Origin of the sequence: Acidovorax sp. CCYZU-2555 (genome assembly GCF_018413525.1) — a bacterium.
Taxonomy (GTDB): domain Bacteria; phylum Pseudomonadota; class Gammaproteobacteria; order Burkholderiales; family Burkholderiaceae_C; genus Comamonas.
In genome coordinates, this window is sequence record NZ_JAHCDD010000030.1 from 1 (window position 1) to 57,671 (window position 57,671).

A 57,671-nucleotide genomic window follows, 5' to 3' on the forward strand; every position below is an offset into this window, starting at 1 on the left:
CGCCACGCCCCTGGGCCGGCTGCATGCCAGGCGCTGGCCGGCGCAGGACGCGACCGACGCGCGCATTCCCATCGTGCTGCTGCACGATTCGCTGGGCTGCACGCAGCTGTGGCGCGATTTTCCCGCCGCGCTGGCGCGCGCCACGCGCCATCCCGTGATCAGCTACGACAGGCTGGGCTTTGGCGAGTCTGACGCCCACCCCGGCGTGCTGGACGTGGACTTCGTCGCCAGCGAAGCCCAGGTCAGCTTTGCCGCCGTGCTCCAGGCGTTCGCCATAGACCGATTCATGGTGTTCGGCCACAGCGTGGGCGGCGGCATGGCGGTGTCGATTGCCGCCGCGTATGGCGCGCGTTGCCAGGCGGTGATCACCGAGTCGGCGCAGTCGTTTGTCGAGGCGCTGACGCTGGAGGGCATTCGCGCGGCGCGCGATTCGTTTGCCGTGCCCGGGCAGATGCAGCGGCTGGACAAGTACCACCCCGGCAAGGCGCAATGGGTGCTCGATGCCTGGGTCGATACCTGGCTTTCGCCCGCGTTTCGCGACTGGAATCTGGACGCGGCGCTGGCGCGGGTGCGCAGTCCCATGCTGGTGTTCCAGGGCGCCGACGACGAGTTCGGCTCGGCGCGCCAGCCCCAGCGCATGCTCGATTTGGCGGGCGCGCCGGTGGAGCTGGTTTTGCTGCCGGGCTGCGGCCATGTGCCGCACCGCGAGTGCACGGCCCAGGTGCTCGAGCGCGTGCAGGCGTTTGTTGCTGTCCACTGCGCGGTGGTTTGATTTGCATCAAACGGCCGGTATTTACAGGGCAATAATCGCCAGCGTTAATGGCGCGCGCATTGACAGTATTCGGCCGCGGGAACTACATTGTTCCGACGATGTCCGAATTCATGCCGAACAATACCAGCCCCCAGCAGCACGATTATGTGTTCTCCGGCCAGATAGGCCATTTGCTGCGGCGCGCCTACCAGCGGCACACGGCGCATTTTCAGCAGCATATTCCCGATTCTCAGCTGACGACGGCGCAGTTTGTCGTGCTGTGCGCGGTGCGCGACCAGCAAGGCTTGTCGCTGGCCGATATTGTCAAGGCGACAGTAATAGACCAGGCGACGATTCGCGGTGTGGTCGAAAGGCTGCGCCAGCGCGCATTGATCGCCGTTGAAAACGACCCGGGCGACAGGCGCAAGGTGGTGATCCATCTCACACCCGCGGGCCGGGATCTGGTGCATGACATGGCGCCTTTTGCGCAGCAAATCAGTGCCAGCACCTATGGGCCCTTGAATGCCGCCGAGCGCGTGGCGGTCGATTTTCTCTTGCGCAAGATGCTTTTGGCCTAGGCGTCAAAAGCAAAAGCCTGCGCAAGACAAAGTCTCGCGCAGGCTTTTTCATGCGGCTAGAGCGCGGGTATCAATCCAGCGCGCGGTTGCGCGACTCGACGTCGACCGACCAGATGGCGATCGCCCCGCCGACCAGCATCGCCGACAGCACGAACAGCGACAGCGTGAAGTGGGTGGTCATGATGGGGGCGATGATCGCGGGTGCGAACAGGCCGCCGAAACGCGCGACCGCACCTGCCATGCCCATGCCGCTGGCACGCAGGCTGGTGGGGTAGACCTCGGGAGTGAACGCATACAACGCGCCCCAGGTGCCCAGCAGCGAGAAGCTCATCAGCAGCGTGGAGCCTACGACCACGGGCGTCGAGGTGCCCAGGCTGTACAGCAGGCAGCCGATGGCGCTCAGCAGCAGGAAGCCGATCAGCGTGGGCTTGCGGCCCCAGCGCTCGACGCCATAGGCCGACAGCGCAAAGCCGGGCAGCTGCACCAGGGCCAGCACCACCAGGAATTCCTGGCCGCGCATGAAGCCGAAGCCCGAGCTCGCGAGCTGTATGGGCAGGTAGACGAACACGCCGTAGTAGGCAATCGAGATCAAGGCCCAGGCCGCGAGCAGACCGATGCTGCGGCGGCGCAGCTCGTTGGAGAAGAGTGCGAACACTGACTTGCGTTCCTGCTTCTCAGGCTGCAGCGCGGGAATCTTGACCTGGCTGCCGTTGACGTCGGCCACGCGTTGCAAGACTTCGCGCGCCTGGTCCGACTTGCCGTTGCGGTTCAGGAACATCGGCGATTCGGGAATGTAAAAGCGCAGCACCACACCGATCAGCGCCGGAATGCCGGTCACGAAGAAGATCAGGCGCCAGGCGTCGTCACCCCAGGCGACCGCAACCAGCGACAGGATGGCCAGGAAGATCGTGCCGATTGCCCAGAAGGACTCGAGCAGCACCAGCCAGCGGCCGCGCTTGTTGCTCGGCAGGAATTCGGCCATCATCGTGTAGTCGACGGGCAGCGTGCCGCCGACGCCTATGCCGGTGAGGAAACGCAGGAACAGCAGCCAGCTCAGATCGGGTGCGAACGCCGAGGCGACGCCGGCGCAGGCATCGATGACCACGGCCATCATCAGCACCGGGCGGCGGCCTATGCGGTCGGCGAGCCGGCCGAACACGAAGGCACCGATCAGCATGCCGATGAAGAACAAGGTGCCCGTGCTCAAGGCCTGGGGCATGGTGATGCCGAAGGTCTTGGCGATGGACGGGGCGCTGAAACCAATGGACAGCACCTGCATCGCGTCAGCGAGCCATACCAGACCGAAAATCACGAAAAGACGATATTGGAATTTTCCGACCCCGGCGGTCTGTATTCCTTTTTCGACGGAAATCAATGTAGCTGACATGTAAAGGTCCCTTGGTAAATCTTGGCGATGTTTTTAAGCCGTGGGTCTGGAGGCCAGGCCTCTCGATATTTCAGCGGCTTGTGTTGGAAGATTCATCCCCGGGCTGTATTCGCAGCCTCCAGGGAAATAGCGCTGGTCCGGATTGAATGCAATGGGCTGGTTTGCCGGAACTCCTCATCGATGCCTGAAAAAGGATTCCAGGCCGGGGCCGGTTTCCGCGGTGTGTGATTTCATTTTTTTCAATGCGCCGCGGCGGCCGCGCGCAGTTTGCTGATCGCCGTCGTGTCGTGGGGCCAGGCTTTTTCCTCCGGTGCAAAACGTGCGCGTAAATAGCGCGTCAAATCCAGAATCTGGGCGTCGTCGAGGCTGTCCTTGAATCCCGGCATATGGCCTAGCGCTTCATTCGCCGGCGCCTGTATGCCGTGCAGGATCACTTGCACCAGGTTGTCGGGCGTGGCCGCGTGCAGGTTGGTGTTGAGCGCCAGCAGCGGCTTGACGCCAAACAGCGTGGGGCCGCTGCCCGCTTCGTGGCAGACCGCGCAGGCGTTCTGGTAAATGCGTTCGCCGTTGACATGTTGGCCGTAGACCGGGGCGGCGGGCGTCGCGACCGCCAACGGGGCCGCAGCGGTTTGCGTTGCGGGCTGGGCCGTGGGCTGTGCGCCGGTCGCGGGCAGTTCCAGCAGATAGGTGGTGATGGCGCGCAAGTCGCTGTCGGGCAGCTCGGCCAGGCCGTGGATCACCGGCGCCATGGGGCCGGCGGCGACGCCGTGCTGCGGCGAGAAGCCGGTGCGCAGGTATTGGTAGAGCGTGTCGCGCGTCCAGGGGCGCTTGCCTTCGGCCAGCTGGTTGAGCGCGGGCGCCTTCCAGCCTTCGGCTTCGCCGCCGCCCAGGTAATGGATGCCGGACTTCTCGGCGCCCAGCGCATTGCGCGGCGAATGGCAGGCCGCGCAATGGCCTGCGCCTTCGACCAGATAGGCGCCGCGGTTCCATTCGGGCGTGCGCGCCGGGTCGGGCTTGAACGGCGTGGCGTCGTGGAACAGCGCGTTCCAGCCGGCCATGGCCGGGCGCAGGTTGTAGGGGAAGGCCAGCTGGGTCTGCGGTGCCTGGGCCTTGACGGGCGCCTGGGCCATCAGATAGCCGTAGAGCGCCTGCATGTCGCCGTCGCTGAGCTTGGCGAACGCGGTGTAGGGAAAGGCGGGATAGAGCTGGCGGCCGTCCTGGTGAATGCCTTGGCGCATCGCGCGCTCGAACGCGGCGAACGACCAGCGGCCTATGCCGGTCTCGTTGTCGGGCGTGATGTTGGTCGAGTAGATCGTGCCGAACGGCGTCTCCAGACCGAAGCCGCCGGCATTGGCCGCGCCGCCGGGCGCGGTATGGCAGACCACGCAGTCGCCCGCGGCGGCGATCAGCCGGCCGCGCTCCAGCGCCTGCGCGGAATACAGCGCCACGTCGGGGCCCGCAGTCAAGGGCAAGGCGGGCTTGAGCGGCCAGGCCATGGCGGCCATGCCGGCAACGCCCACGGCGCCCGCGGCCAGCCAGCCCCAGGGGCGTTTGCCCGGCGCGGCGCCGGCCGCGGGCGCGCCCAGGCTGCGGCGCAGATGCTCGGCATCGAACGGCACTTCGCGCAGGCGCACGCCGGTCGCATGGGCAATCGCATTGGCGATGGCCGCGGCCGCGGGCAGGGTCTCGACGCCGTCGAGGTCCAGCCGGCCCCGGGCGATCAGGCTGCCTTCGGGCAGGGCGGCCAGATCGGTGGACTGTGCGCGCGGCACCAGGCCCGTGGGCTGCGGGCTGTTCCAGTCGTCGAATGCCGCAGCCGTGCCCAGCAGCCGGCGCGCATTGGCCAGCAGTTGCGGGTCTTGCTCCTGCCATTGGATTTCGGGGCGCAAGCTCGCGCCTTGCGCCGCATGCAGCTGCTGGCTGTCGTGGCCCGCGACCACGCGCGTGACTTCGATCGCGCCGGTCTGCGGGTGCACGGCGACTTCGGCGACCCAGGCGCTCCAGACCATGCGCTCGGCGCCCGACGCATCCAGCGTCTGCAGCTGGGCGGTCGCAAAGCCGCGGCCATGGAGCCGGCCGTCGGTGCCGGTGGCTTGCGTGTCTTGTTCCGCTTGCGGCCATTGCGCGCGCTCGGCGACCTGGCGCGCGAGGTCCTGGGCCCGGCCCTGCAGATGTTCCATGCGATAGGCCAGCGGGTCCTGGCCCTGGGCCAGCGCCTGTTCGTGCCACAGGCTTTCCTGGGCGAACACCTGGGCGGCATTGAGGTCCTGCACGCCCGCATGTTGGGTGTCGGCAAACGTCTTGCGCGCCTGGACTTCACCCGCGTCGCGCACGCTGGCCTGGGCCGAGGCCCGCGCCAGTTCGGGCTGGCTCAGCAGCCGCGCAAGACTGGGGCGCACGGCCCAGGGGGCATCGGACAGCAGCGTGGCGGCAGATGCTGCCGTGGCGGGCAGTTGCAGTTCGGTCGATGGCGACGCTGCGGGCGCGGGCACGCGCAGCACCAGCGGCGCCTGGGCGCTGCCGGTCTGGCAGGCCACGCTGACGGGTCTGGCCACGGCCTGGGACAGCAAGGCGGCATCGGCCGCGGCGTCGAGCAGGTCGAGCAGATGCTGCGGCTCGGCCGCGCCCTCGGCGATCGCGGGGCTGATCAGTTGCAGCGCGGTTTCTGGCAGTTGCAGCAGCGCGGCGAGTTCGCGGCGCAGCGTGCGCAGGGTCTGGGCGCCGCAGCGCGGCAGCCAGACGCTGGCCTGGTCGTCCAGGCACCAGGCGACGACTTGATTGGCGTCGTGCAGGGGCGCGCGCGCCATCTGCCAGACATATTGGGAAGAAGGTTCGCTGGACGCGGCTTGCGCGGCCAATGGCATGGCCGTGCCTGGCGTCTGCCAGACAGGCGCGAGGCTGCTTGCGGCCTGCAGCGCGTAGACGGGCGTGGCCGCGACCACGCCGAGAAAATGTTGGCGCTGCACGGCCGCGACCACACCGGTCATGGCGCGCACCGCGGCGAGGTCGGCGCCCAGCAGTTCGCTGCCCTGGTAGCGCAGGCCGTTCCAGCGCGCCTGCGGCGGGCGCAGCGCCAGGCCGTGCAGCAGTTCGGCGGGCAGCGCCGGGGCGGCGGCGTTCGAATGCAGGGACAGGCTCATTGCTTGCCCTCGGCAGCGATGGCCGCAGCCCTGCGCAAACGCGCGGCGCGCAGCGCGGCCTGCATGATTTCGACATGCGTGCCGCAGCGGCACAGGTTGTGGTGCAGCTCGTTGCGCAGCTGCGCCTCGGTGGGATCGGGGTTGCGGCGCAGCAGGGCTTCGACGGTCATGATCATGCCGTTGAGGCAGTAGCCGCATTGGGCCGCCTGGCAGTCGATGAAAGCCTGTTGCGTGGGGCCGGGCCGGGCGCGCGTGCCCAGGCCTTCGAGCGTCGTGACTTCGCGGCCTTGCGCGGCGCGCACCGGAATCACGCAGGAGCGCGCGGCCACGCCGTCGATCAGCACCGTGCAGGCACCACATTCCCCCAGTCCGCAGCCGTACTTGGGGCTGTTGAGCTCCAGGTCATTGCGCAGCACATACAGCAGCGGCGTGTCGGGCGTTGCCGGCGTCACGCAGTCGCGGCCGTTGACGCGCAGTTGCAAGGGGCTGGAGGAAGAGGTGGTGGCCATGCTGTGCTGTGGTTCGTGGGTGGGTCGCCGGGGCGTTCAGGCCGCGATCTTCACCTTGGGATCCACCAGGGGGGTGTTGAACACGTCGTAACCGAAGCACCAAGCAGGGTCTTCATTCGTGCGCAGCCAGGTGTTGTCGTGCGAAATGCGCTGCACCTTGCTGGCGCGTTCCGTGCGATTGGCTTCGTAGAGCGCGAACGCGAGTTCGTGGTTGTGCGCGCCGACTTCCTTGAGGCAGCGCGCGAGCATGGCGCCGTCTTCGATGGCCATGGCCGCGCCCTGGGCCATGTGCGGCTTCATCGGGTGGCAGGCATCGCCCAGCAGCACCAGGCGGCCGCGGCTCCACAGCGGCAGCGGGTCGCGCTCGAGCAGCGACCACTTGGTGACTTCGACGGTGGCGTCGATCAGCGCCTGCACCGTGGGGTGCCAGCCGTCGAACGTGGCGCGCATCTCTTCCTTGCTGCTGGGCAGCCAGCGGTCGTTGAGGTCCCACTGCTCGACGGGAACGCCGGTCACGTAGTACAGCTCGTCGGCCTTGCCGGTGACGAAGTAGGTCATCATGTGGCGGTCTTCGCTCCACCATTTGACGCAGGCGTCGAAGGGCAGCATGCCGGCCTTGACTTCGGGCGTGGGGAACACCGCGCGGTGCGCCAGATAGCCCGCGTACTTGGGCGGCTCCACGCCCAGCAGCTCTTCACGGATGCGCGAGTTCACGCCGTCGGCGCCGATCACGATGTCGGCTTCCTCGCTGGTGCCGTCGGCGAAGTGCATCACCACCACGTCGCCGCGGTCCTCGACCTGGGTCAGGCTCTTGTTGTATGCCATGACGCTGTCGGGCAGGGTGTCGATCAGCAGCGCATGGAAGTCGCCGCGGTGCACGGTCAGGTACGAAGCGCCGTAGTTCTTGACCGCGTAGTCGCCCAGGGGAATCTGGGCCATCACGTCGCCGGTCTGCCAGTGGCGGCTGTACCAGTAGTCGGGGTGCGAACCCTGGGCGTTGAGCGCGTCCTCGATGCCGATGCGGCGCAGGATCTTCATCACATTGGGTCCGACGTGGATGCCTGCTCCCAGCCGCGAGAAGCTCGGCGACTGTTCATAGACGCGGACATTGAAGCCTTCCTGGAGCAGCAACTTTGCGGCGGCGGCGCCACCGAGGCCGGCACCGACCACAGCGATACGGGGGGATTGAGACACTTGAAAACTCCTTGCTGGAATGAGGGAAAAGTCATGCGGCCTGGGCCGGTCATTGACCTGGTTGAGCAGATTCCGTGCCAGCCTCGAAAAAGACTTTATTGCGCGTGTACGCTCTATTTTTGAGCCGCTGCGAATGCACCAAGGAGAGGATTTCTACCTAGTTCCCGGGATTTTTTGGTGCATGTCCGCACCAAATCAACGATTTTTCCGGTTGGAACAGGGTTTTGATCTGGGCACGGGTTTTGCACTATTGAGCGTATACGCTTTATTCAGTAGTATCTTTCCACCTATTTCCTGAAAGCCAAGACCATGACCAAGACCTACCGTATCGGCCAGATCGTTCCCAGCTCCAACACCACCATGGAGACCGAAGTGCCGGCCATGCTGCAGGCCCATTCGCTGCTGCGTCCCGAAGACCGCTTCACTTTCCACTCGAGCCGCATGCGCATGAAGAAAGTGGTCAAGGAAGAGCTGGCGGCGATGGATGCCGAAAGCGACCGCTGCGCACTGGAACTCAGCGATGCGCGCGTCGACGTGCTGGGCTACGCCTGCCTGGTGGCGATCATGGCCATGGGCCATGGCTACCACCGCGTGTCGCAAAAGCGCCTGACCGAATGCACGGCGACCAACGGCGCGACCGCGCCCGTGATCACCAGCGCCGGCGCGCTGGTCGAAGCGCTCAAGGTCATGAAGGCCAAGAAGATCGCGCTGGTCGCGCCCTACATGCTGCCGCTGACACAGCTGGTGCGCGACTACATCGCCGCCGAAGGCTTTGAAGTCGTCGACTGGCGCGCGCTGGAAATTCCCGACAACCTCGATGTCGGTCGCCACGATCCCGCGCGCCTGCCCGGCATCGTCGCCGGCATGGACTACGGCGACGCCGACGTGATCGTGCTGTCGGCCTGCGTGCAGATGCCTTCGCTGGCGGCCGTCGCCCAGGTCGAAGCCGAGACCGGCAAGCCCGTGCTCACGGCCTCGATCGCCACCACCTACGCCATCCTCAAGGAACTGGGCCTGGACCCCGTGGTGCCGGGCGCGGGCGCGCTGCTGTCGGGCGCCTATCCTTACGACAAGGCCTGACCCCGCGGCCGCCCTGCACGGGCGGCTTTTTCGCCACAGCCCACCAGCGTTCAACATCCATGTCCACCACCACTTCCAGCACTTATCTCTACGGCGGCCAGGTCCAGGCCAACGGCATTCGCCAGCACTATCTGCGCTACGGCGGCAGCGCGGGCGCACGCGCCGAGCGCGACGCCGTGATCCTGATTCCCGGCATCACCAGCCCGGCCGTGACCTGGGGCTTTGTCGCCGAACACCTGGGCCGCCAGTTCGATACCTATGTGCTCGACGTGCGCGGCCGCGGCCTGTCGTCGTCGGGCCCGGGCCTGGACTACGGCCTGGACGCCCAGGCCGCCGACGTCAACGCCTTCGCCCAGGCCCTGGGCCTCACGCGCTTTGCGCTGATGGGGCATTCGATGGGCGGGCGCATCGCGGTGCGCGCCGCGCGCAGCCAGCCCCAAGGCCTCACGCGCCTGGTGATCGTCGATCCGCCGGTGTCGGGCCCGGGCCGACGCGCCTATCCCGCGGCCTTGCCCTGGTATGTGGATTCGATTCGCCAGGCGACGCTGGGAATGAACGCCGAACAGATGCGCGCGTTCTGCCCCACCTGGACCGATGAGCAGCGCCAGCTGCGCGCCCAGTGGCTGCACACCTGCCACGAGCCGGCCATCGTGCAAAGCTTCGAGGACTTCGGCCGCGACGATATCCATGCCGATCTGCCCCACCTGGCCCAGCCCTTGCTGCTGGTCACGGCCGAGCGCGGCGATGTGGTGCGCGACGCCGATGTCGCCGAATGGCAGGGCCTGGCGCCGCAGACCGCGCATGTGCGCGTGCCGGGCGCGGGCCACATGATTCCCTGGGACAACGAAGCCGGCTTCTACGCCGCGCTGGGCGATTTCCTCGGCGCCCAGGTCGACTGAAGCCGCCGCCATGTCCCTTTTCTTCACTCTGCACATGCCAAGGAGCACGCCATGTCCGTCAGCGATATCGATCTGATCCACGCCTGGAAGCAGGTGCTTGCGCTGTCCCAACTCGAGCCCGGCCAGATCGTCACGGTGCTCACCGGCGCCGACACCCACCCGCAGACGCTGCGCTGCGCGATCGCGGCTTCGAGCGAAATGGGCGCGCGCGTCAACCGGCTCGATCTGCCGCCCGTGAACGCCGAGAAATCGCTGAGCCGCGACGCGCTCGCCTATCTGGGCACGACGCCGCTCACGGGCAACCCGGCGGCGATCGCCGCGCTCAAGGCCAGCGATCTGGTGCTCGATCTGATGACGCTGCTGTTCTCGCCCGAGCAGCACGACATCCTGCAGTCGGGCACCAAGATCCTGCTGGCGATAGAGCCGCCCGAAGTGCTGTGCCGCCTCGTGCCCACGGCCGCGGACCGCACGCGCGTGCAGGCCGCGGCCCAGCGCATCGCGCAAGCGCGCCAGATGCACATCACCTCGCAAGCCGGCACCGACCTGCGCTGCCAGCTGGGCCATTTCCCGGCGATCAGCGAATACGGTTTCGTCGACGCGCCCGGGCGCTGGGACCATTGGCCCAGCGGCTTCGTGCTGACCTGGCCCAACGAAGGTGAAAGCAACGGCCGCGTGGTGCTGGACCGCGGCGACATCCTGCTGCCGCTCAAGGACTATGTGACCGAGCCCATCGAGCTGGTGATAGAGAAGGGCTTCGTGACGCGCATCAGCGGCGGACTGCAGGCCGAGATCCTCAAGGAATACATGGCCTCGTACGAGGACCCCGAAGCCTATGCGGTCTCGCATGTGGGTTGGGGCCTGCAGCCGCGCGCCCAGTGGTCGATGCTCGCGCATTACAACAAGGAAACGCATATCGGCATGGACGCGCGCGCGTTCGAAGGCAACTTCCTCTGGTCCATGGGGCCGAACAACGAAGCCGGCGGCAGCCGCACCACGGCCTGCCACATCGACATCCCCATGCGCCACTGCAGCGTCGCGCTCGACGGCCAGCCCATGGTGATAGCGGGCGTGGTACAGGATGAACAAGGACTGGCGCGCGCCGCGCGCCGCAAGGAGATCGCATGACCGAACAACGGATTCCCACCGAAGGCGTGGCCGGAGACATCTCCGCCTATGCGCGCCAGGGCTTTGGCACGCCGCTGGCGCTCAAGGCCCCGTTCGGCCTGCTGATCATCGACTTCGTCAACGGCTTTGCCGACCCGGCGGTGTTCGGCGGCGGCAATATTCCCGAAGCGATCGCGCAGACCCAGGAGCTGCTGGCCCATGCGCGCGCCCAGGGCTGGCCCGTGGCCCACAGCCGCATCGTGTTCTCCGACGACGACGCCGACAGCAATGTCTTTTGCCTCAAGGTGCCGGGCATGCTCACGCTCAAGGAAGACAGCCCGGCCAGCGCCATCGTGGCCGAACTGGCGCCCGCGGCGGGTGAATACGTGGTGCGCAAGAGCACGCCGTCGGCGTTCTTCGGCACCATGCTCGCGCCCTGGCTGGCCCAGCGCGGCGTGCAGACGCTGCTGGTCGCGGGCTGCGTGACCAGCGGCTGCGTGCGCGCCAGCGTGGTCGATGCGATGCAGTCGGGCTTTCGCCCGCTGGTCGTAGCCGACTGCTGCGGCGACCGCGCGATTGGCCCGCATGAAGCCAATCTCTTCGACATGGCGCAAAAATACGCGGCCGTGATGCCGCTGGCCCAGGCCATTGCCGATACCGACGCGCTGTCGCGTTGATCGGCCGGCATGCGGGCCCCGCGCCCGCATGCCCTGATTTTCTTTTGTAGCCCGCCATGACCCTGCCCCAGCCCACCGTATTGCACGACCAGTTGCTCACCCGCCCCGGCACCTTGCTGGTGGTGCGCGCTCCGGTCGCGCCGCCGCGCCCGATTCCCGGCCAGCCCGGAACGGCGTCGGACTATGTGCAGTCCACGCCCGAGATCTTTGTAGCGGTGCTCGCGGCGCAGCAGGGCTGGCGTGCCATGGCCTTCAATGGCCATGTGGACCTGGGCACGGGCATTCGCACGGCGCTGGCGCAGATCGTCGCCGAGGAGCTCGAAGTGCCGCTGGCCCAGCTCGAAATGGTGCTGGGCCATACGGCGGCCGCGCCCAACCAGGGCCCGACGATTGCCAGCGCGAGCATACAGATTTCGGCCGTGCCGCTGCGCCGCGCCGCGGCCCAGGCGCGCGAACAGCTGCTGGCGCTGGCTGCGCTGCGCTGGGGCGTGGCGGCCGAGCAACTGCAGGCGCGCGATGGCGTCATCCGCTTTGCCGATGGATTGGACGCGCGCCGCGTCGATTACGGCGAACTGCTGCAAGGCCAACAGATTCAGCTGACGCTGGCCGCGCCCGAACAGCCCGTCAAGCTCAAGCCCGCATCCGAGTACCGGCTGGTGGGCAAGGGCGCGGCGCGCGTCGACATTCCCGCCAAGGCCACGGGCGAGCTGAGCTTTGTGCACGATGTGCGCGTGCCGGGCATGCGCCATGGCCGCGTGCTGCGCCCGCCCCACCCGGGGCGCGACGGCGGCGACTTCATAGGCCATTGCCTGATCGATGTGGACCGCGCATCCGTGGCCCATTTGCCGGGCCGTGTCGAGGTGGTGGTCGAAGGCGACTTTGTCGGCGTGGTCGCCGACCGCGAGGAGCAGGCGATCGCCGCGCTGCGCGCGCTGCGCGTGCACTGGAAACCCGTGCCGCCCGCGCCCGATCTGGGCGACCTCGAAGCCGCGATTCGCGCCAATCCCGCGCAGCGCCGCGCGCTGGTCGATCAGGGCGATGTCGCGGGCAGCAGCGCGCGCGCCGCCACGCATCTGCAGCACAGCTATGTCTGGCCCTACCAGATGCATGCGTCCATTGGCCCGTCGTGCGCCGTCGCCGATTTCCAGGGCGGCCAACTCACCGTCTGGGCCGGCACGCAGAACCCGCACATGCTGCGCACCGACCTCGACCGCCTGCTGCAGCTGGGCGAAGGCCGGATCGATATCGTGCGGCTCGAAGCCGCGGGCTGCTACGGCCGCAACTGCGCCGACGATGTCTGCGCCGACGCGGCCTTGCTGGCGCGCGCCGTGGGCGCGCCGGTGCGCGTGCAGCTCACGCGCGAACAGGAACACCAGTGGGAGCCCAAGGGCACGGGCCAGCTGATGGACGTGGGCGCGGCCATCGATGCCGACGGCGAACTGCTGGCCTATGACTTCGCCGTGCGCTATCCCTCGAACGACGCGCCCTTGCTCGCGCTGCTGCTCACGGGCCGCGTGGCGGGCTCGCCGCGCACGCTGGAAATGGGCGACCGCACGGCCGTGCCGCCCTACCGTTACCGCGACCAGCGCATCGCCAGCCACGACATGGCGCCGCTGGTGCGCTCGTCCTGGCTGCGCGGCGTTTCGGCCCTGCCCAATTCGTTCGCCCACGACTGCATGATCGATGAGCTCGCGCAGGCGGCCGGCGCCGACCCGGTCGACTTTCGCCTGCGCCATCTGGACGACACGCGCGCCAGCGAACTGCTGCAGGCCACGGCCCGCCATGCCGACTGGCAGCGCGGCGCCCGGGGCAGCCGCGGCCGGCTCGCGGCCGACGGCTGGCTGCATGGCCGCGGCGTGGCCTATGCGCGCTATGTGCACAGCCGCTTTCCGGGCTTTGGCGCGGCCTGGGCCGCCTGGGTGATCGACCTGCGCGTGGACCCGGTCAGCGGGCGCATCGAGGTCACGCGCCTGGTCGTGGGCCAGGACACGGGAATGATGGTCAACCCCGACGGCGTGCGCCACCAGATCCACGGCAATGTGATCCAGACGCTGAGCCGCAGCCTGATGGAGAAGGTGGGCTTCGACGCGGCCGGCGTCAGCAGCCGCGAATGGGGCGCCTACCCCATCATCGGTTTCAAGGCCTTGCCCGACATCGAAGTGCTGCTGATGCCGCGCCAGGACGAGCCGCCCATGGGCGCGGGCGAGTCGGCTTCGGTGCCCGGCCCGGCGGCGATCGCCAACGCGCTGTTCGATGCCACGGGCCGGCGCTTCTACGCCGCGCCGTTCACGCCCGATGCGGTGCGCGCGGTGCTGGGCCGCTGATTTCTTGCGCCCGCTTTAGCCGCTAAAAACGGCGGCGAATGTCCGCGCAATTCATGCCCATGAAGATGGGCATGGTGCGCGTGGATTTCGTTATATCGGATGCCGCTGGCTATACTGCCTGCGCCTTTTGCGTGCCGCATTGCGCAGGGGGCAGCCGCCCCGCAGGCCCTGGCGAACGCCCCCGGATAGAGCGGCTCAAGGCAAGCTTCGCTGCATGACAGGGAGGATGGATATGAATCCACCGAACAGGTCCGAGTACGCCGCCGACGGCGCGGCGCAGGTGCAGGAGACGCAGCGCGCCATCCTGCTGTGGGTGCCTTTCGCGCACAAGGACCAGGCCAAGGCCTTGGGCGCGAAATGGGACCGCCAGGCCCATGCCTGGTATGTGCCGGCGGGCATGGACGCCGCGCCGTTCGCGCAGTGGACGCAGCGCCAGGCCGAGGAGCCCGCGCACGAAACGCAGCGCCAGCCCGGGCGCGAATACCTCGACGTTCCGTATGGCGAGCGCAAGGCGGCCAAGGCCGCGGGCGCGGTCTGGGATCCCCTGGCCCGCTGCTGGTTTGTCGGCCCGCACTGCGATCGGCACAAGCTCGCGCGCTGGCAGCCGGACCAAGCCGCTGCCGGCGAAGTGCCGACCGCGCGCGAAGCTTTCGCCGCCGCGCTGCGCGCCATGGGCTGCGTGGTCAGCGGCGAGCATCCGCTGATGGACGGCGAGCGCCATGGCATTGGCGTGGAGGGCGCGGTGCACGGCATGCACATCGGCGCGGCTGCGCCCGATGACGCCGACGAAGCGGCGTTCTATGTCGCCCACCTCGAAGGCCGGCCGCACGGCTATATCCGCAACTTCAGGACCGGCATCGATATGCAGTGGAAGGCGAGGGCGGTGGTGCTGTAGCCCAGCGCGTCCCGTCACGTGCGGGACGGCGTTTGCGCCGCGGCAATGCTCCAATATTTTTCAACGAGGCGGCCCAGCCGGGGCGGCCCGCAATCCCACAAGGACGAAAAATGTTTGCTGAACCTTCCGCGAAGACCCGGGACCTGCTGCAGCGCCTGAACGCGTTCTTTGACGAACACATCTATCCCAACGAAGAACGCTATCTGCGCGAAATGGACGCGTTCCGCCGCGCGGGCAATGCCTGGCAGGTGTCGCCGCTGATCGAGGAACTCAAGCCGCTGGCGCGCGAAGCCGGCCTGTGGAACATGTTCCTGCCGCACGAGTACCGCGGCGTTCCCGGCATCTCCAATCTCGACTACGCACCGCTGTGCGAAGTGATGGGCCGCGTGACCTGGTCGGGCGAAGTGTTCAACTGCTCGGCGCCCGATACCGGCAACATGGAAACCATTGAGCGCTACGGCACCGAAGCGCAAAAGGACCAGTGGCTCGAACCGTTGCTGCGCGGCGAGATCCGCTCGGGCTTTCTGATGACCGAGCCCGCCGTGGCCTCGTCGGACGCGACCAATATCCAGTGCACGATTCGCCGCGAAGGCGACGAGTACGTGATCAACGGCCGCAAGTGGTTCTCGTCGGGCGCGGGCAGCCCGCATTGCCAGATCTTCATCGTCATGGGCAAGACCGACACCGAGGCGCCGCGCCATGCGCAGCAGTCGATGGTGCTGGTGCCGCGCGACACGCAAGGCGTCACGGTGCTGCGCCACCTGTCGGTGTTCGGCTACGACGACGCGCCGCACGGCCACATGGAAGTGCTGCTGGAGAACGTGCGCGTTCCCGTGGCCAACATTCTGCTGGGCGAAGGCCGGGGTTTTGAAATTGCCCAGGGTCGCCTTGGCCCCGGACGCATTCACCACTGCATGCGCTCCATAGGCGCTGCCGAGCGTGCGCTGGAGATGATGTGCGACCGGCTCAATGCCCGCGTGGCCTTCGGCCGCAAGCTGTCGGAACAATCGGTCTGGCACGAGCGCATCGCCGAGTCGCGCTGCATGATCGACCAGGCGCGCCTGCTGACGCTCAATGCGGCCTACAAGATGGACACCGTGGGCAACAAGAATGCACGCGCCGAGATCGCGATGATCAAGGTGGTCGCACCCAATATGTCGTGCAAGGTCGTCGACTGGGCGATACAGGCGCATGGCGCGGCCGGCGTGAGCCAGGACTTCTGGCTCGCCGAAGCCTATGCCCACCAGCGCACCGTGCGCATCGTCGACGGCCCGGATGAAGTCCACCGCAATGCCATCGCCAAGCTGGAGCTGGCCAAGCGCACGGCGGCTTTGCCGCGTTGAGTGCAGCAGGCGGCACAGCCGCCTGGCCCGCGCGCTCAGCGCGATGGCGTGGGCGCTGAATCGGCGTTGCGCTGGCGCAGCCACAGGCCCAGGTCGGCGGGGCTCAGCGGGCGCGCAAACAGAAAGCCCTGCGCCACCGGATAGCCTTGCTCGCGCAGCAACTGGTTTTGCGCGGGCGTTTCAATGCCTTCGGCGACCACCGTCAGGTGCAGGCTTTTGCCTATGCCCAGGATGGCCGCGCTCAGCGCCTGCGCGGCCTCATCGTTTTCGAGGTCGGCCACAAAGCTGCGGTCCAGTTTCAGCTCGCTGACGGGAAGACGGCGCAGATAGCTCAGGCTCGAGTAGCCCGTGCCGAAGTCGTCCATCGACAAGCGTATGCCCTTGGCATGTACATCGGCAATCGTCTTCATGGTGCTGGGATTGGTGTCGAGCAACACGCTTTCCGTCAGTTCCAGCGTCAGGTCCTGTGGCTGCAGCGCATTGACTTCCAGCATGTCGGCAATCATGCGCGGCAGGTCCAGATTGTGAAAGCTGCTGGTCGACAGATTCACCGAGACCGCGGGCACGGCCAGCCCCTGCGCACGCCAGGCCGAAAGCTGGCCGCAGGCCTCGCGCAGCGCCCAGTGGCCCAGGTCGGCCACCAGTCCGCATTCCTCGGCCAGGGGAATGAAGCGCGCCGGGGAAATCTCGCCCAGCTCCGGGTGGTTCCAGCGCGCCAGCGCCTCGACGCCCGTGAGCTGGCCCGTGGTCATGTCCACTTGCGGCTGGTAATGCAGGTGCAGCTGTTTGGAGTGGATCGCGTGGCGCAGCGCCGTTTCCAGCGCCAGGCGCTCCTGCGCCAGCTGGTTCATCTCGCTGCTGAAGAAGCTGAAGCACCCGCGGCCGCTGCTTTTTGCCTGGTACATGGCCATGTCGGCGCGGTGCAGCAAGGTCTCCATGTCGCGGCCGTCGTCGGGGAACATGGCGATGCCCACGCTGGCCGATGCCGACAAGGCCAGGCCGGCGATGGTGACGGGCGCGCTCAGATCGACCAGCAGCCGTTCCACCAGGTCGGTGACCTGGTCGGCATGGCATTGCGACAGCACCACGACAAACTCATCGCCCGAAAGTCGGCCGGCGATGTCCGAGCCGCGCAAGGTCTGCTGCAGCTTGGCGGCAATCTGGCGCAGCAGTTCGTCGCCGGCCGGGTGGCCCAATGAGTCGTTGACTTGCTTGAAACGGTCCAGGTCGATGAACAGCACGGCCAACTGGTCGCTGTTGCGCGCCGCGGTGGCGATCGCCTGGTCGGCCTTGGCCTGCAGCAGGCTGCGGTTGGGCAAGCCTGTCAGGCCGTCATAGAAGGCGAGCTGGCGTATGCGCTGGCGCGCATGCTCGCGCTCCAGCGCCAGCGAACACAGATGCACGCAGGCATCGACCATCAGCTGATGAAACAGCTGGGCCGCGTGAATGCGCGGGCTCTTGAAGTAGAAAGCGAAGGTGCCGACGACGCGCCCCAGGCTGTTGTGAATCGGTGTCGACCAGCAGGCGGCAAAGCCCAGCGGCGCGATGCGCTGCGCGTGCACCTGCCAGTCCGGGGCCGTGGCATCGGCGCGCACGGTGTGCTCGCACCAGGTCGACCCGCCGCAATAGTCGCTCGGCAAGCCCGGGCCGACCAGCGGCTGCAGCACGCCCTCGTCGCTGACGGACAGAATCGACGCGGTGATCTCGGGCGAAATGCGCTCCACCTCGCGGCAGATCAACTGCAGCACTTCGCACAGCGGGCTTTCTTTCACCATGGCCTCGAGCACGCGATGCTGCAGCACCTCATGCATCTTGGCGCGGGTGATGTCCGTGAGCGTGGTCACGGTGTAAGTCACTGCCTGGGAGTTGGCGGCGCGGATGGGGTTGCTGATGGCCTTGGCCCAATAGCGTCGCCCGTCCTTGCTGACCACAATCTCCTCGCGTTCAACCGATTCGCCGCGGCGCAAGGCGCTGCGATAGCTGGACGCGAACTCCTCGTTCACATGCGGTGCCAGCAAGGCGATCGGCGCCCGGCCCTGGACTTCATCGAGTGCCCAGCCGAACATGCGGCTGAAGCCGTTGTTGATATAGACGATGCGCGCATCGCTGTCGCTGATGACGACCGCCGTGCCACTGGCATCCGCGACCATGGACAGCCGCTGCAGATGTTCGGTTTGCGCCTGCTCGCGCTGCAGCCGCGCCGTGATGTCGGTCGCGATCTTGAGAATCTGCCGCACCTTGCCCTGGGCGTCCAGCACCGGAGTGTAGGTGGCTTCGAGCCAGCAACTGCTGCCGTCCTGGCGCAGCCGCTCCGCGAGTCCCGTACGTGCCTTGCCATCGCGCAGCTGCGGCCAGAAGTTGCGGTACTCGGCGCTCGCGGCAAAGGCGGCGGTGCAGAAGCTGCTGTGGTGCCGCCCCATGACTTGCTCACGCGTGTATCCCAGCAGTGCCAGGAAGTTGTCGTTGGCCCGGCTCAGCGAACCATCCAGCTCGAACTCGGCAATCGCCATCACACGATCCAATGCACTCAACTGTGCCAGCTGCTGCGCAACGGGGTGGGTGATTTCCTGACATTGCGACATGCGCACTCCCTGGGGTGGGGCCTTGCGCAACCGGCAGGCCCGCTTGACATCCTGGCCATGGGGCGCCGCGGGCGCCACAGGGCTCGGATGTTTCTGTTGGATGAATGTCCAGCCGAGCCGCGCGCGGCCTTCAGACGCTGGATGCTGCCGAAACGGCAGCTGACATGGGCTCAATGCGCCGCAAGACGCGGCGCCGCGCCGGCAATGGCCGGCAGTTGAAACAGCGCTACCGACTCGGTCAGGCGTTGCGTCTGTGCCTGCAGCGAGCTGGCGGCCTCGGCCGCCTGCTCCACTGCAATGGCGTTTTGCTGCGTGATCTGATCGATCTGCATGACGGCGGTGTTTATCTGCTCCAGCCCGGTGGCCTGCTCGGCGCAAGCGGTGGCTATTTCATTGACCAGGGCCGACAGGCGACGCACGGCTTGCAGCGTTTCGTCCATGGTGGCGCCCGCGACCTCGACCTGTTGCGCGCCTTGGGCGACGCTGGCATTGGAGGTGGAAATCAAGGTCTTGATGTCCTTGGCCGCGACGGCGCTGCGCTGGGCCAGCACGCGCACTTCGCCCGCCACCACCGCAAAGCCGCGGCCTTGCTCGCCGGCGCGCGCGGCCTCGACGGCCGCGTTGAGCGCCAGGATATTGGTCTGAAACGCAATGCCGTCGATCAAGGACGTGATGTCATCGATGCGCTTGGAGCTTTCGGCGATCTTGCGCATGGTGGCCACGGCCTCCTGCACGGCCCCGCCCCCGCGTTGCACGGCGTGCGTCGCCTGCTGCGACATGTCGCGGGCCTTGTTGGCGTTCTGCGCGTTGTGGCGAACCGTGGCCGAGAGCTCTTCCATGCTTGATGCGGTCTGCACCACGGACGAGGCCTGCTCGTCGGTGCGCGCTGCCAGGCGCACATTTCCCTCGGAGATTTCCGACGCCTCGCCATTGATCTGCACCACGCCGTCACGCACCGAGCCTACCGTGCGTGCGAGGCTGGCCTGCATGTCCTGAAGATGGGGAATGATCTGCCCTATGCAGTTTTTGCCAAATGAAGTAATCGGTTTTGTGAGATCGCCCGATTCAATGCGTTGAAAATGGGCCTTGATATCGTCCAGCGGCTTCTTGACGCAGGCCACGATATAGCGGTCACCCAGAAAAACAATAATCAGGCAAATGGCCAAAATGAAGGCCGCAATCGACATTGTCATTTGCCGGTCATTGGCGGCAGTTTTTGCGCGCTGCAGTCCCTGTTCCTGTGCATGGGTTTCATAGCGGGAAAGCGATTCGGAAAAGGCGCGGCTGGCGGGCACCACGACGGCGATTTCGTGCGCATCCGCCTGGGTGAAATCGGCCGCGGCGAGCAAGGCGCGCTGTTGCTGTATGCCTTCGTTCATCACGCGATGGAACTCGGCTTGCAAGCTGCTCAGCAGCGCGGCAGGCGCATGCTGCCTGGCATTGAGCAGGAAATTCTCGAAATGCCGGGTCGAGGTTTCGACCGCTGCATCCATGCTTTTTGTCTCCGCCGCGAGGCCCGCCTGGTCGCCCGACTGGGCATAAGTTTTTTGCCGCGCCATGCGCAGGCGCGCGCGCAAAAGCTGGTCGTTCGCGCGGTGCAGCTCGGTGGTCTCCTGCTGCAGAAGCTGGTTTTGCTGCTCCAGCGCCTGCGCATTTTGCAGGCTGCGCGCATTGAGCAGCAGCATTACACCTATCAAGGTGCTGATCAGTAAGAGCACATATATCACCATTTTTCTAACGGTAATGTCTCTGAGCATTTGGCGCATTTTTGGCTGCTTTGACAAGGCTTGCTGAACGGATTTTCTATATCAGCAATTGGGGTGAATCCTGGGTGCAGGGAATATCGTTTCCGACCGTGGGATGTGTGATGCGACGTGAAATCTGACAACGGCGGTCGAGCCCGCTGCGGCATCGAGATCGGTTTTCAGTCGTTTCCAGTTCTGGAAAGTCAAGCAGCCAACATTGGTAAAAACCCTTGATAGCGCTACGCGGCGATTGTTGCACAGACAGAAAAATTCGCTACACACCGCGCCAGAAATCACAAATTTTGACAATTGGGCGCCGGCCTGCGCCTCCCGTCGCGTGTGCCTGCGGATGGTACGCGCGACGCCATTTTTTGCGCTGTCCGCATGGCGCACGGCGTTGCTTGCGGGTCACGCGTGTTTTCCCTGGAGCCAAAGCCTGCGCGAATTCCTATTATTACTTGCCGGCCGACAAGTAAACATTGGAAGGCAGCCGGGGCACTGCAGCATGCAGGTCCGCAAAAACGTAGACACATACGAGGAGACATATCTTGTTGAAATTCAATGCATCGCGCGCGCTGCGCCCATCGCCCCTGACCCTGGCGCTTGCCGCCACCCTGTGCACCGGCTTGCCGGCGCTGGCCCAGCAGGCCCAAAAGGAAGAACTGCGACAGATCACGACCCCCGCGGGCGGCCTGGCCGCCACGCCGTCGAGCAGCGTCAGCATCTATGGCCTGATCGACACCAGCGTGGGCTATGTGTCCAGCCCCAACGGCCGCATCACGCGCGTCGACAGCGGCCATATGAACGGCTCGCGCCTGGGCTTCAAGGGCAGCGAAGACCTGGGCGGCGGACTGCGCGCCAACTTCCTGCTGGAAATGGGCATCAACAGCGATTCGGGCACGCTGGGCCAGAACCAGGGCGCGGGCGCCAAGGGCTTTGGCCGCGGCGCGCTGATCAGCCTGACCGGCAACTTCGGTGAAATCCGCCTGGGCCGCACCGTGACCGCCATCAGCTCCGAAGTGCAGGCCGTGGGCGATGCCTTCGGTCTGGGCGGCGGCGGCAATCTGCAGGGCATTCAGCCCGCGTCGGGCCGCGTCAACAACAGCATCTGGTACCAGACGCCGTCCATGGCCGGCTTCATCGGCAAGGTGTCGTACGCGCCCGGCGAAACTTCTCCGGCCCCGGGCAGCGGCCTGGGTTCGAGCACGGGTTCGAGCAGCGCGGCCGCGCTGTTCTATGCGAACAAGGCGCTCAGCGGCGCGCTGTCGTACACCGTGCACAAGCACATCGTCGACGGCAGCAGCGTCAAGTGGTTCAACTCCAGCCTGGCCTATGACTTCGGCGCGGCCAAGGTGTTCGGTTCGTTCGCGATGTTCAAGAACCCCAGCGCGGCGATCACGCCGGCCACGCAGGCCGCGGCCGACAACAACCTGGGCTTCGCGGGCTTCCCCACGGTGGGCTACTACGCCGGCCAGGACGACCGCAGCGCCTCGCTGGGCGTGGCCGTGCCGTTCGGCCAGAGCACGGTGCTGGCGCAGGTGATCCATGTCAACGACCGCGGCCCGCTCAACCGCGATGCGACGCAGTTCGGCGTGGCTTATCTCTATGCGCTGTCCAAGCGCACCAGCCTCTACGCCGACTACGGCCGCGTGAAGAACCGCAACGGCTCGGCCTACGCCCTGACCGGCGCCACCAGCCAGGCCGCACCGGGCCGCAATGGCAACAGCGATGCGCTGCATCTGGGCATTCGCCACGCGTTCTGATACGCGCGGGTGAACTTGCTTAAGGCCGGGACTTGGGTTCCGGCTTTTGCCGTGTGAGGTCATGGAATTGTGAACGGCCATGTCCTCATGGTTTGAGTACAGGCCGTTCATCCTTCGACGCGGCCGGCGAGGCAGGCTCAGGACGAACGGGGGTAGATGCTCGCTGTTTCTTCTTCATGCATTGCAAGACCTTGGCGCGCTTGATATGTCGCGACTTACTTAAAAAGAACAACGAATGGCCGTTCGCCCTGAGCTTGTCGAAGCGCGTCTCCATCCTCGGCCAGCGCGCCCCCTCATTCCTTGCCGCCCACGGCTAACCATGAACGGCCTGTCCTGTAGACATCGTCAACTGCCCATGTCTTCATATTTCCCCCACCTCCACCCCGACTGGCTTTCCCTGCACCAGGAAGAAGTGCTGGAGCCCGCCTTGCCCATCATCGACGCCCACCACCATCTGTGGGAGACGCCCGCGTTCACCTATGCGCGCGCGCAGTTGGAAGAGGATGTGGGCAGCGGGCATGCAGTGCGGGCGACGGTGTTTGTCGAGTGCCTGTCGCATTACCGCGCCGCTGGCTCCGAGGTGCTGCGGCCTGTAGGGGAGACCGTATATGTGCAGAAAAGCTGCGCCGGCACGCCCCTGTGCGCAGGCATTGTCGGCTGGGCCGATCTGCAGCTGGGCGATCGGGTGATGCCGGTGCTGGAACAACATATCCAGGCCGGCCAGGGCCGCTTTCGCGGTGTGCGCAGCCGGCCCACCTGGCATGCGGATCCGGCGATCCATACGCCGGGCGCGGGCCATGCCGAGGTCTTGCTGCAGCCGCAGGTGCAGCAGGCGGTGCGCGCGCTGGGGCGGCTGGGGCTTACGCTCGATCTGTGGGTCTACCACTCGCAGCTGGGGGATGTTGCGCGGCTGGCCGCGGCCTGTCCCGGCACGACGCTGGTGCTCAACCATTGCGGCGGGCCGCTGGGCGTGGGGCCGTACGCGGGGCAGCGCCAAGCCGTGCTGAATGACTGGCGGTCGCAAATGCAGGCGCTGGCCGCGCACCGGAATATCGTTGTCAAGCTCGGCGGGCTGGCCATGCCGCGCTGCGGCTTTGGCTGGCATGAAGCGGCGCGGCCCGTGGGCTCCGAAGTGCTGACCCAGGCCTGGGCGCCTTATATAGAACACTGCATCGCGGTGTTTGGCGTGCAGCGTTGCATGTTCGAAAGCAATTTCCCCATGGACAAGACCGGCTGCAGCTATGTCACGCTGTGGAATGCGTTCAAGCGCCTGGCCGGGGGGGCGAGCGCCAGCGAAAAGGCGGCGCTGTTTGAAAGCACGGCGGCCCGCGTCTACCGGCTCTAGGGCAGGGCGCGGGCAGGCCTGACGCTCAGCGGCCGGTGTAGACCGGGTCGCGCTTTTCGAGGAAGGCGCGTTGCGCTTCCTTGGAGTCTTCGGTCTTCGACAGCGCCACGGTATTGCCCTGCTCGTAGCGGTAGGCGTCGCGCGAAGGCATGACCAGCGTCATGCGCGCGGCTTCCTTGGCCAGGCGCATGGCGATGGGGCTCTTGGAAGCGATGTCGCGCGCCATTTCCATGCAGTAAGGCATGAGTTCGTCGGCGGGCAGGCAGGCTTCGACCAGGCCCAGGCGGTACAGCTCCTGCGCCGAGACTTTCATGCCCGTATAGAACATGCGACGCGCGCGCGACTGACCGAAGACTTTCTGCAGAAAGGTCACGCCGCCGGCCAGGCCCACATTGATTTCGGGCATGGACACATAGGCGTCTTCGGACGCGACCCAGATGTCCGAAGCCATCACCAGGCCAAAGCCCGCGCCCAGCGCCGGGCCGTTGATCGCGGCGATGATGGGTTTGGAGCATTCGACCACGGCGTAGTACGACTCGCGCACGCGGCGGTTGTGCGCGCCGTAGGCGCCGGCGACACCGGCCAGGTTGGGGCGTTCACGGATGTCGGCGCCCGCGGAGAAAGCCTTGCCCGCGCCGGTCAGCACGATGCAGGCCACGTCGTCACGGTCCGACAGCAGGTCGAACACGCGCGTGATTTCCTCGCGCAGTTCGATGTTCTGCGCATTCACGGGCGGGCGGTTGAGCGTGACCACGGCCACGCCGGCGTCGACGGTCAGAGTGATGGTGTTGAGTTCCATGAAAGTCTCCTTGTTGTGGGTGCAGCAAATCGGTTCACTGTCAGCATTTACCTGCCGAAAGGTAAGTGCATGCGCCATGCTAACCGCTGATTTGCCGCATCGCAAGTCACCTTGGTGCCAGTCCTGCGCAGAGGAAAGCACCCGCATCCGCCCCTGCAAATACCCGCAAAAAATGCGGCCGGCAAGCATGTTTCTCCCTAGGGTTTCGGACTTTTTTGCCAGCGTTTTGCGCGGGGGATACTGCTATCCTTTGCTTACTTACCTGTCGGCATGTAAGCATAAAATTTCAAGACACGGCGTCCCCGGGAGTTGAGGTTTTCAGCCCTGAGGCAGGCGCCGGAAAAGACAAGAAGGAGCAGCGTTGATGACGATGTTGGGTCTGATGCAACAGCAGGATTTGCTGATCTCGCAGCTCATAGAGCATGCGGCCACGCACCACGGTCAGGTGGAGATCGTCTCGCACGTTTCCGACACCCGTAGCTACCGTTCGAGCTGGGGCGAAGTGCGCAACCGCGCCAAGCGCCTGGCCAACGCCCTCACGGACCTGGGCGTGCAGCCCGGCCAGCGCATCGCGACGCTGGCCTGGAACACGCACCGCCACCTGGAATTGTATTTCGCGGTCGCGGGCATGGGCGCGGTGTCGCACACCGTGAACCCGCGGCTGTTCGCCGAGCAGATCAGCTACATCATCAACCACGCGGCCGATGAGTATGTGTTCTTCGATCTGGGCTTTGCCGATCAGCTGGTGGCGATCGCCGACCAGCTGCCCACGGTCAAGGGCTTTGTCGCGCTGTGCGAGCGCAGCGAAATGCCGGCCATCGCACTGCCCAATCTGCTGTGCTACGAAGACCTGATCGAGCAGGCCTCGCCCGACTTCGAATGGCCGGCGCTCAACGAGAACACGGCTTCGTCGCTGTGCTACACCTCGGGCACCACGGGCAATCCCAAGGGCGTGCTCTACAGCCACCGCTCCACGCTGCTGCATGCCTGGACGGCCTGCACGGTAGACGGCCTGGCGCTGTCGACGCGCGACAGCGTGCTGCTGGCCGTGCCCATGTTCCATGTCAACGCCTGGGGCATCCCCTATGCCGCGGCCATGTGCGGCGCCAAGCTGGTGCTGCCCGGCCCGGGCGTGAGCGGCGAGCGGCTCTATGCGCACATGGTCAAGGAAGGCTGCACATTCTCGCTGGGCGTGCCCACGGTGTGGCTGGGCTTCTTCCAATACCTCGAAAGCCAGCGCGAGGCATTGGACCTCAAACAGCTCAAGCTCCAGCGCGTGGTGGTCGGCGGCTCGGCCGCGCCGCGCGCCATGATAGAAAAATTCGGCACGCTGCTGGACACCTTCGTGATCCAGGCCTGGGGCATGACCGAAACCAGTCCGCTGGCGACCATAGGCAATCTGCTGCCGTCGCAGCAGGACCTGCCGCTGGCCCAGCGCTTCGACATCCAGGCCAAGCAGGGCCGGGCGATCTTCGGCATCGAAGTCGGCATCTTCAGCCCTGAAGGCGAACGCCTGCCGCATGACGGCAAGCGCGTCGGTGAGATCAAGGTGCGCGGCCCCTGGGTGGTGTCGGCGTACTACGGCAGCCAGCCCGGTGCGGCGCTGGGCGAAGGCGGCTGGTTTGCGACCGGCGATGTCGCCCTGATCGACACCGACGGCTTTGTGCAGATCACCGACCGCACCAAGGACGTGATCAAGTCGGGCGGCGAATGGATTTCGTCCATCGACCTGGAGAACGTCGCCGTGGGCCACCCCAAGGTGCAGGAAGCCGCGGTGATAGGCGTGGCGCACAGCAAATGGCAGGAGCGCCCGCTGTTGATCGTCGTGCCCAAGGCCGGCCAGACCCTCAGCGCCGCCGAGATGACCGAGTTCATGAAGGACCGCGTCGCGCGCTGGTGGCTGCCCGACGACGTGGTGTTCGTCGACGCCCTGCCGCATACCGCGACCGGCAAGCTGCTCAAGACGCAGCTGCGCGAGCAGTTCAAGGGACACAGGCTCAGTACCGACCCCGTCTGACCGGGCAATGCAGGTTTTGTAGACAGTCAGCGCATTCCATAACTACCAGGAGACAGACATGAACGCATTTCCTTCGATTTCGGCGACATCCCGGCTTGCGGTGCTGGCCGGCAGCGCGCTTTTGGCAAGCCTGCCCGCGCAGGCGCAGATCAGCGATGACGTGGTGCGCATAGGCGTGATGGCCGACCAGACCGGCACCTATTCGGGCAATGGCGGCCCGGGCTCGTCGCTGGCCGTGCGCATGGCGGTGGAGGACTTCGGCGGCAAGGTGCTGGGCAAGCCCATCGAAGTCACCGTGGCCGACGACCAGAACAAGCCCAATGTGGGCATCAACATGGCGCGCCAGTGGATTGAGAACGAGAAGTTCGACACCATCGTCGGCGGCTCGGCCTCGTCGATCGCGTTCGGCGTGTCGAGCATGATGAAGGAGAAGAAGAAGCCGTACCTCGTGGCCGGTACCGTGTCGTCCGATCTGACCGGCAAGATGTGCTCGCCCATGACCGTGCAGTTCATCGTCGACACCTACCAGCTGGCCAACGCGGGCGTGACGGCGCTGCTCAAGCAGGGCGTCAAGTCGTTCTTCTTCATCACCGTCGACTACGCGTTCGGCGCCGCGATGCAGGCCGATGCGACCAAGTTCATCGAAGCCGGCGGCGGCAAGGTGGTGGGCTCGGTGCGCCATCCGCTGGGCGCGTCCGACTACTCGTCGTATCTGCTGCAGGCCCAGGCCAGCAAGGCCCAGGCCATCGTGGTGCTCAACGCCGGCCTCGATCTGACCAATGCCTTGAAGCAGGCCGCCGAATACAAGCTGGCGCGCAACGGCCAGAAGGTCGGCGTGTTCGGCATGACCATCAACAGCGTCTCGGCCATGGGCCTGGACGTGGCCCAGGGCCTGCAGATCACCGCGCCGTTCTACTGGGACCGCAACGACGAGTCGCGCGCCTGGGCCAAGCGTTTCATGGAAAAAAACAAGGGCGTGGTGCCCACCTATATCCACGCGGGTGCGTACAGCGCCGCCATGCATTACCTCAAGGCGGTGCAGGCCGCGGGCACGGATGAAGGCGTGGCGGTGATGGCCAAGATGAAGGCCACGCCGGTCAATGACTTCTCCATGAAGAACGCCATGATCCGCGAGGACGGCCAGCTGATCCGTCCCACCTATGCGATCCAGGTCAAGACTCCGGCCGAATCCAAGGGCAAGAACGACCTCTACAAGATAGGCGAGGAAATTCCGGGCGAGTCGGTGTTCCGTCCGCTGGCCGATGGCGGCTGCGACTTCGTGAAGAAGTAAGAGGTGGGAGCCCCGCGCGCCGGGGCCGTGTTCTCGGCGCCCCGCGCCCTTTGCTTGCCAGGTTTTTGCCATGACCCGTATTGAAATCGTCACCCCCACGCGCGACCAGCTGGGCGAATGCCCGCTCTGGGACGACCAGGCCCAGGCCCTCTATTGGATAGATTCGCATGCGCAACTGGTGCGCCGGCTGGTGCCCGCCAGTGGCGCCTACCGCGAATGGCATCTGCCCACGGCCATAGGCTCGATCGCGCTGTGCGACAGCGGGCGGCTGCTGGTCGCGCTGGCCCATGGTTTCAGCTATCTCGATCTCGAATCGGGCGAGGTCACGCCGCTGGCCGGCGTCACCCATGTTGCCGAACGCATACGCCTCAACGATGGCCGCACGGACCGCGCCGGGCGCTTTGTCTGCGGCTCGCTGGTGATGGGCCGCAACGAGCCGCTGGCCGCGCTCTACCAGGTCGATGCGCGCGGCAGAGTGCAGCAGCTCGACCAAGGCTTCGCGATTTCCAACGCCATTTGCTTCAGCCCCGACGGGCAGTGGCTTTATTACACCGACAGCCGCACGCGCAAGATCCTGCGCTACGCCTACGACAGCGCGAGCGGCCGCACCGGCCAGCCCACGGTCTGGGTCGATACCGCGCCGCTGAATTCCGCCGCCGATGGCGCGACTGTTGACAGCGAAGGCGGCCTGTGGACCGCGCTGGTCGAGACCGGGCAGATGGCGCGCTTTCTGCCCGACGGCAGTCTTGCCCGCCTGATAGCCATGCCCGTGCGCCATGTGACCTGCCCCTGTTTCGGCGGCCCCGATCTCGACGTGCTCTACGTCACCAGCATCAGCAACAGCGGCAATGCGCTCAAGGACGAGCACCCCGACGCGGGCGCGCTGTTCGCCGTGCATGGCACGGGAGTGCGCGGACTGCGCGAAGTGCGTTTTGCCGACCAGCCCTGAACAAATCAACGAAAGCAAGGAGACAAGAATGAACAACAAGCTCGAAGGCAAAGTGGCCTTGATCACCGGCGGCGCGCGCGGCATTGGCCGGGCGATTGCCGACGCCATGGCCCAGGCCGGCGCCGTGGTCGGCGTGCTCGATCTGCGCGAAGACCTGGCCCAGGCCGCGGCCGAGGAAATCCGCGCCCAGGGCGGCAAGGCGATGGCATTCGGCGGCAACGTCGCCGAGCGCGAGACCTTCGTCAATGCCGTGCAGTCGATGAAAGAGGCCCATGGCCGCTTCGACATCCTGGTCAACAACGCGATCTGGGTGCGCTATGGCGCGATCTCCGCGATCACGCCCGAAATGCTCACGCGCATGGTGGGCACGGGTTTCAACTCCGTGGTGTGGGGCATTCAGGTGGGCTCGGAAGCCATGACCGAAGGCGGCAGCATCATCAACATCGCGTCGGCCGCGGCCTTTCTGGGCGTGCCCGAAGCCATGGTCTACGGCGGCGTCAAGGCCGGCGTGCTGGGCCTCACGCGCTCGTCGGCCGTGGACCTGGGCCCGCGCGGCATACGCGTCAACGCCGTGTGCCCGGGCTCGGTGCCCACCGAAGGAATGAAAGGCAATGTGGACCCCGACAAGATCGCGGTGCGCATCGCGCGCACGCCGCTGCGCCGCCTGGGCGAAGTCGAGGACATCGCCAATGCCGCGATGTTCCTGGCGTCGCCCGACAGCAGCTGGGTCACGGGCACGTCCATCCTGGTCGATGGCGGCGTGACGCACGCCATGCTCTGAGGGCCGCGCCATGCAAGTCCCCCCCGATCCCTACATCCTGCAGGCCACGGGCCTGAGCAAGCAGTTCCGCGGCTTCTATGCCGTCAAGGACGTGAACCTGCGCGTGCGCCGCCACAGCATCCATGCGCTGATAGGCCCCAACGGCGCGGGCAAGACCACCTGCTTCAACCTGCTGAGCACCTTTTTGCGCTCGACCACGGGCACGATCAAATTCAACGGCAAGGACATTTCAGCCAGCGACCCGGCCACCGTGTCGTCCATGGGCCTGGTGCGTTCGTTCCAGATTTCGGCCGTGTTCGGCCAGATGACGGTGCTGGAGAACGTGCGCGTCGCGCTGCAGCGCAAGGTCGGCATGACCTGGGCGTTCTGGCGCCGCTACAGCGTGCTCCAGGTGCTCGATGCGCGCGCGCTGGAACTCATAGAAATGGTGGGCCTCACGCGCTGGCTGCATACGCCGGCCGTGGAGCTGTCGTACGGCCGCAAGCGCGTGCTGGAACTCGCGACGACCATCGCGCTGGAGCCCGAAATGATTCTGCTCGACGAGCCCATGGCCGGCCTGGGCCATGAGGACATAGGCCCGGTGATGGAGATCATCCGCAACGTGGCCAAGGGCCGGACCATTCTGATGGTCGAGCACAACATGAAAGTCATCGCCGAGCTGTGCGACCGCGTCACCGTGCTGCAGTCGGGCCAGATCCTGGCCGAAGGCAGCTATGACGAAGTCTCGCGCGACCCCGCGGTGATCGAAGCCTATGTGGGAGGCGCGAATGACTGAAGCCAATAACGCGCCCTTGTGCCTGTCGGTCAAGGGCCTGGTGGGCCACTACGGCGAGAACCTGGCGCTGCATGGCATGGACCTCGAAGTGCGCCAGGGTGAAGTGGTCTGTCTGCTGGGCCGCAACGGCGCGGGCAAGACCACCACGCTGCGCGCGGTCGTGGGCCTGCTCGAAAAGCGCCGCGGCAGCATAGAGATCAACGGCCGCGAGACCATAGGCATGCTGCCCGAGGCGATCGCCAAGCTGGGCGTCGCCTACTGCCCCGAAGAGCGCGGCATCTTCTCGAGCCTGAGCACGCAGGAAAACCTGCTGCTGCCGCCCGTGCTGCGCCCCGGAGGCCTGAGCGTTGACGAGATCTACACGCTGTTTCCCAACCTCAAGGAGCGCCGCCACAGCCAGGGCACCAAGCTTTCGGGCGGCGAGCAGCAGATGCTGGCGATCGCGCGCATTCTGCGCACCGGCGCGAAGTTCCTGCTGCTCGACGAGTGCACCGAAGGCCTGGCGCCGGTGATCGTCTCCAAGATCGGCCAGACGATTCGCATCCTCAAGGAGCGCGGCTTCACGGTGCTGATGGTCGAGCAGAACTTCCGCTTTGCGTCAAAGATAGCCGACCGTTTCTATGTGATCGACGAAGGCGTGGTGGTCGACCACTTCCGCCGCGAAGACATCGCCAGCGATCTGGCACGCATCGAAGGGCTGCTGGGACTATGAAGCGCATACCAAACACTTTCGCGCGCTGCGGCGCGGCGCTGTACAGGAGAGTCCACCATGGATGAGATTTTCGGCATTCCGATGTCTGCCCTTGTGGGGCAGCTGGTCATCGGGCTGATCAACGGATCGTTCTACGCCTTGATGAGCCTGGGCCTGGCCATCATTTTCGGCCTGCTGCATGTGGTGAACTTCGCGCATGGCGCGCAGTACATGCTGGGCGCGTTCGTCGCCTGGGGCCTGCTCGAGTACTTCGGCATCAGCTACTGGTATGCGCTGGTCATCACGCCGGTGATCGTCGGCGGCTTCGGGCTGGTGATAGAGCGGCTGATGCTGCGCCGGCTGTACCGCGTGGACCATGTCTACGCGCTGCTGCTGACCTTCGGTCTGGCGATGCTGATGGAAGGCGCGTTCCGCTGGAAGTTTGGCGCCACGGGCCAGCCCTATCCGAACCCGATTTCGGGCGGCTTTGATATCGGCATCAGCTATATCCCGGCCTACCGCGTCTGGGTGATCGCCGCCTCGCTGGTGCTGTGCCTGGGCACCTGGCTGGTGATCGAGCGCACCAAGCTCGGCGCCTATCTGCGCGCGGCCAACGAGAACGCGGCGCTGGTGCGCACCTTCGGCATCAACGTGCCGCGCATGCTGATGCTGACCTACGGTCTGGGCGTGGGCCTCGCAGGCCTGAGCGGCGCCATGGCCGCGCCCATCTACCAGGTCAATCCGCTGATGGGCAACAGCCTGATCGTGGTGGTGTTCGCGGTGGTGGTGATCGGCGGCATGGGCTCCATCATCGGCTCCATCATCACCGGCTTCGGCCTGGGAGTGGTCGAAGGCCTGACCAAGCTGGTCTACCCGGACGCCGCGGGCGTCGTCATCTTCATCGTGATGATCATCACGCTGGCAATCCGTCCCAACGGCCTGTTCGGCCAGGAGGCCCGATGAAATACTTCTCTCCAAGCACGCAGCGCCTCCTGCTCGCGGCCTTCGTCGCCTTGCTGCTGGTCGCGCCGTTCGTGCTCTACCCGCAGTTCCTGATCGAGATCATGTGCTTTGCGCTGCTCGCGGCCGCGCTCAATCTGCTGGTCAGCTACTGCGGTCTGCTGTCGTTCGGCCATGCGATGTTCTTCGGCGCCGCGGGCTATGTCACGGCCCAGGCCATCAAGGTCTGGGGGCTGGACCCGGCGCTGGGCATTCTGTGCGGCGTGGCCGTGGCCGTGGTCATAGGCGCGCTCACGGGCTCGCTGGCGATTCGCCGCCAGGGCATCTACTTCTCGATGATCACGCTGGCGTTCTCGCAGCTGATCTACTTCTTCGCGCTGCGCATGCCGTTCACCGGCGGCGAGGACGGCCTGCAGGACGTGCCGCGGCGCGCCATGTTCGGCGTCATCGACCTGGGCAACAACTACGTGATGTACTTCGTGGTGTTCGCGCTCACGGCCTTCGGCTTCTTCGCCATCCACCGCATCGTCAACTCGCCGTTCGGCCAGGTGCTGCGCGCCATCCGCGACAACGAGCCGCGCGCGATTTCGCTGGGTTACCGCGCCAACCGCTACAAGCTGGTGGTGTTCATCCTGTCGGCGTCGCTCGCCGGCCTGGCGGGCGCGATCAAGGCCGTGGCCTTCCAGGTGGTGACGCTCAACGACCTGACCTGGGTGACTTCGGGCGAGGCGCTGCTGATCTGCATCCTGGGCGGAATGCAGACGCTGCTGGGGCCGATCGCCGGCGCGGTGCTGATCGTGTCGATGTCGCACTACCTGGCCTCGTACGCCGAGTGGGTGCTGATGATCCAGGGCCTGGTGTTCGTGATCGTCGTGCTGTCGTTTCGCAAGGGCCTGGTCGGCGAACTCTATGCCTGGCTGGAACGCCGTTCGCTGCGCGCGGCCAGCAAGGAGCTGCCATGAGTGCCACACCCCGTGAGACCGTGATGAGCGCATTGCAGGGCGCGCGCCTGCTCGAAGGCCGGCTGGCGCTGGTCACGGGCGCGGCCAGCGGCATAGGCCAGGCGATTGCGCAAGGCCTTGCCAGCGCCGGCGCGCGCGTGGTCGTGACCGACATCAGCGCCGAACGTTGCGCGGACACGCTGGCGCTCGTTCGCGCGGCGGGCGGTGAGGCCTGGGGCTTTGCGCTCGATGTGACCGATGCCGAGGCCGCGGCGGCGCTGGCCGAGACCGTGGGCGCGCAGATCGGCGCCGTCGATATCGTCGTCAACAACGCGGGCGTGATACTGCGCGAAGGCCTGGACAGCCCGCAGGCCCACGCCAATATCCGGCGCGTGGTCGACGTCAATCTGCTGGGCACGTTCAACGTGATCCATGCCTGGCTGCCGGCCTTGCGCGCCACGCGCGGCTGCATCATCAATATCGCTTCGGGCGCGGCCTTCATCGCCCAGGCCGGGGCGCTGGGCTACTCGGCGTCCAAGGGCGCGGTGAAGATGCTCACGCAATCCATGGCCGCAGACCTGGGGCCCGACGGCATTCGCGTCAATGCGCTCGCGCCCGGCGTGATCGAGACGCCCATGACCGACGTGACCCGCGCCAACCCCGAGCGCCTGGCGCGCTTCATGGTGCGCATTCCCTCGGGCCGCGTGGGCCAGCCGCAGGAACTCGCGGGAGCCGCCGTGTTTCTCGCCTCGCCGCTGGCTTCGTATATCAACGGCGTGACGCTGCCCGTGGACGGCGGCACGCTGGCGGTATGAACTTTCAAGTCAAGCATGCCGTTCGCCCTGAGCCCGTCGAAGGGCGTTTCAGGGCGCAGCGGTAAACATGGACAAGCCCTGAGACTTTCCCAGATCAAAAATAGCAGGAGACAACAATGCAAACCAACAACCCAACACCACCCCGTCGCCTCGACGTAGTCATCGTCGGCGGCGGCTTCGGCGGCATGTACGCCACCTACAAGTTCCGTGAAATGGGGCTGAAGATCCAGAGCTTCGAAGCCGGCGGCGACCTGGGCGGCGTCTGGTACTGGAACCGCTATCCGGGCGCGCGCGTCGATCTGCCCAGCATCGACTACAGCTTTTCGTTCTCGCCCGAAGTCGAGCAGGAATGGACCTGGTCCGAACAGTTCGCGGCCCAGCCCGAGCTGCTGGCCTATATCAACTTCGTGGCCCAGCGCCTGGACCTGCGCAAGCACTTCCAGTTCAACACGCGCGTCACCAGCGCGGTCTGGGACGAGGAGCGCAAGCTCTGGACGGTGAAGACCGACAAGGGCGAGACGCTGGAAGCGACCTATTGCATCATGGCCACGGGCCCGCTGTCCGTGCCCAAGGACCCCGAGATTCCCGGCATTGCGCGCTTCCAGGGCCAGCTGCTGCGCGCCGCGCGCTGGCCGCATGAGCCGATCAGCTTCGCGGGCAAGCGTGTGGGCGTGATTGGCACGGGATCGACCGGCATCCAGATCGTGCAGGAAGTGGGCAAGGAAGCCGGCGAGCTGTTCGTCTACCAGCGCACGCCCAGCTTCACCATGCCCATGCGCAACGAGAATCTCGAGCCCGAGTACGTGGCCGAAGTCAAGCGCCACTACGCGGGCATTCGCGAATCGGCGCGCAACAGCGCCGTGGGCGGCGTGCGGCCGCAGTCCACGCGCGCGTTCTTCAGCGTCACGCCCAAGCAGCGGCGCCAGTTGCTCGAAGACGCCTGGAAGAACGGCGGCCTGGCGATGCTGGGCACCTTCTCCGACCTGATGAGCAACCCAGAAGCCAACGAGCATGTCGCGGAATTCGTGCGCGGCAAGATCAGCGAAGTCGTCACCGACCCGGCCACGGCCGAGGCGCTCAAGCCGCGCGACTATCCGATCTTTGCGCGCCGCCCCTGCCTGGACAGCAGCTACTACGAGACCTACAACCGCTCCAACGTGCACCTGGTCGACTGCCTCACCGATCCCATCGTCGAGATCACCGAGAAGGGCGTGCGCACGCAGGCGGGCGAAATCGAACTCGATGTGCTGATCTTCGCCACAGGCTACGACGGCCTCACGGGCGCGCTGCTGGCGTTCGACGTGGTGGGCCGCGACGGCCGCAAGGTCAACGACAAATGGAAGGACGGCGCGCGTTCGTACCTGGGCCTGATGATGGAAGGCTTTCCCAACCTGTTCATGACCACCGGCCCCAACGGCCCGGCCGCGCTGGCAAACATCATCCGCATCAGCGAACACGATGTCGACTGGATCGCCGCGGCCATGGTGCATATGGAGAAGAACGGCCTTTCCAGCATAGAGCCCACGCAGGAAGCCGAACAGGGCTGGATGGACCTGGTCTACGAGCTGTCGCAGCGCACGCTGCTGACCAAGGCCAAGACCTGGTATGTGGGCGCCAACGTCAAGGACAAGCCGCTGGGCCTGACGCTGTTCACCGGCGGTTTCATGAAATACCGCGAACTCACGGGCGCGGCGGTGCGCGACGGCTACCGCGGCTTTGCGTTCGAACATCTGCGGGAGTCGGCCGAGGCCTGACCCCTGTGGCAGGGAGGCGGCCGTGATATGTGATCGGTTGCCATTTCAGGCGGGGCTGAATATCAGCCCCGCTTTTTTTCTTCAAGGAGACTTCCATGCGAGCGATTGTGACGGGCGCTGCCCGCGGCATAGGCCGTGCGATCTGCCTGCGGCTGGCGCGTGACGCAGCGGCCAGCGGCGGCGCGAAACTGGTGCTGTCGGACCAGCGCGTGGGCGATCTTCAGGCGGTGATCGCCGAAGTGCAGGCCCTGGGCGGCGAGGCGATTGCCGTGGCCGGCGATATCGCCGACCCGGCGCTGCCCGCCGAGATCGTCGCCGCGAGCGCGGCCTTCGGCGGCCTGGACGCGCTGGTCAGCAATGCGGGATTTGCGATTCCCGGGCCGCTGGCCGACTACGCCGTCGACGACTGGGACAAAGTGTTTGCCGTGCATGTGCGCGCGCCCTGGCTGCTGGCCAAGGCCGCCTATCCTGCGCTCAAGGCCAGCCGCGGCGCGGTGGTGGTGACGGCCTCGGTGTCGGGCACCAATGCCCAGGCGCCGCTGGGCGCCTACAGCGCGAGCAAGGCCGCGGCGCTGATGCTGGTGCGCCAACTGGCCAACGAATGGGGGCCTGACGGCATTCGCGTGAACGCGTTTTCACCGGGCCTGACCATCACGCCGGGCACGGCCGCGGCCTATTCGACGCCCGACGCCCATGCCCAGCGCGCCAGCCGCGTTCCGCTGCGCCGCATGGCCGAAGCCGACGACATGGCGGGCGTGGTCGCCTTCCTGTTGAGCCGGGACGCAGCCTATGTGCATGGCGTCGATCTGCTGGTCGACGGCGGGCTGTCGAACACCGTGATGGCGGCGCTCGACATGAACGGCTGGAAGAAATAGCGTGGTGGAATTTAGCGGCTAAAAAATTTCGGGGCGGCGCAGAACGCGCGCCCTGAATTGCCCCTGGGACGGCCGGCCAACCGTTGGCGCGGCCCAGGTGATGCAGGGCAATTTACTTGGCAAACGGCTGCTGGCGCAGCAGCGCATACCAGGCATCATCGGGCTTCATCTGCCCCTGCGGCGCGCGCACGCCAAAGCGCGTGGCTTCGTCGCCTTCGGGCGCGGGGGCTTCCTTCATCCAGTCATAGATCACGGTGCGCGCGGCGATGCGCCACTCGTCGCCGCGCTTTTCAAAGCGATCGGCGTAGCGACCGCACAGAAAGGTCTCGCGCAGCCCGCCCGTCGCCGGGTCGGTGTCGTGCTGGAAGGCCTGGAAATAGCTCTCGACGGCTGCATGCCGGGCTTCGAGCACGATGGAGATATTGCTGACCTGGTGGATCATGCGCAGCCCGCTGCTGCGCGACTGGAGCGCCTTTTCGATGAAGCCGCTGGCGCTGCCGTTGTAGGCGCCATGCCGGTCCGTGCCGTCTTCCCAATAGGCCGAACGCAGCGCGGCTTCGTCGCCGCGGTCTATGCCGCGGCAGTAGGCGTACATGGCTTCGCGAATGGCTTCGCGGTCTAGCAGGGCCTGCAGTTTTTCTTCGAGGTTCTGGGTCATGTCTTGTCTCCGGGATTCAGCGCAGTGTAATCACCGCATCCAGGCAGACCGCGCCTTTTTCGCGCACCACCAGCGGATTGACATCGATGCTTTCGAGCACATCGGCATGCGCCTGGCCAAACTCCGACAGCTTGCAGATCGCCTCGACCAGCGCCTGCTCGTCGTACTGCGGGCCGCCGCGCCATTGGCGCAGCAGGCGCGACGACTGCACGGCATCGATCAGTTCGCGCGCGCGCGCAGCGTTGACCGGGGCCGAGGCGAAGGCCACGTCCTTGAACAGTTCCACGGCCGTGCCGCCCGAGCCGAACATCACCATGGGGCCGAACGTCGGGTCCATGTGAATGCCCATGATGGTTTCGACGCCGCCCTTGAGCATGGGCGTGATCAGCACGCCGTCGATGCGCGCCGTGGGCGCGGCCTTGTCGGCGCGGCGCAGCAGTTCGCCATAGGCGTGGTGCACGGCTTCGGCGTCCTGCAGGTTGAGCATCACGCCGCCGATCTCGGTCTTGTGGGCGATGTCGGGCGAGGAGATCTTGGCGACGATGGGAAAGCCGAACGCCGTCGCCGTGGCCGCGGCGTCGTCGGCGCTGGTGCAGACCTTTTCGGGCAGCATGGGCAGGCCGGCCTCGGCCAGCACCTTCTTGGCCGCGGCTTCGGTGGACACATCGCCCAGCGCGCGCGTGCAACGTTGGGCCGACGAGGGCGCGTACAGCGCCGCATGGCGGCTGGCGAGCCGGCGCGCGCCGGCCAGGGCCAGCACCGCGCGCGAAGGGTCGGCGAACGATGGAATGCCGTGCGCGTCGAGCGCGGCCGCGACTTCCTTTGTCGCCAGCATCACCATCACGATGCCGCGATCGGGGAATTTCTTCTTCAGCGCGATCAGCTCATCGCTGGTCGACTGGAAGCGGCTGGGCGACAGGCCGACATGGGCCAGATACGCGAATACGGTGCCATACGACGAATGCGTCAGCAGCGCGTCCAGCGTGCGCGTGACGCCGCTGGCCACGGCCGTGACCTGGGCCGTGGTGTCCAGCGGATTCGCCGCGACCGCGAAGGGCAGCACTTCGCGCACTGCGGCGCTGCCCTGGGCCGACAGCGGCGGCAGCGCCAGGCCATGGTCGCTCGCATGGTCGGCCATCAGAATGCCTATGCCGCCCGAGCCCGTGAGAATCGCGACTTCGGAGTTGCCGGGCAGCGCGCCCGTGACCGCGCAGACATAGGCGATGTCGAGCATCTCCTCGATCGACTGCGGGCGGTAGGCGCCGCACTCGGCGAACACCGTGTCGTAGACCGTGTCATTGCCGGCCAGCGAGCCGGTATGCGTGGCCGCGGCCGAGGCGCCGACTTCGGTGCGCCCGGCCTTCATGATCAGCACCGGCTTGCCGGCCTTGGCGGCTTTGAGCAGGGCCAGGCGCAGGCGGTTGCCGTCCTTGCACGACTCGACGGCCGCGCAGATGACGCGGGTCTCGGCGTCGTCGGCGAGGTAGTCGATGCATTCGGCCACATCGACATCGGCTTCGTTGCCCGTGGCGATGATCTTGGAGAAACCCAGGCCGCGCAGCGAAGCCATGCCATAGGTGGCCGAGCCGAACGCGCCGCTTTGCGTGGCCAGCGCGATATGGCCCTTGACCGGGCGCAGGCCGTTGAGCGCGGTGGAGAACGTCGCCGAATACTGGTTGGACAGATTGAGCAGGCCCAGCGAGTTCGGGCCCAGCATGCGCACGTCGGCTTCGCGGCAGATGTCGACCAGTTTCTGCTGCAGCGCCTTGCCGGCCTCGTCGATCTCGGCAAAGCCCGCGGTGAGGATCTGCACCGACTTGACGCCCTTGGCCACGGCTTCGCGCAGCGCGGTTTCGACGCCGGCCGCGGGAATGATGATCACGGCCTGGTCGACCGGGCCCGGCACTTCGCTGATGTTCTTATAGGCCTTGAGGCCCTGGACCAGGGCTTCGCCCTTGTTGATCGGGTAGATCGTGCCCTGGTAGCCGCCTTCGCGCATGAAACGCAGCACGCGGCCGCCGATGCGCTCCGGGTCGGAGGAGGCACCGATCAGCGCCACCGATTCGGGGAAGAAGAGGGAGTGGATTGTTTGCATGGGGTCAGCGTTGCGGAAAATGATCAAACCAAGCCGTTCGGGGGAGGGCATCACGGTCAAAATCCCGTTCGCACTGAGCCTGTCGAAGTGCGGTCTTCCACAGGCTAGGCCGAACGGCTCTCGTCAAGATCTCAGGCGGCCAACGCCGCCACATCGTTCGCCATCTGCGCCGACAGCGCATCCAGGTAATGGAAGCGATCGCCGTATTGCACATTGCACATCAAGGTGTGCATGGCCAGGCGCGCGGCCGGCATTTCGGTGGTCATTCCCATGCCGCCGTGCAGCTGGATCGCCGACTCTGCCACAGTCCGGCCCACGCTGGCGAGATACAGCTTGGTCAGCGCCGCGTCGCGCGGATCGGCCGCGGCGTCGGCCGACAGCGCCTCGGTCACGTCCTTGACCAGGCCGCGTGCGCTCTCGTAGGCCACGTACATTTCGACCAGCCGGTGGCGCAGCGCCTGGAAAGTCGACAGCTGCACGCCGAACTGGCTGCGCGTCGTGAGGTATTCGATCGTCTGCTCGACCAGGGCGCCGAGCGCGCCCACGGTCTGCACGCTGGTCATCACCGCGCCGGTATCGCTCGCGGCCTTGACCGCGGCGGGCACGGCATCGCCCTGCAGCAGCACCTGGCCGGCATCAATGCTGATGCCATCGAGCGCGATGTCGGCGGTGCGGCGGCCGTCCAGGCCCTGGAAGTAGCGCGCTGCGGGCAGCGCCTTGGCATCGATCAGCACCAGTTGGGTGGCGGTGTTGAACAGCAGATGGCTGGCGTCGGCGCTCAGGTCGGCGCCCAAGAGCCGCCCTTGCAGGCGCAGCTGGCCCTTGCCGTCGGGCGTGGCCTGCACCTCGCTGCCCAGCACCGGGCACACGGAGGCTTCGCCCGCCGACAGTTGCGCCAGCAGCGCGCGCGCCGTATCTGACGCACCCGCCGCGGCCAGCAGCATGGGCGCGACCACGCAGCGCGCGATCAGCGGCAGTGCCAGCGCATGGCGGCCCGCGGCTTCGGCGATCGCCGAGAACTCGGCCAGCGACGCGCCCACGCCGCCATGGTCCTCGCCGACCAGCACGCCTTGCCAGCCGAGTTCGAGAATCTGGCTCCATTGGGCCGCGCCCGCGGCGGCCATGCGGTCGGTCGAATCGTAGAGATCGCCGGGAAACATCGGGGTCACATTGAAAGTCATCTCAGGCTCCAAACAGGTCGCGGGCAATCACGTTCTTCTGCACTTCGCTGGTGCCGCCGGCGATGGTGCGCGAACGGTAGAACAAATAGGTATGGGTCAGCTGGCGTTCGATGTCGAGGTCGTCGCTGCCATCGGGCGCTGCGACTTCGGGCACCAGCCGCGCCGCGTATTCGGGGCCGGCGATGTCGAAGGCAATGCCGACGATCTGCTGCGACAGCTCCGAGGTGTGGAGCTTGAGCGCCGACGATTTGGACGATGCCAGCGTGCCCTGCATCTCTTCCTGGATGGCGCTGAGCAGCATCTGGCGCGCGCCCCGGGTCGAGGCCTGGGCCAGGAACAGCCGCTCCTGCAGCGCGTGGATGCTGGGCAGGCCGGGGTGGGCCTGCATCTTGCGCGCCAGCAGTTCTGCGACCTGTTCGAGCTGGCGCGCCAGGCGCGGCACGGTGGCCGGCGACAGGCGTTCGCGGTCGAGCAGGAACTTCGCGCATTTCCAGCCTTCGCCTTCGACGCCCACGAGGTTCTTCACCGGCACGCGCACGTCGTTGAGGAAGACCTCGTTGACATGGTGCCACTGGTCAATGGTGTGGATGGCGCGCACTTCGATGCCGGGCGTGTCCAGCGGCACCAGCAGCAGCGAGATGCCGGCCTGCTTGCGGCCTTCGTTCGAGGTGCGCACCAGCGTGTACATCATGTCGGCTTCCTGGGCGTGCGAAGTCCAGATCTTCTGGCCGTTGAGCACATAGTCGTCGCCGTCGCGCACCGCCGTGGTCTTGAGCGAAGCCAGATCGGAGCCCGCGCCGGGCTCGGAGTAGCCCTGGCACCAGTGCTCGCTGCCGTCGAGAATGCGCGGCAGGAAGCGTTCCTTGATCGCGTCGCTGCCGAAATGCATGATCACCGGCCCGATGTGGCCTATGCCATGGTGGTAGGCCGGCGGGCAGTCGGCCTGGGCCGTGACTTCCTCGAACAGGTAGCGCTGCTGCAGGTCCCAGCCCGTGCCGCCGTATTCGACGGGCCAGTTGGGCGCGCCCCAGCCGCGCGCATGCAGCGCCTTCTGCCAGGCGCTGTACTCCGCGCGCGACATCTTCTGGTTGCTGCGCACTTTCTCCTTGAGCGCGGCGAGTTCGGGTTGGCGCGTGAATTCCAGCAGTTCCTCGCGGAATGCGGCATAGGGGTCGGCGGCGGAAAGAGTAGGGTTCTGTGTCATGGAGGCAAGAGGAAGAGAGTTCGGTCAGTGGTAGCTGCGGCCGCCGTCCACCGCGAGGGCGACGCCGGTGATGAACGAGGATTCGCCGCCCGTGAGGTACAGCGCGGCGCGCGCAATCTCCACGGCTTCGGCGACGCGGCCCAGCGCATAGCGCGCGCCCACCTGGGTGCGCAGCACTTCGGGGTCGTAGCCGTTGCGCACCATGGGCGTGTCGACCGCGCCCGGGCAGATGGTGTTGACGCGTATCGGCGCCCATTCCATCGCCAGCGACTTCGACAGCGAGATCACGCCGGCCTTGGACGCCGCATAGGCGCCGCGGCGCATGAACGGCTGCAGGCCCTGGCCCGACGAGAAATTGACGATGGTGCTGTTTTGCACCGCGCGCAGATGCGGGTAGCAGGCGCGCGCCAGCAGAAAGCTGCCCGTGAGATTGACGTCGATCACGCGGCGCCAGTCTTCGAGGCTCACTTCGCTCAGCAGTTCGCCGTTGGCGATGCCGGCGGCGTTCACCAGCCCGTCGATGCCGCCCAGCGCCTGGGCCGCGCTGTCTATGGCCTGGCCCACCGAGGCTTCGTTGGAGACATCGGCCTTGAGCGCGATGCCGTCACCGGGCTGGAAATACGCATGGATTCCGGCGACGTTCTGGTCTATCGCCGCAACTTTTGCGCCTTCGGCGACAAACAGCCGGGCAATGGCCGCGCCTATGCCCGAGCCCGCGCCCGTGACGACGATGCGCCGGCCGGCGAGGCGGCCCAGCGCGGGCATGTCGGGAATGGAAGTGGTGGTGTGTGTCATTCTGGAGTCTCAGTCGAGGCGGATCTTGCGTTCGCGTATCACGGGCGCCCAGTTGGCGAGCGTCTTCTTGAGGTAGTCGGCAAAGCCCTGCTGCGTCATCAGCGCGGGCTCCAGGCCGGTCTTGTAGATCGCGTCGTGCATGTCCTTGGTCTCGAGCACGGCCTGCACGTCGGCGTAGATCTTCTTTTGCAGCTCCAGCGGCGTGGAAGAGGGCAGGAACATGCCGAACCAGCCGCTGGCCGTGAAGTCGGCGAGCGCAGGCACGCCCGATTTGGCGATGGGCACGATGTCGGGCGAGCGCTTGATGGGCGCGGTGCTGCCTATGCCCAGCACCTTGAGCTTGCCGGTCTGCACAAAGCTCATCGTCGCCGAGCTGTCGAACAGCGCCTGCACCTGGCCGCCAACGAGATCGTTGATCGCGGGCCCATTGCCCTTGTAGGGCACATGCACGATGTCTATGCCGGTGCGCCCGGCAAAGCCTTCGGCCGCGATATGCGGGCTCGAACCATTGCCCGACGAGGCGAAGGTCATGCCCGGATGGGCCTTGGCATAGGCGATCAGCTCGGGAATGTTGTTGGCCGGCACCGCGGCATTCACATAAAGATAGCTGTATGAATCGGCGAGCATCGCCAGCGGAGCGAGCGCTGCCGGGTTGTAGGGCAGGTTGGGCACCAGCACCTGGTTGGCCGTGAAGCCAAATGCCGTGATCAGCAGGGTATGGCCGTCGCCCTGCGCCTTGGCCGCGGCGGCCGTGCCTATCACCGTGCCCGCGCCGGGCCGGTTGTCGACGATCACCGGCTGCTTCCAGCGTTCGGACAGGCGCTGGGCCACGATGCGCGCCAGGATGTCGGTCACGCCGCCCGCGGCATAGGGCACGATGATTTGCACCGGCTTGCTGGGAAAGCTCTGCGCCGGCTGCGCCTGCGCCGCGACAGCGCAGAAAGTGGCGACAAGGGCGGCAAGACCGAGGCGTAAATGTCGAATCAACATGCTGCTGCAATCCTTTGTGAAAGTGCGTGGCATGCCTTGCGCATGCCCCGGCAAGGGCTTGGGCCTTCCTGATGAAAATAATTCTACCGTTCGGCAGGTAAGTTAAAGAATGGGGGCTAACCCTAGAGGGGTGTGCAAAGGTCAGGAGAAAACAAGCGTGCGCGCGGTATGCGGTAACGGCGTTGTTTCGGCATCGATCGCGTTGGAATCGGCGCGATCCGCCCGGCAAGGCACGATGGCATGGAACCTGGGAGCGCGGCGCGCAACACACTCAACATCAGGCGGAAGTCCTTGCCGAAAAGTGAAGCCGCTTGCGTTCCACCATTCACTGGAGTCTCTGATATGCCGAACTCACGCTCTCGTATTTTCGAACGCCTTGGGGATGCTCAGCTTGCGGGCGTCCGCCTGGAGGGCCGGACCGCGCTGCCCGTGGACAGGGTGACCATGGACAGCGGCGGGGGAGCGACGCTGGACTCCAGCGATGTCCACGGCAAGGAGGACATTGGCGGCCTGGAGATCATGGTTCAGGGCGCGCCGGTACTGACGGGCATTCCCGCGGTGGCGCAGTTTGTCCATGTGGGCCAGGCCGCGGCGCTGGCAGACATCGTGGTCGCCCATGCCGGGGGGGCCGTGGATGGCGAGCTGACCGTGACCCTGGAAGTGTCAGTGGGCCTGGGACGCGTGGGCGGCATCCTTGGGGGGCTGACCGATGACAACCCCGACGCGCCGGGAATACAGCTGAGCGGCACGGCCGCGCAGATCAGCGCCGCATTGGCCGACGCCACATTCACCGCCGATGCCGTCGGCCAGGGCCATCTGAAGATCACGGCCCATGACGGCCAGACCAGTGCCATAAGCCACTATGCCTTTATGGCGGTGGCCGCGCCGGTCGATACCGCGCCCACTTTTGCCGTGCCCACGGGCAGCGGCAAGCTGCTGGTGCTCGTGGGGGATCAAGAGGATCCATGGGATCAAGCCTACAGCGTCACCCTCCAGGCGGATGGCAAGATCGTGTTGGCGGGGTACAGCGTCAACACGAGCCGCAACAAAGACTTCAGCCTGATCCGACTGAACGCCAATGGCAGCCTCGACGAGGGCTTTGGCGATGGCGGCAAGCAATTGCTGGATGTGGATGGCAGCGCAGATTCTGGTCAAAGCATCGCCGTGCAGCCCGACGGCAAGATTGTGTTGGCCGGATACAGCTGGAACGGATACAAAAACAATTTCTTACTGATCCGTCTGGATGCCGATGGCAGACTGGACAAGGGCTTTGGCGACACCGGCAAGTTGTTGCTGGGTGTAGGTAGCGGCAATGATTATGGCCAAAGCGTCATCCTGCAGCCCGACGGCAAGATCGTGTTGGCCGGGCACAGCTACAACGGCTCCAACTATGACTTCAGCCTGATCCGCCTGAACGCCAATGGTAGCTGGGACCAGGACTTTGGCGGCACAGGCAAGTTATTGCTGGATGTAGGTAGCGGCAATGATTATGGCCAAAGCGTCATCCTGCAGCCCGACGGCAAGATCGTGGTGGCCGGGTATAGCCTCAACGCGAGCAACCAGTATGACTTCAGCCTGATCCGCCTGAACACCAATGGCAGCCTGGACCAGGGCTTTGGCGATGGAGGCAGGTTGTTGCTGGATGTAGGTGGCAATGATTCTGGCCAAAGCGTCATCCTGCAGCCCGACGGCAAGATCGTGTTGGCCGGATACAGCGTCAACGCGAGCAACAACAATGACTTCAGCCTGATCCGGCTGAACGCCAATGGCAGCCTGGACCAGGGCTTTGGCGACAAAGGCGAGCTGTTGCTGGATGTAGATAGCGGCCATGATTTTGGCCAAAGCGTCATCCTGCAGCCCGACGGCAAGATCGTGGTGGCCGGACACAGCTTGATCGGATACGACAAATCCGACTTCTTACTGATCCGCCTGAACGCCAATGGCAGCCTGGACCAGGGCTTTGGCGATGGAGGAAAGCGCTTGCTGGATGTGGATGGCGGCGATGATTATGGCCAAAGCGTCATCCTGCAACCCGACGGCAAGATCGTGGTGGCCGGGCGCAGCTTCAGCGCAAGCAACAAGTATGAATTCAGCCTGATTCGCCTGAACGCCGACGGCAGCCTGGACTCCCTGTTCAACCCTTCGAGCATTCCCGTCGATACGCTGGGCGGCGAGGTCAGCTATGACGAAAATGGCTTGCCCGTGGTGCTTGATGACGCCATCGCGGTGTTTGACGCCGAGCTTGCCTCCCAGGGCCATTACGCCGGCGCCAGCCTGACCTTGGCGCGCAGCGGTGGCGCCCATGCGCAGGATATGTTTGGCGCCAGCGGCGCGCTGGTGTTGACCGATGACGGCGGCGTTGCATTGTCGGGAACAAGCATAGGCAGCCATTTCCAGGCGCAGGGCCAGCTGACCGTGCGCTTCAACGCCCAAGCCACGCAGGCGCGCGTGAACCAGGCCCTGAGTTCGCTCACCTATGCCAACACCAGCGATGCCCCGCCCGAGAGCGTGTCCATCGCGTGGAGCTTCAGCGACGGCAGCGACATGCCGCCCGCCAGCGGCAGCACGGTGGTGAACATCACGGCCATCAACGACGCCCCGGTGCTGGCCGGCCTGCCCGAACTGGCACAGGGCGTGACCGTGGGCCAGGCCGCGGCGCTGGCCGACTTCACGGTGCACGACGACGATGGCGACGACGCACCGCTGACGCTGACGCTGATCGCGGTCAATGGCACGCTCATTGGCCTGGACGACATAGACCCAGACGCGGGCGGCGTACAGCTCAGCGGCACGGCAGCGCAGATCAATGCCGCAATAGCAGGAGCGACATTCACCGCAGCGGCGGCGGGCGAGGCATCGATAGCACTGGAACTCAGCGATGGCGAGGATGGGATGGAGGCGACCTATCAGCTGATGGCGGCTGCAGCGCCCAAGCCACCGTCGCCGCCCTCACCCCCGGCACCCCAGCCCCCGGCACCCCAGCCCCCGGCGCCTCAACCACCGGTACCCCAGCCCCCGGCCCCGCCCGTGCCGCCCCCGGCCACCCCGGGTATCGACGCAGTGCGTTACTCCGGCGCGCGCGACGACTATGTGCTGCAGCGCAGTGACATGGCACTGTGGAGTATCGCCACCAGCTCCGGCAGCAAGGCCACGCCGCTGCCGGGCATGGAACGTGTGGTGTTCGACGATGGCGGGGTAGCGCTGGACCTGGCGGGCGAAGGGCAGGATGCGTCGGCGGCGCAGGCCGCGCGCCTGGTGTTCTCGCTGTGGGGCCAGGCCGGGCTGGACAGTCCGGCCCTGGTCGGCCATGTGATGGCCTATGTCGATGCCCTTGGGCTGGGCGGTGCGTCGCAGCTCGCCGAGAACCTGGGCTTGCTCACGGCATTGGCCGGCGATGCCGACCCGGCGGCCTTGTTGACGCTTTTGCATACCAATATCGTGGGCCATGCGCCCGATGCGGCGCAGTTGCAGGCGCTGCTGGAATTGCCGGCCAGCGGGCATTCGAATGCGCAACTGGTGCAGATCGCGGCGGAGCTGGCCGTCACGGCGCAGGCCATGGACCTGGACGCGCTGGCGCGCATGGGGCTGGAATTCACCGCCTATGACGGCCCCGTGCTGGGCTCGCATGGCGACGAGGTGTTTGTTGCGCAGCCGGGCGACGGGCGCATAGACGCCGGTTCCGGTGTCGATACCGTCGCCTATGGCGGCGATGCGGCCGACTACGAGTGGCAACGCGATGACCGGGGTGGCTGGATAGTGCGCGGCGCGGCCTTTGACGGCGGCAGCGACCAGCTCCAGGGCGTGGAGCGCCTGCGGTTTGCCGACCATGCGGTCGCGCTGGACCTGGACGGCGCGGCCGGCCAGGCGCTGCGCATGCTTGGCGCCGTGCTGGGCGCGGATGCGCTCGACGACCGGGCGCTGGTGGGCGAGCTGATTGCCTATGTGGACGCATATGGCATCCAGGCGCTGGCCGATGGCGTGCAGGCCAACGGCATTCTGGACCACCTGGCCGGCGGCCACAGCATGCAGGCGGTGATCCGCTTGCTGTACCGCAACCTGACCGAGCACCTTCCCGACGAGGCGCAACTGCAGAATGTATTGCAGCTGGTCGAGCAACACAGTTGGGACCGCGCCGACCTGCTGGCGCATGCGGCCGAGCTGCCGCAGGCCGCGCAGACCATCGGCCTGCAGGCGCTCGCGGAGCAAGGCGTGGTCTACGAACTCTGAGAGTGTGAGCGGGCTGCGGTTGACGCCCGTCAGCGCGGCGCGTTCCGTTCATCCTATGCCGGCTTGTCCGGCATTTTTTTCATCTGCAAACCCGCCTGCCGGGACTTCACCGATAATTCCCCGGTTCCTTCTCTTCCCAAGAAACCGTTGATCTCCATCCTGCGCCTGGTTGCACTGGCTCTTGACCAACTCGAAGTGGCCGTCTGTGTCTTCGACACCAGGCACAGGACGCTGCTTTGGAACGACACCTTCGTGCAGTTCTTTCCCGAGCATGCGGGCCAGGTGCATGAAGGAGAGGACTACCGCGAGAATCTTCGGCGCTTTTATCTGAGCCGGCTCAGCGAGGACGAGCTGCCGGCCATGGAGCGCTATGTCGAGGAAGGCGTGCAGCGCCACCACCAGCAGCAGCGCGCTTTCGAGTTCGACCACCATGGCTACCGGGTGCGCGCGGCGTCGGTATCGCTCGGGGCTTTCGGGCGGGTGCGGCTGTGGCGCAAGACCACGCCCCTGCTGCCGGGCATGCAGGATCGCATCAACCCCAGACTGGTACAGCTGCCGGGCCAGATTTCCGCCGATACGGCCAGGGCGCTGGAAAGCCTGGCCGACGGCATTCTGATGGTCGACGAGCAGGACCGGGCCGTCTGGGCCAACCACGCATTCCTGGTGCTTTATGGCCTGCCCGACATCGACAGCCTGAGCGGGCTCCAGTTCGATGCGGTCTATGCCGAAACCTGGCGGCGCGAAGAGCCGACGGCGGGCTATGCCAGAGGTGTTGCCATCCTCAAGGAGCGGCAACGCTTTTCGGGTGCGCCCTATGTGCTGGCGCTGCCGCAAAACCGCTGGGTGCGCATCGTCGAGCTGCGCGGCACCCAGGCCAATGGCAGCAGTTTCTTCTCGCATGTCGATGTCACGGCCTCACGCCGCCAGCAGGAAGAGCTGCGCAAGCTGACCCAGCATCTGGAATCGCTCGCGGGCAAGGATGCCTTGACGGCACTGGCCAACCGCCGGCGCTTCGATGAAGTGTTGGACGCCGCGTGGCGCGAATCCCGCCAGTTCGGCTCCGCGCTGTCGCTGTTGATGCTCGATGTCGACCATTTCAAGCAACTCAACGATGCCCATGGCCATCCTTTTGGCGATGAAGTGCTCAAGAGCTTCGCCCGCGTGTTGACGCATGTGGTGCAGCGCCCGGGCAGCGTGGTCGCGCGCTATGGCGGCGAGGAGTTCGCCATTTTGCTGCCGGACACCGACGCCGCGAGCGCGGCCAAGCTAGCGGAGTTTCTGCGGCTGCAGGTCGAGGGCATGTCGCTGGGCACCGAGCTCACGGGCGTGGTGCGCATCACGGTCAGCATAGGCATTGTCTGCACCAGCCATTGCGCCGCCGACGCTGCGGCCACCCTGCTGGTAAATGCGGCCGACAAGGCCTTGTACGAAGCCAAGCGCAGAGGCCGCAACCAGATCGCATTGGCAGTCTAGGCGCCTGCCGGCCCCAGCCGCGCGCTCTAGGCCTTCAACCCGTGCAGCGCCATGTCGAGATATTCCTCGATGACTTCGCGTGTCGACATGGCCCCCTTGGGGTTGTGCCAGCGTGTCATCTGGTTGAGCGACGACAGCAGAAAGCGCCCGGTCAGCGCGACGTTGTGCGGCTTGAATATGCCCGCCTCCATGGCGTCCGAAATGCAGCTGCGCAGCAGGCTTTCGTATTCGTTGCGCAGCGCGATGGTCATGGTGCGCTGTTCGCTTTCGGCGCCCATCCAGAATGCGTTCGAGCCGGCCATCCAGGAGTCGCGGTCGGCGTCCATGAAATCGGCCGAGACCAGCATGTATTGGCGCACTTTCTCCAGCGGCGTGGGCGCGGCGTCGACCGCGGCGCGCACGGAGTCGATCAGCGCGCGCAGCGAGTCGAGCACGATGCGGTGGAACAGCGCTTCCTTGTTGGGGAAATGGTAGTACAGCGCGGCCTTGGTGATCTTGGCTTCTTCGGCGATGTCGCGCAGCGATGTGCCTTCGTAGCCGCGGCGTGCGAACAGCCGGCAGGCGATGCCTATGATCTGTTCCGGACGGTTGTCTACGCGCGGCCGAAAGCTTTCGGTCGCTGCGGCCGTGTCTTCTTTTGGACGACGAGTTGCCATCGTGCTCCCATTTTTGTTCTGGTGGAAGGAAAAGTATAGGTGACCCGGCGCGCGATGCAATGCGTTGCCTCTGCGCGCGGCGGTGCCCTGAACAGGGTGAAAACCCTATTTACCTTTCGGTAGGTAAGTGTAACGTCAAAGATTGGCGCCAAAGGCCTTGGGCGCTCAGCCCCCCACGCTGCCCGTGATCGGCAGCACGATGCCGGTGATGTAGCTCGCGCAGCTGGGCGCGGCCAGGAACACATAGGCGGGCGCAATTTCGTCGGGCTGGGCGGCGCGGCCCAGGTCGGTGTCCTGGCCGAACTCCGCGAGGTCGTCGCCGCGCTTGTCGGCGGGGTTGAGCGGCGTCCACACGGGCCCGGGGGCGACCGCATTGACGCGAATACCCTGGCCCGCAAGGTTCGACGCCAGCGCCTTGGTGAATGCGTGGATCGCGCCCTTGGTCGCCGAGTAGTCGAGCAGCTTCGCGCTGCCGCGCAGTCCGGTCACCGAGCCGGTGTTGATGATGCAGTCGCCGCGCGACAGATGCGGCACGACGGCCCTGGCCATGTGCATGTAGCCGAAGATGTTGGTGCGAAAGGTTTCCTCTATGCGCTCATCGCTGAGGTCTTCGAGCGAATCCGCATGCTGCTGGAACGCGGCGTTGTTCACCAGGATGTTGAGCCCGCCAAAGCGCTTGACGACTTTTTTCACCATGTCGGCGCAGAACTTCGCGTCCTTGATGTCGCCCGAAATGGAGACGCTCTGCGTGCCTTCGGCCTCGATCAGGGCGCAGGTCCTGGCCGCGTCTTCGTGTTCGTTCAGATAGGCGATGGCGACATTCGCGCCTTCGCGCGCGAACAGGATCGCCACGGCCCGGCCGATACCCGAGTCGCCGCCGGTGATCAGCGCCGTCATGCCCTTGAGCTTGCCGCTGCCCTGGTAGGCGGGCGCATCGTACTGCGGCGGCTGCTGCATCTGCGCCTCGTTGCCGGGCTTGGTCAGCGGCTGGCGGCTCATTGGGGCGGCCTGCGCCTTGCGTCCCGGACCGGGAGCCGGTTGCGAAGGCTTGGTCTTCCTGGGCTTCCTGTCGGCGGCGTTCTGCTTGGCCTGGATGTCCTTTTGCTTGGCGACGGTCTTGGCAACGGCGGCGCTGGTCTTCTTCTCGGCTTTCTTCATGGCCCGGGTCCTTGGCGAGTGACTACGCTGATCAATGTAGTGCGCTGATTCGCGCGCCGCTGTAGGAAAACGGCCTTCATCGGCGCGCGGCGCCCCGCGATGCGGGTAAGCTCGCCGCATGGATTCGCAACTCTGGACGGTCTACATCGATGGCAGCGCAACGCCCAACCCTGGGCGCATGCGCATAGGCGGCATTGCCTATGCGCCCGACGGCAGCACGCGCAGCTTCAGCCAGGCCATCGCCCACTCGGGCTGCAACAACGAGGCCGAGGCGCTGGCCGCTATCCACGCGCTGCAATGGCTGAACGCCCAGCAGGTGCGCGCTGTGCTGCTGCATACCGACAACAGCATCCTTGCGGAACAACTGAGCCAGGCCAGCCCCAAGCCCATCGTGCGCCTGGCGGATATCTATGCCCAGGCGCGCGCGCTGCTGCCGTTGTTCGACAGCGTGCAGCTGCGCTGGATTCCGCGCCACAAGAACGCCGTGGCCGATGCGCTGGCGCGCGGCGAGCCCGTGGAAGGCGCGGCACCGCAGGTGGCCGTGCCGGGCTGAACCATGCTGAGCGAACTCAAGACGTTCATTGCCGTGTGCCGCTATGGCACGTTTGCCGCGACCGGCGAACGCATAGGCCTCACGCAGTCGGCCGTGAGCAGCCAGATCAAGCGGCTGGAAGAGTCGCTGGGCTTTGCGCTGTTCGATCGCACCGGCCGCTCGGCCACGCTCAATGCCGCGGGCCAGGCGACGCTGGCGCGCGCCGAGCAGATCCAGGCGCTCTATGCCCAGCTCGCCGATTTGCCGGGCGAGACCAGTGCGTCCGGCCTGCTGCGCATAGGCGCGATCGCCTCGGCCCAGCCCACCTTGCTGGCGCGGGCGATAGGCGCATTGCGCAGTGCCCACCCGCAGTTGCGCGTGCATGTGACGCCGGGCATCTCCATGGGGCTGATGGACGACCTCGACGCCGGCAAGATAGACGCCGCGCTCATCATCCGCCCGCCGTTCGGCATGTTGCCCGAACTCACCTGGCAGCCGCTGGTGCACGAGGCTTTCGTGCTGCTGGTGCCCGCGGGCATCAAGGGCCGCGACTGGCGCGCGCTGCTGCAGTCCCAGCCGTTTCTGCGCTACGAACGCACCTCTTTTGGCGGACGCATGGTCGAGCGCTTCGTGCGCCGCGAAGGCCTGGCCGTGCAGGACGCGGTGGAAGTCGACGAGATTTCCGCGCTGATCCACATGGTCGCGCTGGGCGTGGGCGTGGCGCTGGTGCCGCTGGTCGAAGCGCATCTGCCGCTGCCGGCCGGCGTGCGCGTGCTGGCGCTGGGCGAGCACACTTTCCACCGCGAGATCGGCCTGCTGCAGCCCCGCCCGCGCGCGAGCACGCCGGCCGTGGCCTTGCTCACGCAATGCCTGCGCGACGCGGTCGCGTCAGCGCCCAGGGCCGGGCGCTGACGCGTCTTATTTGGCGAACAGCGAACCCAGGTCGGCGAACGACTTCATCTCGACGGCATTGCCCGAAGGGTCGAGAAAGAACATCGTCGCCTGCTCGCCCGCTTCGCCCTTGAAACGGATGTAGGGCTCGATGACGAAGTCCGTGCCGCGCGCGACCAGCTTGTCGGCCATGGCCTGCCACAGGTCCATGGGAACGACGGCGCCGAAGTGGCGCACCGGCACGTTGTGGCCGTCGACCGCGCTGTGGGCGCGCTGGCCGCACTCTTCGGGCGCCAGGTGGGCGACGATCTGGTGGCCGAAGAAGTTGAAGTCCACCCAGGCGTCCGAGCTGCGTCCTTCGGGACAACCGAGCAATTCACCGTAGAAAGCGCGCGCTTCGGCGAGGTCGTGCACGGGAAACGCGAGGTGAAACGGAATCGGCGCGGACAGGTGGGAGGCGGGGGAGAGGATCGTGGAGTTCATGGCAGATGCCTGTACGTGGAGTGGCTGACAGACCGACTGTAGACAGACTGACCAATAAAGAAAAACGATATATCTGCGCGCTGAGCATCGATTTTTTCCATCAATGACGACGAGACAAACAGCCCCAGGCTTCACCCAAGGGGCTGCACCAGCGCTTTCGAAAGAAACTGTAAATAGTTGGAACCTATTGATATTTAATAACACTTAGTTGTTATAAATTAATAGTTCATCTTCAAGAACGCCGTTTTGGAATCGATAGCACTGTCGCTGCCAATGCTTCAAGAAGACATTCAACGGTGCGCGGCTTCAAGGATGCGGCGATGTATATGCGAAAAATCGGTTTGTTGGCTCCGGGGTTTCTCTCCAGGGTGGCTGGCGCAATGAAAGTGAAATCGACTGCGGCGGCGCAGCCCGGCCCATCCGGTGACTCGGCGCGTATTCGCCTGTTCGGCCAAAGAAGTCGGCCTGCGGTGATGTTCATACAAAGCCCGCTGGGCGCACACACCCTGGTCAAGATCGGCAACGGCGGCCTGGCCGCGATACTCGCCTCGCTGGTGGGGCGGGGCAAAAGCGCCGGCATGGGCATTGCGCAGTCGGAACACACCCGCAGTCTGATACAGAGAAATCGGCTTTTCTCCAGAGTCGATTACTGGGAGTTCTCGATTCCCGGGGGCAAGCCGGTGCAGATCGAGAACCTGTTGAGCGGCATGAAGTCTTCGGAACCCGTCTCGTTCACGGGCGTGCAATTGATCTTTCATCAGCGCAATTTCGTGCGCGATGCCGTCAGCTTCATTCCGCAAGCCGGAAAGGACTATGAAGTGGGCATCCATAAAAACGGCGGCATGTGCACCGTGATGGTCTATGAAGTCCAGACCACGGGCAGCGGCCTGCGCCTGGTGCCGGTCGCCGTGGACTATTGAGGCAGACGCTGTTCATGGAAATGCCACTTGCTCACCCGGCCATCCTGCCTTGGAGGAGCGTCCCTGTGAAGGATGTGCAAATGATATTGAATATCATTTGCGATCTATACTTGCGCCCTTTGAGCCCTGCTCGCCCCCGGATGGAAGCGATCCATCCCGCGCGGGTCTTGCGCCTGTCTTCCTTTTCCTTTGCTGTGGTCACACGTTATTACCGAGAGTTGCTGAGGTTTCTGCAAGGGGCGGCCAGAGACCGTGAGACCGCTGCCGATATTGCGCAGGAGAGCTACGCGCGCCTGCTGGCGGTGCAGCAATCGGGCGAGACCGTTGCCGAGCCCCGGGCACTGCTCTATCGCACCGCGCGCAATCTGCTGATCGATCAGCACCGGCGCGGCGAAGTGCGCGGCGCGCATCTGTCCCTGGAGAGCGATGCGGTCGAAGACCCCATCGATCTCGTCGCCGGTCCTCAAGCCTTGGAGCCCGAAGCGGCCGCCATGTCCGCCCAGTCGGTCGATGCGCTGCTCGCCGCCATTGGCGCTTTGCCGCTGCGCTGCCGCGAAGCGTTCATGCTGCACAAGTTCGACGGACTGTCGCAGGCCGAAGTGGCGCGGCAGATGGGCATTTCCGTGACCATGGTCGAGCGCCACATCAAGCTGGGCATGCAGGCCTGTCGCGCCTGCCAGGACAACATGCAGGGCGGCGCGTCGCCAGCGTCCGCGCAGCAATCCGGGGTGCGAAAATGAGCGCCCGCCGGCTGTGCATTCGGCACGCGTTGGGTTTTTTCCGGCCCGTGCGTCTACTTCCATGTAGCCTCTGGCATTCGTATGACTGATCACTCCATCGCCAACCCGCCCGACAGCGACCCCGACGACCTTGACGACGAGGCGTTGAACTGGTTCGTGCGCTTCAGCGACGCGCCGCATACCGCGCACACCCATGCCGAATTCCAGCGCTGGCTCGCAGGCCGGCCCGACCGCCAGGCCGCATATGTGCGCTGGCAGGCCGATTGGCGCCAGATGGACGCGTTTCCGCTGGCCGGCGTGGAGCAGCTGCGCCGCCAACTGGCGCAAGACAAGGCCGCAGCCGCGGCGCGAGCCGAAGACGGCCGCCGCGCCTGGTGGCAGGGGCTGCTCGCGCCGCAGGCCGCGCTCGCGGCCGTCATTCTTTCGCTCAGCGGTGGTGGCGGCTATCTGGCCTGGAACCATTGGCAGCAGCAGCCGGTGTTCGCGCAAAGCTTCGAGACGCAGCGCGGCCAGCAGCTCAACGTGGAATTGCCCGACGGCAGCCGGCTGCGCCTGGACACCGCCACGCGTGTCGAAGTGAGCCTCTATCGCCAGCGCCGCGAAGTGCGCTTGCCTGAAGGGCAGGCGGTGTTCGAAGTGCAGGGCGACAGCCAGCGGCCGTTCGATGTATTGGCCGGCGACACCAAGGTCACGGTGGTGGGAACGCGCTTTTCGGTGCGCCACACGGCCGACGGCCCGGTGCGCGTGGCCGTGGAGGAGGGCAAGGTGCGCGTGACCGGCGCCGCGGGCGAAAGCGCCGCCGTGCTGCTGACCGCGGGCCAGCAAGTGGCCGGCGGTGCAGTCGCCGCCGTGGCGTCGTCGGGCATCGCGCCCTGGCGCGACGGCCGCATCACCTTGGACAATGTGCCGCTGTCGCAGGCGCTGGTGGAGTTCGAGCGCTATGGCCCGACCCGGCTGGTGGTGCACGACCCGGCCGTGGCGGCGCTGCGTGTGTCGGGCACCTTCGATCCGCTGCGCCTGGGCAATTTCCGCCAGGCCCTGGTCAAGGTGCTGCCGGTGCGTCTGCAGGAGACGGGCGAGCAGACGGAAATCGTCGCCAGCCCCTGAGGCACTGCGCGCGCTGCGGCGTCAAAGAAACATGAACGCCGCTGCCGCCACCGCCGTGGGCCCCAGCGCCCCGAGCAGCAGCCCCAGCGCGCTCACGGTCTCGTCGGCAAAGCCGCGCTTGAGCAGGGCCACGCCCGCGGGGTTGGGCGCGTTCGCGATCACGGTGAGGCCGCCGCCGGCCACGGCGCCCGCGACCAGCAGGTACTTGGATTCGTCCGAGATGCCGACGATCAGCGAGCCCAGGTAGGTCAGCGCCGCGTTGTCGGTGATCGCCGTGAGCGCGATCGCGCCCAGGAACAGCGCCAGCGGCTCCAGTCCCGACACGATGGGCTGCAGCCACCACTGCTGCATTCCGCCCAGCACCACCAGCCCGGCGAGGAAAAAGCCCACGAGCAGCGCTTCCTTGAGAATCAGCGGGCTCTGGTGGCGCGCATAGGCCTGGGTGTAGCCCAGGAACATCAGGAACAGGCCCAGGAAAATCACCGGATGGTGGGCCGACAGCACCACGCCCGCGAGCAGGGCCAGGTGCACGGCGACCACGGTCAGCGGCACGCGCGCTTCGGCATCGAGCGCGTCATTGCCGGGCAGCGCGGGCCGCAGGTGCTGGCGCAGGAAGAAGGTCGCCACCGTGGCATTGACCAGCACCGCGAGCGCGGCCTTCCAGCCGAAAGTGGCGAACATGAACGCGCTGTCCCAGCCCCAGGTGGCCGCGACCATCAGCACGGGCGGCGCGGCATAGGATGTCAGCGTGCCGCCGATGGACACATTGACGAACAGCACGCCCAGCGCCAGGTACTTGAGGCCTTCGGGCACATGGCGGCGGAAGATCTGCGGCGCGAGCATCAGCGCGGCGATGGTCATGGCCGCGGGCTCGGTGATCAGCGAGCCCAAGAGCGGCACGGCGGCCAGGCCCAGCCAGGCGCTGGCCAGGGGAGTGGGCAGCGGCGCCCAGCGCGCCAGCGTGTTGACGGTCGACATGACGATCGCCAATACAGGTTTCGACGCCGCGATCACCATCACCACGAAGACAAAAAGGGGCTCGGTGTAGTTGCGCGATTCGGCGTATTGCAGCGCCGCGCCTGCGCCGCTGGACAGGGCCATGAAAGCAATCAGCACGATGGCCCAGAAGCCAAAGACGACCTCGACTTCACCGAGCAGATGGAACAGGCCGGCGTGGCGGGCAAAGCGGTGGGACAGACGCTCGAATTGCTTGGCCGCGAAAGTGTGGGCCAGGGCGAGCGCGAAGATGGCGGCAGCCATCCATTCGACAGGGATGTTGAACATGGATCAGGAGGACGTGACGGCGCAGCGAGGCGGCCCGACCTTCGCTGCTTTCCTGACACGTCAAGACGACATGCCACCCAGGCTCGATTCTACGCGACTGCGTCAGGCGCGGGGCGCAACCCCCAGGGCGGGGTCGCCATGCGGCATCTGCTGCATGCGCCTGATATCGCGCTGCGGCGGCGCGCCGAACAGCTGGCGGTAGTCGCGGCTGAACTGCGACGCGCTTTCGTAGCCCACGCGCGCCGCCGTGCTGGCGGCGTCCAGCGCCTGGTTGAGCATCAGCTGGCGCGCCTCCTGCAGCCGCAGCTGGCGCTGGTACTGCACGGGGCTCATGCCGGTGAGGCTGCGAAAGTGCTGGCGGAATGTCGACGGGCTCATGTGCACCAGGGCCGCGAGGTCGTCGATGCGTACCTCGCCGCTGAAATGCTGCTTGAGCCAGGCCATGGCGCGCGCGATCTGGTGGCTGGGCGAGCCCGCCGAGAGCAGCTGGCGCAGATAGGGGCCGTGCGGGCCGCACAGCAGCCTGACCATGATCTCGCGCTCTATCAAGGGCGCAAGCGTGGCAATCAGCTGCGGTTCGCTCAGCAGGCGCACGAGGCGGATCAAGGCGTCGAGCAGGGGCGCTTCCAGCGGGCTCAGCGACATGATGCAGGGCGCCTGCGCGCGCGCCAGCGGCGGCAGCGCCAGCTCCGTGGCCAGCGGCAGCAGCACGCTGGCGTCGAAGCGCAGCATCATGCCCAGGAAAGGCCGGGCCAGGTCCGCCTGGGTCACATGGGCGATGACCGGCAGATCCACGGCAGTCAGCAGCGATTGCCCCGGCCCGTAGGCAATCACCTGCTCGCTCAGCGTGACCTGCTTGCTGCCCTGGGCGGTGATGCCCAGCCCCAGCCCGTAGATGCAGTGCATGGGCGCGGTCCTGGCGCTGCGCCGGTGCAGCGACAGCCGCGCAATGGCGGTTGCATGGTCGCCGTCGTTTTGGGCAATTTTCCCCATCTCGTGGGCCAGGGTTTCTATGGACATGTTCGGGTGCCGGAAAAGCGCGTGGTTGCTGGTGGCGACTGTACGCGCGTTGCTTGCGCGGCGTTGGCGCGGCGGCGCTGAAACATCGGAAAAGGCAAGACAAGAATCAAAAACGGCAAGTGGGTGGGAGGGCTGGCTCGGATACTTGGCGCCATCCCTATCCGTTGTCTGCCTTCCGATGAATTCTCTGTTCACACCGTTCTCGCTCAAGGCCATCACGCTGCGCAACCGCATTGCCGCCTCGCCCATGTGCCAATACCAGGCGCAGGACGGTTTCCTCAACGCCTGGCATC

At 66.1% G+C, this 57,671-nt stretch carries 48 protein-coding genes and 1 pseudogene (1 of these 49 running past the window's edge); 30 read left to right on the top strand and 19 right to left on the bottom strand.

The annotated features are described in order from the left end of the window. A partial coding sequence (locus KHY18_RS12275; RefSeq protein ID WP_249729091.1) for an alpha/beta fold hydrolase occupies positions 1-772 on the top strand: 772 nt, incomplete at its 5' end. A 110-nt stretch (positions 773-882) separates the two neighbouring features. Then, a complete protein-coding gene (locus tag KHY18_RS12280; protein ID WP_213300124.1) occupies positions 883-1,329 on the top strand; it encodes a MarR family winged helix-turn-helix transcriptional regulator in 447 nt (148 codons plus the stop codon). Positions 1,330-1,399: 70 nt separating this feature from the next. On the opposite strand, the gene KHY18_RS12285 is transcribed toward KHY18_RS12280, so the two are convergent. The 4 genes from KHY18_RS12285 to KHY18_RS12300 form a co-directional block, all read right to left on the bottom strand. Then, positions 1,400-2,716: an MFS transporter gene (locus tag KHY18_RS12285; RefSeq protein WP_213300002.1), complete on the bottom strand. Its 1,317-nt coding sequence runs from the start codon at positions 2,714-2,716 to the stop codon at positions 1,400-1,402. 239 nt (positions 2,717-2,955) lie between these two features. Next, a complete protein-coding gene (locus KHY18_RS12290) occupies positions 2,956-5,856 on the bottom strand; it encodes a cytochrome c (RefSeq protein ID WP_213300005.1) in 2,901 nt (966 codons plus the stop codon). After that, positions 5,853-6,365 carry a (2Fe-2S)-binding protein gene (locus tag KHY18_RS12295; RefSeq protein ID WP_213300008.1) on the bottom strand — a complete coding sequence of 171 codons (513 nt, stop codon included), beginning with the start codon at positions 6,363-6,365 and terminating at the stop codon, positions 5,853-5,855. The genes KHY18_RS12290 and KHY18_RS12295 overlap by 4 nt, the downstream gene beginning before the upstream one ends. A gap of 36 nt (positions 6,366-6,401) precedes the next feature. Next, entirely contained in the window at positions 6,402-7,559 is a 1,158-nt protein-coding gene (locus tag KHY18_RS12300) for an FAD-dependent monooxygenase (protein WP_213300011.1), read from the bottom strand. A gap of 309 nt (positions 7,560-7,868) precedes the next feature. Here KHY18_RS12300 and KHY18_RS12305 point away from each other — a divergent pair, with 309 nt between their 5' ends. The 7 genes from KHY18_RS12305 (at position 7,869) to KHY18_RS12335 (ending at position 15,881) form a co-directional block, all read left to right on the top strand. Continuing rightward, on the top strand, positions 7,869-8,639 hold the full coding sequence (locus KHY18_RS12305; protein ID WP_283771324.1) for a maleate cis-trans isomerase family protein: 771 nt from the start codon (positions 7,869-7,871) through the stop codon (positions 8,637-8,639). A gap of 59 nt (positions 8,640-8,698) precedes the next feature. Continuing rightward, entirely contained in the window at positions 8,699-9,538 is an 840-nt protein-coding gene (locus tag KHY18_RS12310; RefSeq protein WP_213300014.1) for an alpha/beta fold hydrolase, read from the top strand. Between the two features lie 51 nt (positions 9,539-9,589). Further along, entirely contained in the window at positions 9,590-10,663 is a 1,074-nt protein-coding gene (locus KHY18_RS12315) for a 2,5-dihydroxypyridine 5,6-dioxygenase NicX family protein (protein WP_213300017.1), read from the top strand. Further along, on the top strand, positions 10,660-11,319 hold the full coding sequence (locus KHY18_RS12320) for an N-carbamoylsarcosine amidohydrolase (protein WP_213300020.1): 660 nt from the start codon (positions 10,660-10,662) through the stop codon (positions 11,317-11,319). The genes KHY18_RS12315 and KHY18_RS12320 overlap by 4 nt, the downstream gene beginning before the upstream one ends. A 56-nt stretch (positions 11,320-11,375) precedes the next feature. Further along, the gene (locus tag KHY18_RS12325) at positions 11,376-13,643 is read left to right on the top strand and encodes a xanthine dehydrogenase family protein molybdopterin-binding subunit (RefSeq protein WP_213300023.1); all 2,268 of its coding nucleotides are present in this window, start codon (positions 11,376-11,378) and stop codon (positions 13,641-13,643) included. Positions 13,644-13,875: 232 nt separating this feature from the next. Further along, complete coding sequence (locus tag KHY18_RS12330; protein WP_213300025.1) at positions 13,876-14,538, top strand: DUF5710 domain-containing protein; 663 nt, start codon at positions 13,876-13,878, stop codon at positions 14,536-14,538. Between the two features lie 110 nt (positions 14,539-14,648). Next, positions 14,649-15,881: an acyl-CoA dehydrogenase family protein gene (locus KHY18_RS12335; RefSeq protein ID WP_213300028.1), complete on the top strand. Its 1,233-nt coding sequence runs from the start codon at positions 14,649-14,651 to the stop codon at positions 15,879-15,881. Positions 15,882-15,916: 35 nt separating this feature from the next. Here the strand turns inward: KHY18_RS12335 and KHY18_RS12340 are convergent, their stop codons facing one another. The 3 genes and pseudogenes from KHY18_RS12340 to KHY18_RS27090 form a co-directional block, all read right to left on the bottom strand. Then, positions 15,917-18,463, bottom strand: coding sequence for a sensor domain-containing protein (locus KHY18_RS12340; RefSeq protein ID WP_213300031.1), 2,547 nt, complete (start codon positions 18,461-18,463; stop codon positions 15,917-15,919). A 170-nt stretch (positions 18,464-18,633) separates the two neighbouring features. Beyond that, positions 18,634-19,452, bottom strand: coding sequence for a methyl-accepting chemotaxis protein (locus KHY18_RS27085; RefSeq protein WP_249729096.1), 819 nt, complete (start codon positions 19,450-19,452; stop codon positions 18,634-18,636). A gap of 330 nt (positions 19,453-19,782) precedes the next feature. Next, positions 19,783-20,229: pseudogene (locus tag KHY18_RS27090) on the bottom strand (Tar ligand binding domain-containing protein); the annotation flags it as partial. Between the two features lie 527 nt (positions 20,230-20,756). Between KHY18_RS27090 and KHY18_RS12350 the strand changes: the two are divergent. Continuing rightward, the gene (locus KHY18_RS12350) at positions 20,757-21,971 is read left to right on the top strand and encodes a porin (RefSeq protein ID WP_213300037.1); all 1,215 of its coding nucleotides are present in this window, start codon (positions 20,757-20,759) and stop codon (positions 21,969-21,971) included. 355 nt (positions 21,972-22,326) lie between these two features. Beyond that, positions 22,327-23,316, top strand: a complete 990-nt coding sequence (locus tag KHY18_RS12355) for an amidohydrolase family protein (protein ID WP_249729092.1) — start codon at positions 22,327-22,329, stop codon at positions 23,314-23,316. A 25-nt stretch (positions 23,317-23,341) separates the two neighbouring features. On the opposite strand, the gene KHY18_RS12360 is transcribed toward KHY18_RS12355, so the two are convergent. Continuing rightward, positions 23,342-24,115 carry an enoyl-CoA hydratase/isomerase family protein gene (locus KHY18_RS12360; protein ID WP_213300043.1) on the bottom strand — a complete coding sequence of 258 codons (774 nt, stop codon included), beginning with the start codon at positions 24,113-24,115 and terminating at the stop codon, positions 23,342-23,344. Between the two features lie 370 nt (positions 24,116-24,485). Between KHY18_RS12360 and KHY18_RS12365 the strand changes: the two genes are divergently transcribed. The 11 genes from KHY18_RS12365 (at position 24,486) to KHY18_RS12415 (ending at position 35,964) form a co-directional block, all read left to right on the top strand. Continuing rightward, on the top strand, positions 24,486-26,132 hold the full coding sequence (locus KHY18_RS12365) for a long-chain-fatty-acid--CoA ligase (protein ID WP_213300130.1): 1,647 nt from the start codon (positions 24,486-24,488) through the stop codon (positions 26,130-26,132). Between the two features lie 58 nt (positions 26,133-26,190). Further along, positions 26,191-27,423, top strand: a complete 1,233-nt coding sequence (locus KHY18_RS12370) for an ABC transporter substrate-binding protein (RefSeq protein WP_213300046.1) — start codon at positions 26,191-26,193, stop codon at positions 27,421-27,423. 70 nt (positions 27,424-27,493) lie between these two features. Next, positions 27,494-28,372, top strand: coding sequence for an SMP-30/gluconolactonase/LRE family protein (locus KHY18_RS12375; RefSeq protein WP_213300049.1), 879 nt, complete (start codon positions 27,494-27,496; stop codon positions 28,370-28,372). A 28-nt stretch (positions 28,373-28,400) separates the two neighbouring features. Then, positions 28,401-29,153, top strand: a complete 753-nt coding sequence (locus tag KHY18_RS12380) for an SDR family NAD(P)-dependent oxidoreductase (protein WP_213300052.1) — start codon at positions 28,401-28,403, stop codon at positions 29,151-29,153. A gap of 10 nt (positions 29,154-29,163) precedes the next feature. Next, positions 29,164-29,928 (top strand): ABC transporter ATP-binding protein, encoded by a 765-nt coding sequence (locus tag KHY18_RS12385; RefSeq protein ID WP_213300055.1) that lies wholly within the window; start codon positions 29,164-29,166, stop codon positions 29,926-29,928. Further along, positions 29,921-30,640 carry an ABC transporter ATP-binding protein gene (locus tag KHY18_RS12390; protein WP_213300058.1) on the top strand — a complete coding sequence of 240 codons (720 nt, stop codon included), beginning with the start codon at positions 29,921-29,923 and terminating at the stop codon, positions 30,638-30,640. Before KHY18_RS12385 ends, KHY18_RS12390 begins: the two co-directional genes overlap by 8 nt. Positions 30,641-30,697: 57 nt before the next feature. Further along, positions 30,698-31,582, top strand: coding sequence for a branched-chain amino acid ABC transporter permease (locus KHY18_RS12395; RefSeq protein WP_213300061.1), 885 nt, complete (start codon positions 30,698-30,700; stop codon positions 31,580-31,582). Then, positions 31,579-32,541 (top strand): branched-chain amino acid ABC transporter permease, encoded by a 963-nt coding sequence (locus tag KHY18_RS12400; protein ID WP_213300063.1) that lies wholly within the window; start codon positions 31,579-31,581, stop codon positions 32,539-32,541. The genes KHY18_RS12395 and KHY18_RS12400 overlap by 4 nt, the downstream gene beginning before the upstream one ends. Then, a complete protein-coding gene (locus KHY18_RS12405; protein WP_249729093.1) occupies positions 32,538-33,335 on the top strand; it encodes an SDR family NAD(P)-dependent oxidoreductase in 798 nt (265 codons plus the stop codon). Before KHY18_RS12400 ends, KHY18_RS12405 begins: the two co-directional genes overlap by 4 nt. A gap of 116 nt (positions 33,336-33,451) precedes the next feature. Then, entirely contained in the window at positions 33,452-35,089 is a 1,638-nt protein-coding gene (locus KHY18_RS12410; protein WP_213300066.1) for a flavin-containing monooxygenase, read from the top strand. A 95-nt stretch (positions 35,090-35,184) separates the two neighbouring features. Further along, a complete protein-coding gene (locus tag KHY18_RS12415) occupies positions 35,185-35,964 on the top strand; it encodes an SDR family NAD(P)-dependent oxidoreductase (protein WP_213300068.1) in 780 nt (259 codons plus the stop codon). Positions 35,965-36,076: 112 nt separating this feature from the next. On the opposite strand, the gene KHY18_RS12420 is transcribed toward KHY18_RS12415, so the two are convergent. The 6 genes from KHY18_RS12420 to KHY18_RS12445 all read right to left on the bottom strand — a co-directional run bounded on the left by KHY18_RS12420 (position 36,077) and on the right by KHY18_RS12445 (position 42,887). Further along, positions 36,077-36,622, bottom strand: a complete 546-nt coding sequence (locus KHY18_RS12420) for a nuclear transport factor 2 family protein (RefSeq protein ID WP_213300073.1) — start codon at positions 36,620-36,622, stop codon at positions 36,077-36,079. Between the two features lie 16 nt (positions 36,623-36,638). After that, positions 36,639-38,717 carry an acetate--CoA ligase family protein gene (locus KHY18_RS12425; protein WP_213300076.1) on the bottom strand — a complete coding sequence of 693 codons (2,079 nt, stop codon included), beginning with the start codon at positions 38,715-38,717 and terminating at the stop codon, positions 36,639-36,641. A 131-nt stretch (positions 38,718-38,848) separates the two neighbouring features. Beyond that, positions 38,849-39,898 carry an acyl-CoA dehydrogenase family protein gene (locus KHY18_RS12430; protein ID WP_213300079.1) on the bottom strand — a complete coding sequence of 350 codons (1,050 nt, stop codon included), beginning with the start codon at positions 39,896-39,898 and terminating at the stop codon, positions 38,849-38,851. A 1-nt stretch (position 39,899) separates the two neighbouring features. After that, positions 39,900-41,102, bottom strand: coding sequence for an acyl-CoA dehydrogenase family protein (locus KHY18_RS12435; RefSeq protein WP_213300082.1), 1,203 nt, complete (start codon positions 41,100-41,102; stop codon positions 39,900-39,902). 24 nt (positions 41,103-41,126) lie between these two features. Next, complete coding sequence (locus KHY18_RS12440; RefSeq protein WP_249729094.1) at positions 41,127-41,897, bottom strand: SDR family NAD(P)-dependent oxidoreductase; 771 nt, start codon at positions 41,895-41,897, stop codon at positions 41,127-41,129. Between the two features lie 9 nt (positions 41,898-41,906). Continuing rightward, on the bottom strand, positions 41,907-42,887 hold the full coding sequence (locus KHY18_RS12445) for a Bug family tripartite tricarboxylate transporter substrate binding protein (RefSeq protein WP_213300085.1): 981 nt from the start codon (positions 42,885-42,887) through the stop codon (positions 41,907-41,909). A 429-nt stretch (positions 42,888-43,316) separates the two neighbouring features. Here KHY18_RS12445 and KHY18_RS12450 point away from each other — a divergent pair, with 429 nt between their 5' ends. Then, the gene (locus tag KHY18_RS12450) at positions 43,317-47,114 is read left to right on the top strand and encodes a delta-60 repeat domain-containing protein (RefSeq protein WP_213300088.1); all 3,798 of its coding nucleotides are present in this window, start codon (positions 43,317-43,319) and stop codon (positions 47,112-47,114) included. Positions 47,115-47,261: 147 nt separating this feature from the next. Next, positions 47,262-48,587, top strand: coding sequence for a GGDEF domain-containing protein (locus tag KHY18_RS12455; protein WP_213300091.1), 1,326 nt, complete (start codon positions 47,262-47,264; stop codon positions 48,585-48,587). A 26-nt stretch (positions 48,588-48,613) separates the two neighbouring features. On the opposite strand, the gene KHY18_RS12460 is transcribed toward KHY18_RS12455, so the two are convergent. Together KHY18_RS12460 and KHY18_RS12465 are read right to left on the bottom strand one after the other, a co-directional pair. After that, positions 48,614-49,243, bottom strand: coding sequence for a TetR/AcrR family transcriptional regulator (locus KHY18_RS12460; RefSeq protein WP_213300094.1), 630 nt, complete (start codon positions 49,241-49,243; stop codon positions 48,614-48,616). A gap of 165 nt (positions 49,244-49,408) precedes the next feature. After that, positions 49,409-50,401, bottom strand: coding sequence for an SDR family oxidoreductase (locus tag KHY18_RS12465; protein WP_213300097.1), 993 nt, complete (start codon positions 50,399-50,401; stop codon positions 49,409-49,411). A 118-nt stretch (positions 50,402-50,519) separates the two neighbouring features. Between KHY18_RS12465 and KHY18_RS12470 the strand changes: the two genes are divergently transcribed. Both KHY18_RS12470 and KHY18_RS12475 read left to right on the top strand, forming a co-directional pair. Further along, positions 50,520-50,954 (top strand): ribonuclease HI family protein, encoded by a 435-nt coding sequence (locus KHY18_RS12470; RefSeq protein WP_213300100.1) that lies wholly within the window; start codon positions 50,520-50,522, stop codon positions 50,952-50,954. Positions 50,955-50,957: 3 nt separating this feature from the next. Beyond that, positions 50,958-51,845: a LysR substrate-binding domain-containing protein gene (locus KHY18_RS12475; protein ID WP_213300103.1), complete on the top strand. Its 888-nt coding sequence runs from the start codon at positions 50,958-50,960 to the stop codon at positions 51,843-51,845. A gap of 6 nt (positions 51,846-51,851) precedes the next feature. On the opposite strand, the gene KHY18_RS12480 is transcribed toward KHY18_RS12475, so the two are convergent. Continuing rightward, the gene (locus KHY18_RS12480) at positions 51,852-52,307 is read right to left on the bottom strand and encodes a VOC family protein (RefSeq protein WP_213300106.1); all 456 of its coding nucleotides are present in this window, start codon (positions 52,305-52,307) and stop codon (positions 51,852-51,854) included. Between the two features lie 296 nt (positions 52,308-52,603). Here KHY18_RS12480 and KHY18_RS12485 point away from each other — a divergent pair, with 296 nt between their 5' ends. The 3 genes from KHY18_RS12485 to KHY18_RS12495 all read left to right on the top strand — a co-directional run bounded on the left by KHY18_RS12485 (position 52,604) and on the right by KHY18_RS12495 (position 55,074). Then, complete coding sequence (locus tag KHY18_RS12485; protein WP_213300109.1) at positions 52,604-53,227, top strand: hypothetical protein; 624 nt, start codon at positions 52,604-52,606, stop codon at positions 53,225-53,227. A 65-nt stretch (positions 53,228-53,292) separates the two neighbouring features. Next, the gene (locus KHY18_RS12490; RefSeq protein ID WP_349630287.1) at positions 53,293-53,967 is read left to right on the top strand and encodes an RNA polymerase sigma factor; all 675 of its coding nucleotides are present in this window, start codon (positions 53,293-53,295) and stop codon (positions 53,965-53,967) included. Positions 53,968-54,048: 81 nt separating this feature from the next. Next, the gene (locus KHY18_RS12495) at positions 54,049-55,074 is read left to right on the top strand and encodes a FecR family protein (RefSeq protein ID WP_213300112.1); all 1,026 of its coding nucleotides are present in this window, start codon (positions 54,049-54,051) and stop codon (positions 55,072-55,074) included. A 21-nt stretch (positions 55,075-55,095) separates the two neighbouring features. Here KHY18_RS12495 and KHY18_RS12500 read toward each other — a convergent pair whose 3' ends face one another. Both KHY18_RS12500 and KHY18_RS12505 read right to left on the bottom strand, forming a co-directional pair. After that, a complete protein-coding gene (locus tag KHY18_RS12500) occupies positions 55,096-56,358 on the bottom strand; it encodes a putative Na+/H+ antiporter (protein WP_213300115.1) in 1,263 nt (420 codons plus the stop codon). A 102-nt stretch (positions 56,359-56,460) separates the two neighbouring features. Next, positions 56,461-57,378, bottom strand: coding sequence for an AraC family transcriptional regulator (locus tag KHY18_RS12505; protein WP_213300118.1), 918 nt, complete (start codon positions 57,376-57,378; stop codon positions 56,461-56,463). Between the two features lie 178 nt (positions 57,379-57,556). Between KHY18_RS12505 and KHY18_RS12510 the strand changes: the two genes are divergently transcribed. After that, positions 57,557-57,671: part of an oxidoreductase coding region (locus KHY18_RS12510; protein WP_502768802.1), annotated on the top strand (this coding region is incomplete at its 3' end). 305 nt of the annotated region lie beyond the right edge of the window; the window shows 115 of its 420 annotated nt.

Coding starts and splice junctions, on each gene's coding strand:
- KHY18_RS12400 (WP_213300063.1), top strand. CDS start 31,579: ATGAAATACTTCTCTCCAAGCACGCAGCGCCTCCTGCTCGCGGCCTTC.
- KHY18_RS12420 (WP_213300073.1), bottom strand. CDS start 36,622: ATGACCCAGAACCTCGAAGAAAAACTGCAGGCCCTGCTAGACCGCGAA.
- KHY18_RS12505 (WP_213300118.1), bottom strand. CDS start 57,378: ATGTCCATAGAAACCCTGGCCCACGAGATGGGGAAAATTGCCCAAAAC.
- KHY18_RS12310 (WP_213300014.1), top strand. CDS start 8,699: ATGTCCACCACCACTTCCAGCACTTATCTCTACGGCGGCCAGGTCCAG.
- KHY18_RS12475 (WP_213300103.1), top strand. CDS start 50,958: ATGCTGAGCGAACTCAAGACGTTCATTGCCGTGTGCCGCTATGGCACG.
- KHY18_RS12340 (WP_213300031.1), bottom strand. CDS start 18,463: ATGTCGCAATGTCAGGAAATCACCCACCCCGTTGCGCAGCAGCTGGCA.
- KHY18_RS12355 (WP_249729092.1), top strand. CDS start 22,327: ATGTCTTCATATTTCCCCCACCTCCACCCCGACTGGCTTTCCCTGCAC.
- KHY18_RS12320 (WP_213300020.1), top strand. CDS start 10,660: ATGACCGAACAACGGATTCCCACCGAAGGCGTGGCCGGAGACATCTCC.
- KHY18_RS12365 (WP_213300130.1), top strand. CDS start 24,486: ATGTTGGGTCTGATGCAACAGCAGGATTTGCTGATCTCGCAGCTCATA.
- KHY18_RS12280 (WP_213300124.1), top strand. CDS start 883: ATGCCGAACAATACCAGCCCCCAGCAGCACGATTATGTGTTCTCCGGC.
- KHY18_RS12500 (WP_213300115.1), bottom strand. CDS start 56,358: ATGTTCAACATCCCTGTCGAATGGATGGCTGCCGCCATCTTCGCGCTC.
- KHY18_RS12335 (WP_213300028.1), top strand. CDS start 14,649: ATGTTTGCTGAACCTTCCGCGAAGACCCGGGACCTGCTGCAGCGCCTG.
- KHY18_RS12315 (WP_213300017.1), top strand. CDS start 9,590: ATGTCCGTCAGCGATATCGATCTGATCCACGCCTGGAAGCAGGTGCTT.
- KHY18_RS12370 (WP_213300046.1), top strand. CDS start 26,191: ATGAACGCATTTCCTTCGATTTCGGCGACATCCCGGCTTGCGGTGCTG.
- KHY18_RS12360 (WP_213300043.1), bottom strand. CDS start 24,115: ATGGAACTCAACACCATCACTCTGACCGTCGACGCCGGCGTGGCCGTG.
- KHY18_RS12330 (WP_213300025.1), top strand. CDS start 13,876: ATGAATCCACCGAACAGGTCCGAGTACGCCGCCGACGGCGCGGCGCAG.
- KHY18_RS12285 (WP_213300002.1), bottom strand. CDS start 2,716: ATGTCAGCTACATTGATTTCCGTCGAAAAAGGAATACAGACCGCCGGG.
- KHY18_RS12460 (WP_213300094.1), bottom strand. CDS start 49,243: ATGGCAACTCGTCGTCCAAAAGAAGACACGGCCGCAGCGACCGAAAGC.
- KHY18_RS12305 (WP_283771324.1), top strand. CDS start 7,869: ATGACCAAGACCTACCGTATCGGCCAGATCGTTCCCAGCTCCAACACC.
- KHY18_RS12410 (WP_213300066.1), top strand. CDS start 33,452: ATGCAAACCAACAACCCAACACCACCCCGTCGCCTCGACGTAGTCATC.
- KHY18_RS27085 (WP_249729096.1), bottom strand. CDS start 19,452: ATGCAGGCCAGCCTCGCACGCACGGTAGGCTCGGTGCGTGACGGCGTG.
- KHY18_RS12395 (WP_213300061.1), top strand. CDS start 30,698: ATGGATGAGATTTTCGGCATTCCGATGTCTGCCCTTGTGGGGCAGCTG.
- KHY18_RS12465 (WP_213300097.1), bottom strand. CDS start 50,401: ATGAAGAAAGCCGAGAAGAAGACCAGCGCCGCCGTTGCCAAGACCGTC.
- KHY18_RS12430 (WP_213300079.1), bottom strand. CDS start 39,898: ATGACTTTCAATGTGACCCCGATGTTTCCCGGCGATCTCTACGATTCG.
- KHY18_RS12445 (WP_213300085.1), bottom strand. CDS start 42,887: ATGTTGATTCGACATTTACGCCTCGGTCTTGCCGCCCTTGTCGCCACT.
- KHY18_RS12385 (WP_213300055.1), top strand. CDS start 29,164: ATGCAAGTCCCCCCCGATCCCTACATCCTGCAGGCCACGGGCCTGAGC.
- KHY18_RS12440 (WP_249729094.1), bottom strand. CDS start 41,897: ATGACACACACCACCACTTCCATTCCCGACATGCCCGCGCTGGGCCGC.
- KHY18_RS12470 (WP_213300100.1), top strand. CDS start 50,520: ATGGATTCGCAACTCTGGACGGTCTACATCGATGGCAGCGCAACGCCC.
- KHY18_RS12495 (WP_213300112.1), top strand. CDS start 54,049: ATGACTGATCACTCCATCGCCAACCCGCCCGACAGCGACCCCGACGAC.
- KHY18_RS12435 (WP_213300082.1), bottom strand. CDS start 41,102: ATGACACAGAACCCTACTCTTTCCGCCGCCGACCCCTATGCCGCATTC.
- KHY18_RS12325 (WP_213300023.1), top strand. CDS start 11,376: ATGACCCTGCCCCAGCCCACCGTATTGCACGACCAGTTGCTCACCCGC.
- KHY18_RS12480 (WP_213300106.1), bottom strand. CDS start 52,307: ATGAACTCCACGATCCTCTCCCCCGCCTCCCACCTGTCCGCGCCGATT.
- KHY18_RS12380 (WP_213300052.1), top strand. CDS start 28,401: ATGAACAACAAGCTCGAAGGCAAAGTGGCCTTGATCACCGGCGGCGCG.
- KHY18_RS12375 (WP_213300049.1), top strand. CDS start 27,494: ATGACCCGTATTGAAATCGTCACCCCCACGCGCGACCAGCTGGGCGAA.
- KHY18_RS12425 (WP_213300076.1), bottom strand. CDS start 38,717: ATGCAAACAATCCACTCCCTCTTCTTCCCCGAATCGGTGGCGCTGATC.
- KHY18_RS12390 (WP_213300058.1), top strand. CDS start 29,921: ATGACTGAAGCCAATAACGCGCCCTTGTGCCTGTCGGTCAAGGGCCTG.
- KHY18_RS12290 (WP_213300005.1), bottom strand. CDS start 5,856: ATGAGCCTGTCCCTGCATTCGAACGCCGCCGCCCCGGCGCTGCCCGCC.
- KHY18_RS12415 (WP_213300068.1), top strand. CDS start 35,185: ATGCGAGCGATTGTGACGGGCGCTGCCCGCGGCATAGGCCGTGCGATC.
- KHY18_RS12295 (WP_213300008.1), bottom strand. CDS start 6,365: ATGGCCACCACCTCTTCCTCCAGCCCCTTGCAACTGCGCGTCAACGGC.
- KHY18_RS12405 (WP_249729093.1), top strand. CDS start 32,538: ATGAGTGCCACACCCCGTGAGACCGTGATGAGCGCATTGCAGGGCGCG.